Here is a 54543-nt window from a genome sequence, read left to right on the forward strand (position 1 = left end):
TGATCGGCGTCGCCCTGCCCCGCGTTGGCTGAGCAAGACCGCCCAACCCCATTCACCTTCCGGAGTGTTCAATATGGATGGCTTTCACGATCTCGGCGGTTTCCAGGGCTTTGGCAAAGTGCCCCACCGCATCAACAGCCTGAGCTACAAGCAGGTATTCAAGCAGGACTGGGAACACCTGGCCTACAGCCTGATGTTCATCGGCGTCGACCACCTGAACAAGTTCAGCGTCGACGAAATACGTCATGCCGTCGAACGCATTGACGTGCGCCAGCACGTCGGCACCGAATACTACGAGCGTTATGTGATCGCCACTGCCACGCTGCTGGTCGAAACAGGCGTCATCACCCAGGCCGAACTGGATGAAGCGCTCGGCTCGCACTTCAAGCTGGCCAACCCCGCCCATGCGCAAGGGCGTGCTGCAATTACCGGGCGAGCGCCTTTTGAAGTGGGCGACCGGGTCATCGTACGCGATGAATACGTGGCCGGGCATGTGCGCATGCCTGCATATGTGCGCGGCAAGCAAGGCGTAGTGCTGCACCGGACCACTGAACAGTGGCCGTTTCCGGACGCGATTGGCCATGGCGACCAGAGCGCTGCGCATCAACCGACCTACCATGTCGAGTTCCGCGTGCGGGACCTGTGGGGCGATGCCGCAGACGACGGCCTGGTGGTGGTAGATCTGTTCGAAAGCTATCTGGACAGGGTCGAAAGCCCGCGAGTGGTGCGCGCATGAGTGCCGGCGCCCAGGCAGGCCGGCTGCCGGTGACGGTCCTTTCAGGCTTCCTCGGCGCAGGCAAGACCACCCTGCTCAACCACATCCTGCGCAACCGCCAGGGCCTGAAGGTGGCGGTTATCGTCAATGACATGAGCGAGGTCAACATCGATGCCGCCCAGGTCCAGCGCGACGTTGCGCTGTATCGTGGCCAGGATGAATTGATAGAGATGAGCAACGGCTGTATCTGCTGCACCCTGCGCGCCGACCTGCTTGAGCAGATCAGCGCGCTGGCGCGCCAGCAGCGTTTCGATTACCTGTTGATCGAGTCCACCGGGATTTCCGAGCCGATGCCAGTCGCCGAGACCTTTGCCTTTCTCGACGCCAACGGTTTCAGCCTCAGCGAACTGGCGCGGCTGGATACGCTGGTGACGGTGGTCGATGCCAGCCAGTTCATGGCCATGCTCGACTCACCCGAAACCGTCGCGCGGGCCGACGTCGCCACGGATGACAGCAGGCGCCCGCTGGCCGATCTGCTGATCGAGCAGGTCGAGTATGCCAACGTGATTCTGGTCAACAAACGCGACCTGGTCGATGAGGCGCAGTACCAGGCCCTGCAGGCAGTTCTCGCCGGGCTCAATCCAGGCGCACAGATCCTGCCGATGGTGGCCGGCAACGTCGCGCTGTCGAGCATCCTCGGCACCCAGCTGTTCGATTTGCCCAGCCTTGCCGCAGCGCCCGGCTGGATGAAACAGATGGACGCGCACGACGCCCCGGCCGGCGAGTCGCAGACCTATGGCGTGACGTCATGGGTGTACCGAGCGCGCGCCCCGTTCCATCCGCAACGCTTGCTTGATTTTCTCGCCAGGCCCTGGCGCAACGGCCGTCTTCTGCGCAGCAAAGGTTATTTCTGGCTTGCCAGCCGCCACCGCGAAATCGGCTTGCTGGTACACAGCGGCCAGCAGTTTCAATGGGACTACGTTGGCCATTGGTGGAACTTCATCGACCCGTCACAGTGGCCGCAGGACAAGTATCGCTTGCAGGGCATCATGGCCAAGTGGGACAGCATCGTCGGCGATTGCCGTCAGGAGCTGGTGTTCATTGGCCAGGACCTGGATACCCAGACACTGCAACGCGAACTCGACCATTGCCTGTTGAGTGCAGAAGAAATCGCCATCGGTCCGTTGGCCTGGGCAAGGTTGCCGGGGGCCAGCGCGTTCGACAACCGGGCCTTGTCGGCCAGCAAGACGCAGTCATTACCGGCTGATGCCATTTTCTAGTTGGAGGTGCGGAGTACGTCTCGCCGAAAGTCGGCAACCGTTTTGCAGTGGCGAGACAACCGGCCCCGTTAACCCCATCAGCTCGACATTGCGCTCTGCCTGGCTGTTCATCTATTGGGCATACTTCCTGGCCCCATAAACACAGATGACAGCCCCCAGCGTCACGAGCAGCATCGTCCAGCTGACATGCTCGTGCAGAAGCAACGCTGCCAGCCCAAGCCCCATGAACGGCTGAAAGAGTTGCAATTGGCCCACTGCCGCAATCCCCCCCTGGACGAGCCCTCGGTACCAGAACACAAACCCGATCAGCATGCTGAACAGTGAAACGTAGCCAAAGCTGAACCACGCAGGGGCACTTACCCTGGCAAAGTCATCAGGGGCTGGAAGATTGACTACCGTCAGCAGCAGCATGAACGGCAACGCTACCAGCAACGCCCAGCTGATCACCTGCCAACCACCCAATGTCCGCGAGAGGCGCGCTCCTTCGGCATAGCCCAACCCACAGACCACAACCGCAGCCAACATCAGCAGATCGCCCACCGCCGACGCCTCGCCTCCGTTCATCAACGCATAGCCAGCGACCAACCCGGCACCTGTCAACGAGAACAGCCAGAACAATGGCCGAGGTCGTTCACCGCCCCGCAAAACCGCAAATCCTGCGGTACACAATGGCAGGAGCCCGACAAAAACAATGGAGTGAGCAGAGCTTATGTGCTGAAGGGCAAATGCTGTCAGTAGCGGGAAACCGATAACGACGCCGAGCGCTGTTACGGCCAAAGGCGACAAATCCCGCCGTTTAGGTCGAGGCTGGCGTAGCACGATCAGAAAAAGCGCGCCCAGCATGGCGGCAATTGTCGCCCGGGCACAGGTGAGGAACGTCGGTTCGAAGTCGGCCACTGCCACTCGGGTTGCCGGCAACGAACCCGCAAAAATGGCGACGCCTATGAAACCGTTGATCCACCCGGTTGCTGATTTTTCCATCGGTAAGTCCTCGATAAGCCAAGGCTCAGTACATCACCGACAGGCTCACCCAGGCCATGTACAATCCAATACACTTAAACCAAACTGTTATGCATATGACTCCGGCACAGTTGAGGGTGCGATGAAACGGGACGGAACGCGAATTCGAACTGTCATGGGTGAAATCCAGTCGCGGATAGCCTCTCGAACCTACACACCAGGCGCGAGAATTCCCTCGGTGCGTGCGATGGCTCAGACCATGCAGGTGTCGGTTTCTACGGTGCTTGAGGCCTATGAAAGGCTGATGGCAGAGGGTGTACTCAATTCTCGTCCTGGCTCCGGCTTTTACGTAGCCGGGCCAGTGGCGCCCTTGGTACTCACCGAACTCGGCCCAAGGCTTGATCGTGAAGTGGACCCGCTGTGGATCTCGCGTCAGTCTCTTGACACCGCTAGCGATGCGTTGAAACCGGGGTGCGGGTGGCTACCTGCCTCCTGGATGTTCGAAGCCGGCTTGCGCAAAGCGCTTCGAACCGTTGCCCGTTCCGACACATTGAAACTGACTGAGTACGCCTCGCCACTTGGGCATCTGCCTCTCAGGCAATTCTTGTCACGGAAGCTGACAGGCATCGGGATCGAAGCCCCTCTTGAACAGATCATGCTCACTGAGTCCGGCACCCACGCCATCGACCTGATCTGCCGTTTTCTGCTGGAGCCGGGGGACACTGTGCTGGTCGACGACCCCTGCTATTTCAATTTTCACGCATTGCTGAAAGCGCACAGGGTGAACATCGTAGGCGTTCCCTACACCGCGACGGGCCCGGACATCGATGCTTTTGGCGCTGCCCTGCTCGCGCATTCTCCCCGGTTGTACATAACCAATTCAGGCATCCACAACCCGACCGGCGCTACCCTGTCTCCGGTCACGGCACACAGGTTGCTAAAGCTGGCCGACACCTCCAGCCTGGTGATCGTAGAGGACGACATCTTCGGGGATTTCGAGAATGCACCAGCGCCACGGCTGTCTGCCTTCGATGGCCTCTCTCGTGTCATCCAGATCGGTAGCTTTTCCAAGACCATCTCCGCTTCGATTCGATGCGGCTACATCGCGGCTCGCAGTGACTGGATCGAGAGCCTGGTCGATCTCAAGATTGCGACCACATTCGGGGGTGGCCGCCTGGCCGCGGACATCATCCATCTGGCGATTACCGATAGCGGGTACCGGAAACACATGGAAAGTGTTCGCCTCAGGCTGGCCGAGGCTATGGACAGAACGGTAGCGAGGCTTCAAGCCATTGGTATCAAGCCCTGGATAACGCCCCAGTCAGGCATGTACGTCTGGTGCCAACTTCCTCAAGGCAAGGATGCAGCAACACTGGCTCGGGCTTGCTTGAATGAAGGTGTAGTGCTGGCGCCCGGAAATGCGTTCAGCCAGTCGATGGCTGCGGGTGATTTCCTCCGTTTCAATGTCGCCCAATCGGCTGATGCCAAAATTTACGAAGTATTGAAACGGGCGCTGAGCGCTTAGTGGCGAAACTTCCTGTTTAACCACGTCAGCTCATTCCGCCCAACGCCGTATTTCGAGGAGGCGACGCTGTCGCTTCCTCGAAAAAGAACAAGGCGTTTCAGATAGCGCAATGAGGGCGACATCAGCACAAATCAGGACACCCAGGATTCCACTTCTTCTGCCCCGTACTGGGCTTTCCATTCCTTGAGCAGCTTGTGGTTGCCACCCTTGGTCTCGATGACCTCTCCATTATGCGGGTTCTTGTACTGCTTCACTTGCCGAGCACGGCGTGGGGCTTTCTCTGTAGCCGCAGGAGCTGCGGACCGGCGACTGGCCTGAGGATCCAGGATGTTGATGATATCGCGCAGGCTGTAACCGTATTTGCTTAGCAGGTCACGCAGCTTGGTCTCGAACTCGATCTCTTTCTGAAGCTCACCGCTGCTTTTCATGGCTTCCAGTTCGGCCAACTGGGCCGCCAACTTCTGTTCAAGCTGTCTAAACTCTGCCAAACGCGACATGTGCATACTCCTGAATACGTGGATGCTGTTTAGAGAATCCTAACGCAGTTCAAGTTCAAACCAAAATTAAAAATCAGCGGCAAAGATCTACCGTCAGCTCGACGACATTGGGTATATCTCCTTCTAGGCGCTGTATGAAATACCTTGATACTCGGTGAGGCCGCCCTCGAAATGCTCAATTACAACCCGTAAACTCCGCTTCCTCGGCTGTTTTCGCCTTGCCTGAACTTCGTCTCAACGCTGTTCATACAGACACTAGAACTCCACCTTCCCCCGCCCCGCCTTGACAGTGCTCCGCCTGGCTTTTCCTTCGAGGCGACGGGTCTTCGAGCCGAGGGTCGGCTTGGTGGGGCGGCGTTTCTTTTCGGTCTTGCCTGCGGTGATGATCAACTCGGCAAGACGCGCCAATGCGTCAACACGGTTCTGCTCCTGGGTGCGGTACTGCTGGCCCTTGATGATCAACACGCCGTCGCCGGTGATGCGACTGTCACGCAGCGCCAGCAGCCGCGCCTTGTAAAACTCGGGCAACGATGAGGCCGGGATGTCGAAGCGCAGGTGTACCGCGCTGGACACTTTGTTGACATTCTGCCCACCCGCGCCTTGCGCGCGGATGTATGTGAGTTCGATTTCGGCATCTGGCAGATGCACGTTATTGGAGATAGTCAGCATGATAGGGCCCTTGTCATTGCCCATTATCACAGACTGCGCCGCTCTCCCATAGCACAATGCAGGGTTCTTTGAATCAGTGCGCAAGCCGACCCAAGCGAGCCCTCCACTCGTCAGGGCCGTGCACTTCATGCCAGCCAGCGGTAGAACGCGTGCGCCATCACAGCGTTGCGCTCTGCTTTACCGGTAGTTGTACACGAAACGTTGTTCCCACTCCGACCTGGCTTGATACAGTTATCTCCCCACCGTGTTTCTTTACAATGCCATAGGAAAGGGACAGGCCTAGCCCTGTACCTTGGCCGACGGGCTTGGTGGTGAAAAAAGGATCGAAGATTTTCTTGATGTTCTCCGGTGCTATCCCCGCGCCTGTATCCGCAACTTCGATGCACACCCAGGCGCCTTGATGAGCAGTGCCCAATGTGATGGTGCCCCGCTCGGGGCCCATGGCTTGGGCGGCGTTAAGGACCAGGTTCATTATCACTTGGTTGATCTGCGACGGCAGGCATTCGACAGGGGGTAACGGCTGGTACCGTTTTACCAGGTCGGCTTTATGTTTCAGCTCGCTCGCGACGATGTTAAGCGTGGAGTCAATGCCCTGCTGCAAATCGGCTAGTTGCCACTGCTGAGCGCTGTCAACGCGCGAGAAGTCTTTGAGGTCCTTGACGATATGCGCCACTCGACCGATTCCGTCCTTGGACTCCTTGATGAGGATCGGGATGTCTTCCATGAGGAACTCCAGTTCCGTCTGCTCACGAAGCCTTTGCAAGCGCCCAGTGGTTTCGTTTGCGCCGAGCATCAGTTCGGCCTCGCGATAGGCGTCGAGCATCGCTGCCAGTTGCTGGAAGTACCCTCCCAGAGTGCCCAGGTTGGAGGACACGAAACCGATCGGATTGTTGATCTCGTGCGCCACGCCGGCAGCCATCTGCCCCAACGAGGCGAGTTTCTCCGATTGCACCAGTTGGCTTTCCAGCTGCTTGCGCTCCTCGATCTCCTGCTGCAGCGCCTCGCTGGCCTGGGTCAGTTGCTGGGTACGCCGCTCTACCCGCTGTTCGAGCTGGTGCATTTTCAGCGAGGCCCGTTGGGTCATTTCCCACTTGGTCAGCAAGGTGCTGGCCATTTGCTGGACCTCGATGTTGTCGAACGGTTTTTTCAGGATCAGCAAGCGATCGTGGGCCTGCAGCCGGTCGAGCAACTCATCCCAGGAATAGTCCGAGTAGGCAGTGCAGACGACTACCTGCAACAGCGGGTCCTCTTCCCACAGGTGCTCAATGGTCTGAGCGCCATCCCATCCACCTGGCATTCGCATGTCGACGAAGGCTAACGCGTAGGGCTTGCTGGCCTGCAGCGCACGCTTCAGCAGGCCGAGACCTTCCTCACCGCCATAGGCTGAATCGAGTTCGAATACCGGTCGTTCGTTCTTGACCTGCTCGCCGAACAACAACCCTTCCATCTCGTCCAGCTCAGAGTTCTGCGATCTGGCCGGGGCAAGGATCTTGCGAAAGTCCTCGTGGATAGTCGGCATGTCATCGATCAGCAGGATCCGGCGATTGATCATGTCACTCATGCAGGCTCCGTCACCGCGATCAGCGGGATCCTCAGGGTAAAGACAGCACCCAAGCCAGGGCCGTCGCTGTGTGCGGTCAGGTGACCATTCATCTCGAGGGCGGCCAGGGCGCAACTGTGCAAGCCGAAGCCATGCCCGTCCTTGCGCGTGGTGAAGCTATGGGCAAAGATCTTCTGCAGGTTTTCAGGGGCAATGCCTTCGCCTTCGTCCAGCACGCTCATTTCCAGGAAGCCCCCCTCAACGATGCGCGTCCTGAGGATCATCGTCCGCGGGTCGCTGCCGGGGCCGGACATGGCGTACTTGGCGTTGCTGATCAGGTTGATCAGAATCAGCAACAGCCGATGCCGGTCGCCCATCACCAGAGGCAGATCTGCGAAGTCGCGCACTACCCTCACTTGATGCCGGGTCAACGCGCCTGCGTTCATGCGCAGCGCGTCCTCGACCAGGTCGTTGACCGACAGCGGCTCTGGCACATTTTTAGCGCCGGCATAGGATTGCTGGGTGGCCACCACTTCCTTGATGTGGTCGATGCTCTTGTTCATTCTTTCCAGCTCGATCGCCATCTCCTTCTGTTCATCGGCGATCGCCTCGGTCAGCTGGTTGAGGTAGCCGGGAAGCAACCGGCCTCGGGGATCCTCGTCGAGAAACCGACCGATGTCAGTGGCATGCTCGCGGAACAGTTGCATGGCCTTGCCCAAACCCTGGGTTTTGCTGCTGCGCAACGTTCGAGCGATGAGATCAGAGGATGTGTTCACGCTGTTGAGCACGTTGCCCACGTTGTGCAACACATTGGTGGCGATCTCCGCCATACCTGCCTGGCGCGCGGCGTTGAACAGCTCGCTCTGAGCGTTCCGGAGCGCCAGGGTGCGTTCCTCGACCCGCTGTTCCAGGACGTCATTGGCGCTTTGCAATGCGTTGTTGACCCGTCTCACCTCGGCGAAGCTGCGCACCAGCAGCGCAGCCAGGCAAATGACCGAGAACATCAGCAAGCCTGATAGCCATAACGTGTAGAGATGGTTTTTACGGTTGACCTTTTCAACCTGCTGTTGATCCCTGTCCAAAAGGCTGGTGATCGTATCCAGGCGCTCGGCAACCGGGATCGCCTCGATCTGCTCGAGCAGGCGGTTGACGACAGGTTGCTCGCGCAGGATCAACGCCACGTGATTGCTCAACAGATTGAGGGGCGTCTGGAATTCTTTGGGCAGGTTCTCCGTGTTAACAGCCAAGTTGCCTAACCCCACCTCTATCTCGGCAGCCCTTTCCACAGAGGTAACCTGCGCGAACTCCAGGGCACTTAGCAAGAGGTCATAAGTGTCAGTGACGAATACGTGCACCTCCTGCCGATTCGGGGCCAGCATGGTGTTGATCTGGGCCTGAATACCGTCCTCGGCGGTGGGTAGAAATGCCAACGAATTTCGCAGCAAGGCATTATGCGACTTGAATTGCTCCACGAGCCGAGCCTTTTCCCCGAACGCAGAAAGAAAACCATCATGGGCATCGCGCCACTGGTCTGAGTCATCGCGCCCTTGCTCGGCTTCCCGGCGGTCGAATCGTGCCCACAGCCGCTTCATCTCCTTGAGAGGAATCACAAGTGGATCGTAGTTATGGGAGACGGCTACCCGGGCCTTGAGCACCTCGTTTTCCCATACAGCATCCTGTTGCTTGAGCTGACGAATGAGATCTCGGGATTCGTTGTAGGTCTGGGTCTGCTCTGACCCGGAATTCAGGTACAAGTACAGCAGCATCGACGCCAGTACAAAGACCAACCCACTGAATAGAATCAGGCTTGTACGCCGGGAAATCACCCTCATGGCTGACCCGCCTTTTCAGCAGTAAGGGTTCTGAGGAACAGCGTGATGAGCCTGCGGTCCTCATCGCTTGGGATTCGTCCAAGCTGATACTGGAACATCACGTCAATCGCACGCTCCAGCGTAGACGCCGAGCCATCGTGAAAATAGGGCGCGGTCATCGCCACATTGCGCAGGCTCGGCACTTTGAACACACCCCGGTCGGCCTCCTCTGCGGTCACGTTGAAGCGGCCCTGATCCGCCTCGGTGGGGTTGCCGCGGTCAGCGATGTAGTCGCCGAACACGCCAAATTTCTGGAACATGTTGCCCCCAATATTCACCCCTTGGTGGCAGGCGATGCAGCCATAGTCCTTGAAGCGCTGATAGCCGTATTTTTCCTCCAGGGTAAGCGCCTCGGTATCGCCCTGCAGGTAACGATCGAAGCGTGCGCCAGGGGTAAGAAGCGTCCTTTGGTAATCGGCCAACGCGCTGAGGATGTTGTCCTTTGTCACCGCGTCCGGGTAGGCATCCTTGAACGCCTGGCGGTAACGCACGTCTGCGGCGATGCGCTGCTCGATCACGCGCCAGTCTCCGCCCATCTCGTGAGCGCTGGTGATCACCGCATCCCCCTGCTCCTCGAGTGACTCGACCCGGCCATTCCAGAACTGTCGGAAATTAAGGCTGGCATTGAGTACCGTTGGCGTATTGAGCGTAAGCGGCAGGCCATCTACCCCCATGGAAAACGCCCGGTCATCGGCCCCGTACTTGTCCAGACGGTGACAACTGGCGCAGGACAGTGTGCCGTTGCGCGACAACCGTGGATCGTTGAACAACTGGCGGCCCAGCTCGACACGCCCAGGTGCCAGAGCGGGAATCGGAGGCAGTGGCTTGAGCGGCTCGTCCAGCAGCTCGGCCCCGCTGTCCACACTCAGAACGAGTAGCACCCACAGGCTCAGGCAACGTCGCAAGCGCTGCGGGTGAAGAACGGAACGAAAACGACAGGTTGTCTGCGCGAACATCCGGGAGAATCCTTTTCCCTGGGCTTACGGATATACAGAAGGGTGGTGCCATGCCGTCAGGTTAGATGCCTTCCAGACAATTTGCCTGCCACCCGCCACGTCTTGCTCCGACACCTGTCGCGGAAAAATGATCTAGCCTTTGACCTAAGCACTCGTTGAGCTCGAGTGCTCCATAGATCGACCGCGTGAGGCCTGCCATGGAAGTGCAACCGAACCCGAACCCACCCTATCGGCCGACCGTGTTGCTAGTGGACGACGAGGAGTCGATCCTTAGCAGTCTGCGTCGGCTATTGCGTGGCCAACCCTATGACGTGAAGCTGGCGACCAGCGGCGAACAGGCACTGGCGCAGATGGACGAGGGCCCGGTAGACCTGGTGATGAGCGATGCGCGCATGCCTGGTATGGACGGCGCCACCTTGTTGGCGCAGATCAATCAGCATCACCCATCGACCGTCAGGATCTTGCTGACCGGCTATGCCGACCCGAGCGCAATCATCAAGGCCGTCAATGACGGTCAGATCCACCGTTACATCAGCAAGCCCTGGAACGACGACGAATTGCTACTGACCTTGCGCCAGGCCCTGGAGCACCAGCATTCCGAACGCGAGCGCCAACGCCTGGAGCTGCTGGCACGTCGGCAGAACGCCCAGTTGAGACTGCTCAATAACGACCTGGAGAAACGCGTTGCAGCCCGTACCGCGGAGCTGCAGCAGACCGCTGACATGCTCGATCTGGCCTACGAAGAACTGAAACACAGCTATGTGACCGGGACTGAAGTGTTCTCGATGTTGGCTAATCTGCGTCTGCCTCCAGCCAAGCAGACCAATCGGCAGATCATCGAACTGGTGCGTTGCTACTGTCGGGCCCACGCCTTGGACGAGGCGATCAGCCGCGATCTGGCCATGGCTGCGGCGCTGTACAACATAGGCAAATTGAGTTGGCCGGATAGCATGATCGTTGCCCCTTCGGACCAGTTGATGCACAGCGACCGCGACCGCTATCGCGACTACCCACGCCAAAGTGAAGCGCTGCTGATGACCCTTGAGCCCATGAAAGATGCCGCGCGCCTGATCCTGCATCACCAGGAGCACTGGGACGGCAGCGGTTTCCCCGACCGGCTCAAGGGTGAAGCTATCCCGTTCGGCGCTCGCTTGCTCAAGCTGGCCGTGGACTTCGTTGAGCTGCAACGGGGTTTGATTCTTGAACGGCAGATGAACAGTGACGAGGCCTTGCTCTACCTGCGCAAGTACGCCGGCCGGTTGTATGACCCAGCACTCCTTGAGGACTTCGTCCAGGTTTGCGCCTCGTTCCACAGCGATCTCACCCTGGTGGACCCTGAAGTCCAGGTGTGTACCACCCGTGACCTGGCGCCGGGAATGGTGCTTGCGCGCAACCTGAACGCCGACAACGGCATGTTGCTGCTTAACGCCGGCAAGGTTTTGAGCGCCGCGCTGGTGGAAAAGCTGGTGGCCTTTGAATCGATGGAGGGTGGTAAGTACTGCATTTTCGTTCGGGTTCCCTCGAACGACCCTATAACGCCTGGAAGATCAGACTTGGCGCCGTGCTGAATGGCGGTGGGGCGTTCATTCAGCCCTGCACCGCCAGGACTGCGCGTACGGCACGCCGTCGCCCCTCCACACCGGCGATACGCCCAAGCGCTATGCTTGCTCTGGCAGGAGGGCCGCGCATGTGTGGAAGGTTGAGTCAGTACCGAGGCATACACGACTTTGTCGAAACCCTGAGCCTGCCAGAGGCCTGGCGGAACAACGTCGGCGACCAGCCACTTGGCCGGTACAACGTCGCGCCGACCACGCCGGTGGCACTCTTGCGAGTGGATGAAGCAGGCCCGCGGGCGGACCTGGTGAGATGGGGCTGGCGACCGCATTGGGCGACCGACCGTGCCGCGCCGATCAACGCCAGGGTCGAAAAGGTGGCACACGGCCCCTTCTTCCGGGCGATCTGGCCGCACCGAGGCATAACGCCGATCGACGGCTGGTATGAATGGGTCGATGAAGGCGGACCGAAGAAACAGCCGTACTACATCCGACGCCGGGACGGGCGCCCTTCCCTTTGCGCCAGCATCGGCCAGTTCGCTGGCAGCGAGCATGACGGGTTCGTCATCATTACGGCCGATGCCCAGGGCGGAATGGTAGATGTGCACGACCGCAGGCCAGTGGTTTTGGCCCCAGACCTTGCGTGTGAGTGGATGCAACCCGCGACGCCGGGCGAACAAGCCGAGCAGATGGCGCTCAACCTGGGCGAGCCAGCCGAGGCCTTCGAGTGGTATCGAGTGAGCACAGCCATTGGCAATGTGCGCAACCAAGGCGCTGAGCTGATAGAGCCGCTTCAGTGAAGCGGTAGTAGGCCATACCGGCCCAAGTACCGGTAGCGCAACATCATCGACCACTGATGTGCAGGGTTTCGACTCGGGGACCGGGTCGACTTGGAACCCGCGCAGCACGACAATTGGTAACACCACCGTCCACAACGGCACTTGCGCAAGCGGTTACTGTTGAAATGGCTCGACTCGATGAACAGGGAATACCGTTATCAACAGTTGCACAGATTCGCAGGCGGTCGACCTGCCCGTGGTTGCGGTGGGTCCGATCAGACCTCGGCGAACTCACCTGGCAGCACAGGCTCCGCTTTTCTGACTTTCCACGTACTGTTCAGCCATAACCTTCCCTTCGAGAATGGCTTCTGTCGAAGAGGAAAATGGTCGTCTCACACGCAGGGTTCGCGCCGTTGCGCCCGGCTTCCCTACCTCGACCAACATCCCCGTGGGAAATTCGACGCTCGACTCCCACAGCACGTAAATCGATGCCTGGTAACCAAGGTAGGAATGCACGTAAAGGTCATGACTGGTGGACTAAAGGCTCATCACTTTCTCCAACTGGGCGCCTCAATGCGCTTTTGATGGAGATACGACTCAAGCGATCTGACGAGCGTTCCGTTTTCCCTGCATCGTTATCCGTGAAGACGCGAGCCTCTGCGCGGGAGTGGTTCAGGCCCTGGTGCTTTGGGCGCAGGAAACGCCTTGGCGACCCAGTCGTGAGCACGCTCGAGCGCCCAGGCCATCGCCGCGGACAGTTTCTGTCCACGGCAGTCAGGGTGTACCTCTTCGAGCAAGAGCACGCCTTTTTTCCCGTAGATACCCAGGAAAAGTTGAGTGACGTTTTCAAGTGAGAGTCGGGCTTGGATGTTGATTAAAGTGCCGCAGGGAAGGCGCTCATCGTAGTTGCGGGAATGCAACGCAGAATTGGCCCATTCCCAATAGATTTTGCCGCGATTACGCATGGAACGGACCTAGAACTCATATTCTTGACTGGAGAGACAGAATACACAGCTGTTCCAATGAATCCACTGCTGAAGGTGTATGTTACATTTTTTTACATCTGTTTTTTTCATCTAACAGCCGTGATCGCACCACCAGCCCCCCTTCAATCGCCGCGCGGTCAACGCACGGTTGCTCAAGGAAAGTGGCTACGGTGTTCCGCCAGGCGAGCGCCATGAACTACCGGCGGATGGACAACCTGGCCTAGCGGATGGCCACGCTCCGGCGTATGGCGTCCAAAACCGCATACCCGGTCGGACCCTTTGTGCTTCAACCGAGCAAAGGTGGGCTGTGGCCCAAATTTGGCCCAAACCTGACGCGCGCACCGTCCTGATGCTTACGCTGAGGGCGATGGAGTCCATCTATTGAGATGCCCTGTCCCGTCGGGCAAACTCCGGTTGTTTCATTGGCCGATAACAGGAGTTTACGGATGCCATTTCCACTGACGGAACATAATGCCTTGTTGGCCCTAAAGGGCGTAGGGCCGGCCGTTATCGCTCGCCTTGAGCAGATGGGCATTGACTCGCTGGCTGTGCTCAGCAAAGCGAATGCTTGTGACATCCTGGCTCAGGCATCGGCAGCAGTGGGATCGAGTTGCTGGAAGAATAGCCCCCAAGCTCGGGCCGCCATTAACGCGGCCATCGAGCTTGCAAAGGACTCTCAGTTGGGCACACCTAGTGCGTAAAGCTGATCGCTTATTTCAATTGGTAAATCTGATTCGTGTCCATCAGCCAATCTCTGCTGAACGACTGGCTAGCCGAATTGGCGTTTCCGTTCGCTCAATCTATCGATACATCGACGATCTTTCCTTCAGTGGAATCCCAATCTATGGTACCGCCGGCGTGGGGTATGCCTTGGATGCCGACTTCGAGATGCCGCCATTAACGTTGAACAGGCTCGAACTGGATGCATTGATGCTCGGGATGGAAATGCTTTCAGCTTCCGCCGATAACGATCTAAGTGCTGCTGCAAGGATGTTGTTGAGCAAAATCTCAGCGTCCATAGCCCATCACCAGATTGACCCCAGCACGGCAAAAATCAGGGCACTTGGAACCACTCCTTCCTCGACGCGTGGCCATCTCGCAACCCTTCGAAATGCTATCGAAAATGCACAGGCGCTGACGATAACTTATACCAGCTTGGATGGTGCAGTTTCGCAACGCCTCATTTCCCCCCTTGGCCTTTTCTACTGGGGAGGAAAGTGGACGGTTGGAAGCTGGTGTAGTACCAGGGCGGCTTACCGCGATTTTCGGGTCGATCGCATAGCCTCCATCGCTATTGCTCAACAACCATCACCCAACAATCCTGCCCTTGATCTCCAAGCGTATATGAAGCACCAGGCAAGCCAGTGGAAAGCGATCACTGCTACTGACACTACGCTGTCAGTATGAGCTATTGATAATTGGGACTTCCTAACACACAGCAGGTCATCCCTATGCAGCGTTCATCTCATGTACTCGAACTAGCCATTTTCAAGGTCAAACAGGAATGCGTTGCGCAAGTGCCTGTGCTCCGCGCAGGGCTTCGTGAAACGTTAAAGACCTTTCCCGGTTTGATTGAGTACCGTGCCTACTGCCCGATGAGCGACGACCGAATCTTCGCGGACTTAGCAATGTGGGACAGTCTTGAGAACGCACAGAAAGTGGCAAAGGCGTTCAACGATGGAGATCCGAGATTCTCTGAGTATATGTACGCTATTGAAAGCCTGACGTTCATGAGTCACCTCGCTCCAGAGATGAGTTGACCCCGACGCCCAGCCAGAGCTGGCAAGAGACACCGATGCCTTTGCTGTCAGGCATCGGTGTCGTCACCTCCAGTGTAAGTGTTCTCAGATCACCTATTGCTAGGTTCCGGGCTGCAAACTGACGTTATCTGGCAAAGCCGTTTCGCTCCAAGCTGACGCTCAACAAATTGCGCCCCTAACGGAAGGGTCGGTGAAACAATGACCAGATGATCCAAGGTTGAACGCCTCATGGTCTCTTATCTCCCTGATCAGAGAACCTCGTTTGTTGCCTGCTCTTCATCCGGCACTCTCGATCTTAGTTACACTTACCTACGCTTGATCAGTCCACGCGATAACGGCGAATACAGAGGTGCCGCGTATTCAACCGATCTGTGCCAGACACTCCGGATCCAACCAGTACCTCCCAATTTTGCACACCGGGCCCTTCATGAGTACGTGGTTGTCCTCATCAAGTTCGATGGTGATCTCACCGCCAGGCATGTGCACTGTCACATGATCGTCAACGAACCCAAGTCGTCGTGAGACTGCCGCAGCGGCACAGCTGCTGGTGCCTGAAGATAGGGTGTAGCCCACGCCACGCTCCCAGATCTGCACCATCAGGTTTCGGCGATCGACAACGTTCACGAATTGCACGTTGGTTCTGTTTGGGAAGAGCGACAATTGCTCAATGGTTGGCCCAAGCTTGCGTGCAAGTGCCTCAGTCGCCTGATCGACAAACACCACGCAATGGGGGTTGCCCATCGACACAAGGTTCAGGTGCAGGCGCATGCCATCGACTTCCATTGAGTGTCGTTCGTTTTCGGGGAATGTCGCCATACCCATGGCAATGGAAATGCGTCGGCCGTCGTCAAGTACCTGGCAACGAACCTTACCGCCTTTGGTTAACAACTCGAAGGGCTCGTGCGAAACGATGCCCTGATCCCAAAGGTAGCGACATAGGATTCGCAATCCATTGCCACTCTTTTCCGCCTCGGAGCCATCGGTATTGAAAATCTGCACTGAGAGCATCTTGCCTGGCTCGATGACAGGAACCAGGATGCCGTCACTGCCTAACCCTCTATGCCGGTCGCATATCACCGAGATGGCCAGCATAGAGCAATCGAATGGCGTTTTGTCGTGGTAGACGAGATAGTCGTTGCCAGCCGCGTGATATTTTACGAACTGCATGAGTTATGAGACCAAGGCGCTCGGGGCGGGGAATAATGAATGGAGTTAGAAACATAGCACACGACCGCTGAGGCGCTAGCGGGGCCCGGTTGAGGATTCCAGACCAGGTTAGAGCGATGGTGAAATAAGAGATGTCAGTGACTTGCTAGCAATGACCGCAATCGGCCAACAGCAGTCATTAGCCGCCGAAAAGCTAGCCCACCCTCCACGTCAGTCAGCGCAGAGCTAGACTGAGCCCAGTATTCTGAATCGCTAATGGTGGTTCCCATGAAGCACTGGCTTCCCCTGCTGCTCACCCTGCCTCTGTCGCACACCCAAGCTGCGGGACCCGCCTTCAACTGCACTCAGGTCGAGGCCGGCAGCATCGAACAACAGATCTGCCAGAGCGAGCGGCTCTCGGCAATGGACCGGAAAATGGCCGAGGTCTACACAGCCGCGCAGCAGAAGGCCGCCAATGAACATCCGCCGGTGCTCAAGACCGAGCAACGGGGCTGGATCAAAGGCCGCAACGATTGCTGGAAAAGCGCGGACCAGCCCGCCTGCATCGCCGACAGCTACCGCCTGCGCATCGCCGAACTGCAGGCGCGCTACCGGCTGGTCGAGGCCACCGGCCCGGTGTTCTACCAGTGTGACGGCAACCCGGCCAAGGAAGTGGTTGCCCGCTTCTTCCGCACCGAGCCGCCCACGGCTATCGTCGAGTTCGGTGACCGCAGTTCGCTGATGTACCTAGAACAGACCGCAAGCGGCGCGCGCTACCAGGGACAAAATGAGAGTTTATGGGAGCACGATGGCGAGGCCATCGTGGTGTGGGGCTATCAGGGGCCGGAAATGCACTGCACAGCGCGTTGAAAGCCGCCGCTATGACCCATTGCAGAAATTCTCCAGGGGTAGCTATCGGCATCAAGGCCTCGATCAATCTGACTCAAGTCTTAAAAGATAGACCGTGACCGACCGCTTTGAGTCGATTGCAGCCATTCTGGGACTGGCTGCATTCGACCCCGATATAGATAGCCCGATCCAAGGTACCCTGTAGCGGTCAATTCCAGATCATAATCGAATGACCTGGCCGCTGGGTGCACATTGACCCGGAGGGAGCCCTTGTCCAAGCTGCCACTGGCAGAGTGCCGACCTCACCATCCTTGGCAACCTCAACCGCCTAATTGACGTGTGTCTACGCACCCCCTGCATCACCCATGAGCACCGTCTGGTCTACTTCTTCGAGATACAGGTGGGCGCACGTCCTGGCAAAAGCCGGACGACGGCACCGCAGCGCAGGTCCTTCTGATCTGAGGGCAAATCCGTACTCTTTCTGATGTAGCCCTTGTCCCCCTTCCCCCTCTATTCACTGCCGCGATATGGCGGCCAAGGGGTCAGCTGCGTGCTCGTTTCACGACGCAGGCAGCCATGAGCGCGGCGCCCGGTATCCAGAGCCCAGGATTTGAAGTGCCTAATCCAACGGCAAGAAGCGCAATTCCGACAGCAAACATAAGCGTTATCCCTCGCTAGAAAAATCCATTTCAACAATCGCCCATTAAAGCACAGGCCGGTCGCAAGAACGGCCAAGGAATCGTCATGCCCGAAACAATTGAGTTGGACCTCGACGCGATCGAGGCGGCGGCGAAGGCTCCGTTGAGCTGAAGCACCACTGTGCGTGTTGAGGCCCCAAGCCTGAGATAGGGTTTCGATACCCTCAAGCCAAGGACACGACAGAGAGCACGAGGAAATCAGCAATCAGGACTATTAGCAGTTCGGATCATTGCATGTGCTCGGATTGCTCATGCGTCGCTGCAAACAATAGATGCTGGTGGAAAGCCCTCAATCGAGAGCAAGATAACCGCACCCAAGCGATGGGCAAGATTTTCCGGCCGTCTTTCGACACAGGAGTGACCATGAAAGAACACCATTACGCTGTCACCGTAAATTGGATAGGTAACACGGGTGAAGGCACTGCCAGTTACACGGCATACCAAAGAGACTTCAACGTGGAGGCTCCACGCAAGGCACCTATCCTTGGCTCTGCCGACCCCGCCTTTCGCGGGAACCCTGAACGCTGGAACCCTGAAGACATGTTGCTGGCCTCGATCTCGGCCTGCCACAAGCTTTGGTATCTTCATCTGTGCGCAGTCAACAACGTGAACGTCTTGGAATATGTCGACTACCCGGTGGGCCGGATGCTTGAAGGGGATGGCCAGCGCAAGGGCCATTTCAAAGACGCTGAGTTAAGGCCTCAGGTCATTATCAGCAGCCAGTCAAATCTGGATCTTGCAAGACGCCTGCACGACGATGCTCACCACGAATGTTTTATTGCCAACTCAGTCAACTTCCCTATCAGATGCAGTGCTGTTATCAAGCATCAAGACTAGTTGTTTTGAATACAACTGCTTCCGTTGTTTAACAATGGCTTCTAATCGACGCTATCAATAGAAGGGGCGAGGCACTCTTTCACGAGAGGCCGATAAGGGTCGAAAGCTGATAATCACGACCGACCGCGATCAATCCAAAGCGAAAACCTGACCAGACGAAAACCAAGCATCATCGGGTGGTCCTGTTAAACGAGCGCGCATTGAACGCCATCAACCAGGCCCAGCGAATGGCTACCCTTCGTCGCATGGCGTCCAAGTCGGCCCACCCGACTAGCCCCTTCGTGTTCCAACCTAGCAAAGGTGGGCTGTGGATCAACGAGCCAAGTGTTACAATCCGCCCCTTCAAATCGGCGCTGAAGGCGCTGAACATCCGTGAACGCCGTCAGTACGACACCCGCCACACCTACGCCACCCTATGCCTGATGCCTGGGATGAACCCCGCGTTCATCGCGAGCCAGCTTGGCCACAGCGTCGAGATGTTGCTCTCTACCTACGCGAAATGGATCAGCTCCTCCTCGGACTGGAGGGAGCTGGAGAAGCTGCCGCCCCGAGTCGAATTGGCCCAAAATTGGCCCAAGACTGACGACAGGGCCTAAATACACCTCTGGAACCCCCGCAGGACAAGCACTTGATTTCTACCGCTAACATCACCATGCGCTATGCGATGGGGTTTAGCGGGTGGAGATGAGTAGGTTTTACTGGCTGAAACTCCCCTCTATCCCCCACCAAAACGCACCGGTTGGTTCGCGAATTGGTCCGGCGCTGATCTAGGACCTTCCATACCGATCACGCATAACGCTCACCGACAGCGAGCGAAATCAACGGATTTGCAATCCGATCTAAGAATTGCCGTTTCATGGGGCGTGTGTCGAAAAATCAGTTCCAAAACGAAACTGGATTTGCTTGTCTACAACCGGAATTCTACAAGGTTCGCTTTTTCAGTTTTAGAACCGTTTTCCACCCGCCCCGGCGTTTTGCCGGCCTTGATTGCTAACCTGAACTGGGCGTTGCTCTCAGCTTCGCCCTCAGAGCTCCTCCATAACCTGACTGAATATTCCACCTCCAGCCTGTCTGCCAACTCCCGCCGTGGACTTCAACATCCCGACGGCAACCCGAATAATCCATCTCTCTCAGCACAGCGGTACGGCCAAGGCGAATGGTTGGTTTGATCGACTAGGCCGCCAGACGAACGGCAGACCTGCCATCCTCGGCGACTGCTCACAATGCACTCAAATGTCTGCCTTCCATGGGCACCTTGCCATCAACGATCATCCAGACTAATCTTCATGATTATTTGCAACTCAGACGTGAAGCAGCATACCACAATTTATGACCGCTTTATTTCTGCAATTAGTTAAAGCCAGTAAGGACGACGATGCTGAACGATCTGGACGAGTTAATCCTAAGCTGCGAAGATCCTAGATCTCGCCAATATATAGAGGAAGCAGTTAAATGCTATAAGGCGGGCGCTTATCGATCATCAGTCGTAGCTTGTTGGATTGCAGTAGCTTTTGACTTGGTTGACAAAATAAGAGAGCTCTCAGCAACTGGCGACAAGCAAGCCCAGAATGAAATTGCGCGATTCGAAGCCATACAAAAAGCTCATAATCTACCAGGTGCTCTAGCCTTTGAAAAAGAGCTACCCTTAATGGCGAAAGACAAATTCGAGCTCATTTCACATATCGAATACTTAGACATTTCCAGATTGGTAGAGGACCGCAACAGATGTGCACACCCCTCTCACGTTACTGACAACGAGGTATTCTTCGCATCGGCCGAGCTAGCGAGACTACACATAGTAAACTCCGTTAAATCGATACTTTCTAAGCCTGCCTCCCAAGGTAAAGCCGCACTAGATCGTGTTCTCAGCGATATAGACTCAAAATTCTTCCCCAGCAACCTTGAGGATGTAGTAACTTTGTTCGGATCGGGCCCTTTAAAGCGACCCAGAGGCGCTCTTTACAACAACCTATTGGTAGTCCTTCTAAAAACCACTTTCGGTTGGACAGACCATGCAAAATTCAGCAAATGTGTACTCGCACTGACAGCTATCAAAGTCATGCACCCTAATCTTTGGGACCAATTTTTCCCTACAACCGCTAATAAAATTATCGAGAACGTGCGCGCAGAAGACGAACTTTGCCAAGGTGTAATTAGCATTGCTCGACTTGCCAAGCTTGGACTATGGAATGCCATGCCAAACCCGGAGAAAATGAGAATCTTAACTTTTATAAAGAATGCGCCATCAAAGCTATTCTCCGACCTGGATTGGTTCTATATAGTAGACAAGCTCCCCATAGAATTAATCGAAGCAGCCAACACCCGGATCAAAGCTGCTCCGTTTGATGAATTAAGCAAGGCAGATTGGTTTGCCATTCCCCCAGTGCTAATCGACCGACTTATCACTATATATGCAAGCGCAAGTAACTTCAATCAAGCAAACACTTACGGTCGCTACCTCAGACATGTCATGCAAGAATGCTCCCCCTCCTACAAACAAGCCAATGAGATTATTAGAATTGCCTCGAGCAATGACCAGCTAAGGAACAGCAATGAGCTTCCTAGCGTCCTGCGACAGTTGGAATCAATTGACGGCGGAAGGGAGGCAGTAGCTCAGCTACTCCTTGACCACGATTTAAATATTGAAATTTGAGCACTTGTCGCGAGCTCGGTGACAGCACGCACGACCGTGGACAAGACCTGGGCCTTCAGTGCAGCATCCTTCGAGCAATTATCCTGCTCCGCACCCTGAAGCCGGATACACGACACGGCTTTAGTATTGAGGTCAGCAATCGTATTGTAGAAACCGAATGCTGCCGCGGAGACGAAGGCAAGGGTATCCAAACGTGAAAGGGTTCAAGCGGCACTCCTTGTATTGGCAATTGGCCGCGCATCATACAGCTTCCAGTACTGCAGCAGTAGCGTAAGAATCGAGCATCTGGCTGCGCCGTCAGCGGCCTGTGCTTCAGCCCTGCCTAAAACAGCTCTGCCAGTTTCAGCGATTTTGGCGCAGTAAAACCCAGAAGCTTTCGAGCAGTTTTAGACAGCTTCAGCCCCCGTCAAAGCGTTATGCCAACCATGATCCGTCCTGGGTCGTTACTTACCCCCAACTCGCACAGCCGCTATCGACTCACAGCGGCCCTTCACGGAGGACAGTAATCGGCCAAAAGCAGCCACTCACGAGTGACCGCTATTGATTGTCAAACGCGCCCATGCAAACGTAGATAAGTCAGTAACTGCTCGTGGCGTGGATCCTCCTCCAACGCTGGCGCAGTGGTTCGGATAGCTTCCAGACACTCGGAAAGCTCTGCGGGTGGCCACTGGGTTTGCTCGCCAATCACCAGGCTCAGAAAATCCAAGGCATGTTCAGGGAAAGTCCTGCAAAGATCCGCTTTATGAAGCATCCGCACTGCGGTGCCTGGATGCCCCAGTGGTTGTAGCCACGCACGAAGCATCACTATAGCCTCAGAGAATGCTCCGCCAGCTGCTACACACAAGCGGGACAGGGCCTCGGCAATCACCGGCGTCATAACGTCGTGGCCTTTTGGCCAGAGGTTATTGATAAAGGGGGTCACCCGGTTCCTCCAGTAATCCGCACGTTGATCGCCCGCTCCTTCCAGAGCATTAACCAAGGCATTTGCGGCGTACCGCAATCCTTCAGGAGGGAGTGCGCGGACGGCCCTTGCAAGCTCGGAGGACGTAAATGTATCGCCCGGATCCAGCGCAGCAAAGGTCAAAAGCGAGGCGTATTGCACACGATGCTTGTCCAATGTTTCATAGTGACGAGCGGACTCCAGAAATGGGCCTTTCAGCGCTTCCATCAGTGGGCGATATAGGCGGGGCGACCACAAAAAACCCTCCCAAGCCGCGCGAGCTTCATGCTCAGAGAGCTGCCAATCAAAGTGAGGCAGCAAGTGCTCCGTGGCCCAGTCGCGGTCAACCCGAAACAATGCAATTACATGGGCCGCGAGCAAGACACGCCCGTGCCGATATCTATCAATACTGCCATCGCAGAGTTCCGTAAAGGTTGGTTTAAGCTCGACAGGCAACCCTTGCCCATCCTCCAATGAATGCCGGTACCACCACTGGAGCAGCGCCTCAGTGATTTGCCCCACAGGGTGATTGATGGCTCGCCCTACGGGGTCGTCCGTGTCATCGCTGTCGCGGATGTGCAGTTCCAGGACGCGACGCGCAAGGGTGAAAAATTCCCCCTCATGACCAACAAAGGTTTTTGCGATGGTTTGCAGCCAGGAGCTAACACCGTGAGTCAGAGGCTCAAATTCAGCTTTGGGTGCATCAACCAATACCGGCGCCATGCGACGCCAGGCACGTGAGAGCAGCTTGCCCTCTGACCATGCCTGCAGCGCCTCGCGCCAGCGACTGGCCGGCCAAAAATTCTCTTGCGCCAGAGCCCACAGTGCGCAGGCCGTGGTTGCAAAGTTGTCGCGGCAGCGCTCCCTCCAGTCATCTTGCTGAAAGTAATCGGCGTCTGGATGCTGCTTTAACCATTGGATCAGTTCACCGCGTCGACGTGGTGTGGCATTAAATTTTCGCCAGTCATCGTCACTTCCACTCCAGTAAGGGAACTCATCGCTTTGATCTTGCGGCAAAGTCCACTGCGGGTATTGCCGGCTTAACGCATCCAGGCGCGTCTGCGCAACCGGGCTCAACTTGGCGCCGGCGCCAACCACCTTAGCCAGCCGTTGCCAGACCTCCCTATCCAGGACACGAGCCAGCCGCTCAGGATCGTCCTCGCCTTCAAACATCGTGCGAGGCGGGCCGGCAAGAATGGCTCGTTCAAGCTCCTGGACGATCTCAGGATCGCCCTTCTCCGCCAGAGCAACGAGCAAGCGTGTGGATTCGCGCTCAGTCTCCAGCGACCAAAGCCACCAATGGTCCTCCGAACATAGCCAGTCAAGAGCACGACGACTGCCTATGACATCACCTTTCGTTGCAGCAAAAAAAGCCAGGCGTTTGAAAAGAGGATATTGGATGGTCCACCAGAGCTCCGCCTCGAGGGCTGCGCGCTCAGGGGAAACCGCAGCCGTGGCCAACCAGGCATCTCTCGCCAGGTCAATTAGCGCTGTCCAGTCGGTGTAGTCGTTGTTCTGTGGGTGCACATCGATTGATGGCTGTTGCAGGTAGGAGTTGTCACGCCTCTCATCAGCGCCCCCCAGTTCCCTCATCAGGTCGAGTGCGTCTCGCAACAAGCCAGTGAAGTCGGTTAGCAGGCCAGGAAGTGCTCCTTGCCAGAGATCGTCACCAGCGAAATCCTTCAACTTGGAATGGACGTCATCCGCCATCAGGACGACCTCCCATTCTACCAAATCCCTCAGTCGTTGTGGCTCCTGACCCTCACTAACCTCGGCGGAGGAACCGTACGGCGCACGCAACGAAACAAGCGGCGACATTAGCTCCCTGAACTCCAGACGCAGGGACGATGTAAGGCCATCGCGATGGACTCGGTTTCGCCAACGGTATAAATCGAGTGCCCGCGGACCGACTTTGACTCGGCCCCCCAGCAGCAGCCGCCATAGCGTACACATCAATGGCCCAGGTACGGCATTAGGAGCACCAGCTCGTATCTGAGCCAGCTCATCGGCTTTCCCTTCGCGCTCAAGTGTGGCCAGCCGTTCTAAGCTGTGCTCGATCCACGAGGCGAAACTAGCGTGTAACCGGCCGCCTCCATTGATGAGCCAGAGTATCAATGCGGGGTCATTCAGGTGGCGACTCAGCCATCGCGCCAAATGCCTCATTACCCCATCCCAACGCCCGGTAACACCGTCGCTTTCTACTACGCACATGAAAGGGGCCAGCTGGTAAGGCAAGGGCCTGCGCATCAAGCTGAAGGCAAGCTTTTCATCCAAGCGAGTATTCGGAGGGACACCATACCTGGCCAGATCGATATGACCGAAGCGAGCTTCACTCAATGGCGTTAGCCAATCCAGCGACGGCACCGGATCCAGATCAGCAAAGCGCTGGGCAGGCAGCCCGTGACGGTCACTCAACGCCCAAAGCATTCGACCAACAAAATCGTCTTCCTTGGTGCTTGCCAGAGGACGAGCAATCGCGCTTTCAACGACGATGCGTTCCTTCCCGCGCACCCCATCGCGGTAGGTCTCGGCCCAGGCCTGTAGGGTCTTGTGCAGGTAAGAATGTCGGTGGTGTTCCTTGTAGAGAATCGGTGTGACGTTCTTGGCCTTCCAGTCGTTGGCGCGATCCTTCTCCTCGCCTCGAGAGTAACTGCCGAACGCAAACATCTCAGGAGAAGATTCGCCGAGCAGGCGATCGGCAGCGAGTGCATCCATCATGTAGCGGAGAACTGGATCGGTGATGCTGTATCCGACGAAACAGACGGTGTAATTGCGGAACAGTTCGCTGACGAATCGTGCGGCCCATCGCTCAGTGAGGTACGCCAGGCCAAAGTCGCCGCTGGAAATTACCAGGCGATCCAGCTCACTCACGGTGGGGGCTTCGCTCAGTAGGCCGTGCAAATAGACCAATCCATCCCAACGATTTTTCGGCACCGGAAGCAGCGGTGCTTTAAAGGGATGGACCGGAAAGGTTGCCGTAGGGATCACCTCTTCGAACAGACGGTCGAAGTTGGTAGTGATCAACCGCGTGCGTCCATCGCGAGTCCTTGCCAGGTTCAGCAGAGCCTTGTGGGTTGCTGTTGCCTTGGGCGCACGCAGGTCTGGAGTGAGAATGCTCGCCATAGTCCGCCGAACTCTCTCGCGTCCGACTTCAGCCTCAAGCAGCCCCACCGCGGTGTCGTATTGCTTAGACTTGATTGCTAGTTTCTGTACCCCACTCGCATTCGGCTCTAGGCGCCGATACAACTCATCCACCAAGCCACTAAATCCTGGCAATCTCGCGGGGTAGGAGATACCTGCCCCACAGAAAAACACTACTCGCCCTTCCTCGTGCGCCTGCAGCAAGCGTTCGGGAATGTAAGGACCATTTTGAACGAATTGCGGCATTCAACTGACCTCGGAAATCTTCTGCACCCTGGCAACTGGTATCAGCGGGGGGCTAGCTTCAGTGATGCCGGAGAGCGGGACCTTAAGGGGACGACATCGCCAGAAAGGTCGATGGCATTTGGTGCTGAGGTCAATGCTACAGGAACTGCGCCTTCATCTAAATGTGCATGAAGTCCACTTTGCATTGGCGCTCACTGACCACTTCCCAATCAGCATAAAAACTAACCTAGTAGGTTAACAAAAAATGACCTAGACGGTGTCAGTCCGCGCACTATTGCCAGCTGTTTACTGCCTCCCCCGAAAAACTTTCGGAAACCCTATCAACCGCCGACGTCTGTAAATGACCGGTAGCAGCCATCAGAAAGGACTGCCTGGAATCCAAGCAGTGTGAAACTGCCGGACCGATTCGACTGGTTAAAAGATAACCTAGATACGCGTGTTACCACACATTCTGAGTGGGCTGATAGTCAATTCTTTTCAGATTTCACATAGGAATACGCACTATCAGGAGCCTTTTGCGTTTTCACATAGACCGGAAACACATCTGACGGTCGCAAACGCCAGATTTCGGCCAGAACCAGCCATTGAGTACGCATGCAGAAGCAACATAGATTCACAACGTGTACACCACGCTAGTAACGGGACCGTGGCGTACGCTTAGTAAAAAGGCTTTGAACCTTATTTCAAATGAAATGCCCGCCGAGTGCGGCGAGCATTTTGGGTTCTGAATTTCTCTCTCAGATGGGTACGGCGCGATACTTAAGCGGTAGATTAAACTTCTGCTGTAAGCATTTCAGATACGTTTCATCCTCCAGCGACAGATCTTTGCGCCCAACAGCAATCAAGGTTACCCGTTTGAAGTCCGTATCATGCGATGAATAGTAAAAACCGTACTCTAGCAGTTGCCCCAGCGCCAACCGAAGTACGGTACGCGGCACAAGATCGGACTTGATTTCAAAAAGAATTCGCTCGCCCGGTGTTTCGACAGTGATGTCTACAAAGTCTTTTTCGCAATCGATATCCGCATCTGGATATTCGGTCCTCAACTCGTCTAGCAATTTTGCTTGAATGAGACCGTGCTCCGGTGTACAAATTTTTCCAGCAGAGCCGCTGCGATAAAATGGTTTTTGATTCGGAGCATCAGGACGACCATTCCGGCCCAGAAGGGCTCGATCAACATAAGGAGCCTGGGCATGGCTTTTGATCTCATTGAACTGGTAGCGTCGAAGGGTCCTTACGTACTCATCCTCTTCGGCATAGGTGCCCGCCGGATACCACCGCACATTCTCCTGGCGGAAACGTATGTTAATCATTCCGTTGACCCAACTCGAGTCGCCTAATGTGGAGACATCCCCCCCCACAGCCAGAATATCGGCCTGCATCTCGGCTAGCCAGCCATTAGCAACAAACTGAGCATGGATTGCTTCGGATTGTGCATAACTGAGGCATTCAACATCCAGAATCTTTGCGACATACCTTCTTTGAGATCCGGGCTCACATGTATAAAGTGTGACGTCAACCGCTTCTTCCATGCCCGCAACCGTCGAGCGACTGTTATTGACACCCTGCAAGAAACCATACTGCCAGCCATCAATTTGCCAGTCAAACCGGAACAACCACTCTTCGTGACCGTAACCGAACATGCGTGAGAAAGAGGGCGGGCTAGCAAGCTCAAGCGACCGCGCCTCACCAGTGGGACGTCGCCATCCTTGAGAGTTAAAGCAGATCCTTGACAGATATTCCATGAATTACGCCTTACGTTGTTCAAAGTGGCTAGAATTAAGCCTCGTTTTTTACCATCCTGCATAGCTGTATGCTTAAAGTAATGCCCCTTAGTAGAATTTAGGCCAGCGACAGCTTCTGGTCGTAACTACCCCACTGCGAAGCGCAGCGACGAGAGCTGTCACGGCTACCATGTGCTTTCACTCAATAGCCGTTGTTTGCACAAGGCGGCTCAACCGACCTCCTCATGCTCGATCAGCGCCCACAGCCTAGCTGCCTCGGTGAACTCCAGCATGTCTGCCAGCTGGTCTTCGTCAACGTCGCTGCGTCGGTGCGCGGAAAACGCTAGCTCAACGAGCACCGCGGCCCTGCCATCGGGATCGGTCAACAAGGCAGGCTGGTCATTCAGCTCGGCCAGCCAGGCGGACGGCAGGCTTAACATTTGACCGTCCACAATTGGTCGATCCGCGTCGTATAGGATTGGCTCATCATCTCCCTCCTCATACCCCAGTCCGGTGTCGCCGGCACGCTGGCGGCCCGCACTGTCCCCCTCCCCCAGCGCTCGTTGATGCCATCCATCATCTGCATCAGCCGGTCACACGCCACCGATTGTTTGAGCGCGAACAAATCTTCTGAGAATTCACCTGGTTGCCGCAGATCCATCAACAGCACCTCTGCCTTACTGTATCGAAACCCTGGCCTGAAGATCCGGCCAACCGCGTCGGTCGCCAGCCTGGTCATCAGCAGCGTGTCGCAGGTGGGGTATGGCAGTTCTACCAATGTCCCTTGGGCGTGGTGCGCCTCGTCAGGGTTGAACATCCCGGTGCGGATGCTGACGCGCATGCGCTTGCAAACCGATCCCTGGGCCCGAAGCTTTTCCGCTGCGCGACCAACGTAGGTAGCCACTGCCTGCTTGATCGGCGCGAGCTCAGTCAGCCGCTTGCCGAACATCCGGCTGCAGCAGATCTCCTGTTTCGGCGGCTCGGCCTCATCCAGGTCTAGGCACGGCGTACCCGCCAGTTCCCGAGCGGTCTTCTCCACCACGACACTAAATTTCTGACGCAACGTCCAGGCATCCGCCTTGGCCAGATCCATCGCCGTGTGAATGCCCATCGCTTCAAGGTGGGCAGTCATCCGCCGGCCAACTCCCCACACCTCTTTCACCTCGGTATTGCGCAGCACCCAATCTCGCTTGAACGGATCTGTGATGTCGACCACGCCGCCGGTCTGGGCCTGCAGGCGCTTGGCCGTGTGATTGGCCAGCTTGGCCAGGGTCTTCGTGCCGGCGATCCCAACCCCTACTGGTATGCCAGTGCACTGGAAGATCCTGGACCTCAGCTTTCGCCCGAACTGGGTCAAGTTTTCCTGTATACCGGACAGATCAGCGAAGCACTCGTCGATGCTGTAGATCTCGGTGGCAGGCACCATCGACTCGATCAACGACATGACACGCTCGCTCATGTCGCCGTAAAGCGCGTAATTACTGCTAAAGGCCATGATGCCGTGCCGACGTAGCTTGTCCTTCGCCTGGAAGTACGGCTCGCCCATCTTCACGAATGGCTTGGCGTCGTATGACCTGGCAATCACGCACCCATCGTTGTTACTCAGCACAACGATCGGCGTCTTGGCCAGGTCGGGCCGGAATACGCGCTCGCAGCTCGCGTAAAACGAGTTGCAATCAATGAGTGCGAAAACGTGATCACTGCGCATGGTCGCGAACGCTGTAACGCACAACGCCCCATACGACGAGATCATCGCCCTCCATGATGTACCGCGGCGGATACGCCGGATTCTCCGACTTGAGGATCACCACGCCATCGCGTCGGTGCAAACGCTTGCACACAGGCTCGCTGTTAACGGCAGCAATCACGATGTCGCCGTGCTCAGCCTCGCGGCCTCGGTCTACGATAACGAGGTCACCCGAGTAGATGCCTGCGCCTTGCATGCTGTCGCCTTCAACTTTCACTAGATACACATGCGGCGCGCGGAGGTCGAATAGCTCATCCAGGGAAATATGGCCCTCCAAGTGGTCCGCTGCAGGCGAAGGGAACCCGGCCGGGACGTGGAATGAGTACAGCGGTAGCGGTTCGGTACCACCGGTAGGCGTACCCAAGAATGTGATGGTCATGACGGAAGGTCCAATGCAAACTGTATGCATATACAGTAAATCTGGCATCGGGTGCCCGGTCAATCCTGGGCGGTGAAATTTCTGACGGGCAAGAGGTGGAAGATGTGCGGACGGTACTCGATCTACGAGTCGATGGATCACTATCTGCGCCAGCTATCGTTGGACCTAGTGGTCATCAACGGCTACGACCATGCGCCGATCAACCGATACAACGTAGCGCCGTCCACTCGCGTAGAAATCATTCGCCAAGTGGGGGATGGATTGAGCGTGGATCGGGTCAAGTGGGGATGGTCGCCGTTTTGGGCGAAGGGGAAACGTCCTGATCCGATCAATGCTCGGGCAGAGACTGTGGTGACGGGAAAATTCTTTAAGGGGCTGTGGCCAGGTGGCAGGGCTTTAGCTCCTGCTAACGGCTGGTTCGAATGGATACCCGACCCAGTAGACCCGAAACGGAAACAGCCGTACTACATCACAAGCGCCGATGGAGGGCCGCTCTACTTCGCTGCGCTTGCTGAGGTGCACCATAGCTTCGAGCTGGATGAGCGCGATGGATTCGTGATCATCACTGCAGCTGCGGACCAGGGGCTTATCGACATCCACGATCGAAAACCTTTAGTACTGACACCCGAACTCGCACGGGAATGGCTGGCCCCCGCCACCTCACCCGAACGAGCAGCGGCGATCGTCAAAGATGAATGCCGCCCTTCTCAGGATTTCCGATGGTTCCCGATAAGTAAGGCAGTGGGCAATGTCCGCAACCAGGGGCCAGCACTCATAAAACCTGTTAGTGAGGGGAGTCGCCAGGGCGACCTAGGACTTTAAGCTGGTAATCGGTAACCGCTTGGAATTGGGCTTCTGCGATCAGTCGTAGTCGCTCAATTTCAAGGGGTGACGCGCCATCGGCTTGGGCTTGGTGATAACGCTTCATAGCTTCGACTGCATCGGTGTACATCGGATGATCTGGGAACAGTAACAAAGGAGCTTTTGACATTACGGAGCCCTCATTCAGCAGTCGCTTTTCAATGAATAGTATCGGGCGGCTGTTTGGCTTCGATCAGCTGAAAATCGATGACTGCATGATAGAGGGAGTCCGCGAGAACGCGTAGCCGCTCCACTTCTTCAGCAGGCGCGTTGGCGGCCTCAGCTGCCCGGAACTCCCTCATGGCGTCGATCGCCTGCTGAATCAGAGCCTCGCCGGCCTCAACAATCCCGATGAAAGAACGCTTGACCACAAGTCACTCCTAGCGGCTGATGGAGAAAGCATAGGGTAAAACGAACCAAGCAGCTGCAGAGGACAAAGATCTCGGTGTTTCAGAACAGTTGCCCCAACTCCGCAGGCGTCCAGTTCATGATAATCAACTCACCGGTAATCTCTGCTTTGCCCTGACGCTGGTTGGTCGTCGTGTAGCGAATATCAACGCTCTCAAAGTGGAAGCCATCGAAAGCACGGCGAATATCTGGGTGATCGTTGATGCTCACCATCACCTTACCTTTGCAAGTGCGCATGAATTCCGCCATACGCTCATATTGGTGGAACGGAAAGTCGACTCCGTAGCCAGCGGTTTGCCAGTAAGGCGGATCCATGTAGAAAAAAGTGTGATCTCGATCGTAACGCTGGGCGCAATCGAGCCACGACAGGTTCTCGACGTACGTACCGGCCAACCGTTGCCAGGCTGAGGAAAGATTCTCCTCAATGCGCAGTAGGTTGATGGCAGGCCCGGTGGTGGCAGTTCCGAACGTTTGCCCCGTAACCTTCCCCCCAAAAGCGTGCTGCTGCAGGTAAAAGAATCGGGCCGCTCGCTGGATATCGGTCAACGTCTCCGGTCTCGCCATTTTCTGCCACTCGAAAATCTGCCGGGATGAAAGCGCCCATTTGAACTGCCGGACAAATTCCTCCAGGTGGTTCTGCACCACCCGGTACAGGTTGACCAAATCGCCGTTGAGATCATTCAAGACCTCAACCTGGGCGGGTTGAGGCCGCATGAAGTAGAGAGCAGCGCCACCGGCGAAGACCTCAACATAGCATTCATGAGCGGGGAAAAGCGGGATCAAGCGGTCGGCCAGGCGGCGCTTGCCGCCCATCCAAGGAATGATTGGGGTAGTCACTTTGCAAACCTTTACTGTATGGATGAACAGGTGCTAGGCTCGCCGTGCTTTGTGCACAGAGCGGGAGCCTTGGCTGGGCTTGCAGGTATGGTCTGCGGGTTCGGCGGTCAGCAGGGATGTTGACGCATCCCCGGTGGCCGCTCTCTTTGCATGAGGCCTTCGAATTACTAGCGAGCGCTTACTGACGCTCGCTTGCGACTAGTGCGTCATGCTCGCGGGCGCATTGTTCACCGGCGATCCTGGCTCGGTCATAAGCCTGCGCCAGCTCTCGATTCGTTTCGACAGACCGGCTGAGCAGGTCGGAGAGCACCATGGCGGCGCGGGTGGCTGTCTCGCCTCTGGCGATAGCGGCGGTATCCGTGCCGGGGCAACTGACGGCGGCAGCGAGATGGGAGGCTTCACTGCGCAGCCGCTGGCCAGCAGCATCGGCGTCAGCAGCGCCAGCATCAGCAATCGTTCGTTCTTCCAAGGCATCTGCTCTCACCTCCTCGCGCACGTCGGCGCGGCGTTGTTCTTCCTGTCGAGCGCTCCGCTCTCCGATTACTTCCGCGAGACGCTCGCCACTGTCGCGCGTCGCAGACGCCTGGCCCGCTTGGGCAAGCTCGACTGAGCGACCGTGCTCGTAGGCCGCCAAATGCGAGACCAGCAGCACCAGCCCTCCCGCAACGCCGGCCCACGGGCTCATGAAGCCAGGGCCCGCCGCACGCCCTCGTCGATCACCTCGGCCTTGTAGGGGTTGCTGCCGTTCTCGTGGACGATGATGCCCACCACAGCCTCACGCAGCACCTGCGGCTTGGAGATGTCGATCGAATCGCGAACGCCTACGCCGAGGCGCTTCGCGATGGCCTGGGCATAGGCCAAGGTGTTGTTCTCACTGGCCGGCGCCCAGCGACTGATGAACTCGAGTGGGGTATCGATGCCAGGGCGGCCCACGCCGGGCATGCCGTCCTTGCCTCGATAGTTGAGCAGCAGCTTGCCCAAGGCTCGGATGCCGTTCTCGGCCTGGTCAAAGCGGGCGAAGCGCGGGCTGGCCACGCCCACCTCCAAGCCAAGCTGGCCCTGCCAAGCGTTGCGGGGGTTGAAATCGATGTTGCCCGGGTTGTTATTGCGAACGCCGCGCGGTGTGGACATGGTTTCTCCAGACGAAAGAAAGCCCGCGCATGGCGGGCTGCATGAATTCAGGCGCAAAAAAACCGCTCAAGGCGGTCGTGTGAAATGATCAGGCTTAGACGGTAATCCCGCGTCTCGCGGCATAGGCCCGCAGGTCAGCTACGGTGGTCTGAATTTCCGTCTCGGTGAGGGCAACGCTATGCCCTTGGAACGCAGCAACGTCACATGCGCCGAGAAGGTTGGTCTGACCGCTACCGATCCTGATCTTGCCAGTCGCCAGCCGTCGCGGCAGCGATGCCGAGGTGGTTTGGGTCAGCCCGTTGGTGAAGTCGCGCATGACAACAGCCGTAGGGGTAACCTGGATCATGTACAGGCCCCACAGGTTCGCCACCGCCGGTTTGGTCACGCCAGCCAGGATGTTGGTGTTGGTTCCGGCGTCCGAGCCATAACCTGCAGTTGCGGTGATGCGGTTCAAGGCCGAGAGGTAAATGCTCACACCGTAAGCGGCGCCGCCATCACCGGCCTGGCCTTGATAGTTACCTAGGAACATGGGGCGATCGGCCACCACCGAACCGTCTGCGGCGGTCCTGGCGATGACGAACATCGTCATGGACTCGGTCTCGGACATGGCAGTTTCGATGAGATTCACCGTGCCCTTGCAGCTCAAGTAAGCCGCTTGAGGGACTGGGGCCCCCACCACTTTGCTCTGCCCCTTGCCCGGGGCGAAATTCCGCGCAGCCTTGGTCAGGCTGGAGTTCAAGAAATGCACGGCCTCAAGCCCTCGCCGTACAGGCGCGGCGTACTCAGTTGCCACACTCTCGGCATCAACGCCCTTTGCAACCAATCGGACACCCATTGTTAACTCCTTAAAACCCAGTACTACGATTGAACTCGAACATCACACAGGCGTTGTGCAATGCGAACGTGTTGCCAAGCGGGGACTGAACCTGGTCGTACAGGCCGTGCGTGTCCCGCAGGTTGCCCCGGGCACCGGTGGCTGGGCCGGATGCCTTTGGATCGGTAGGTCGGCCTCGCCCGTAGCTCAATGTGCTGTCCGGGGCGGCGGCGCGCGAAAGCGAGATGCGAACAGTATCGAAAGCCGTAACGCTGACCGAGCTGATGAGATCGGTGACCAGGCTACCGTTCTCGCGAATGTCGAAGCCGAAGTTCGCCGTCAACGCGGCCAGAGCGTTATCCAGGACCAGCTCCCCACGAGGAACATGGAACTTGATGTCGATAGCCTGGAATTTCCAATCGACACTAACAGGCTCCAACGGCCGCCACTTTCCAGAGCGGCGAACCATCGTTTCGTACATGGCGCGCGATCGATACTCGCCAAGTAGCCAGGAGGCCTCGTTGGTGAGGTGCAGCACGTCCTCGACAGTCGGGAAGATGTAAGCCGGCGCTGCAAGCACCACGTCAGGCCGTTTCCTGCTCAAGCGCCACTGGGCCAGTGCGATGCTCATGTTGTCCAGGTCGTACTTTCTGTGAGCCGCTACCTGATAAGTGAAGAGGTACGGTCGGAACTTCTTTCCGGTTATGCCGACGATTTCCCTGGTCATCCCATCGAAGATCGCCATCATGTACTCAGCGTACTGGTACGCCGACTTGGTGGAGACTGTGGTGGTGTAGTTGCTTTCACCTTGGTCCCAGGTGTACGCCCACACCGAGTAGGTCTTACCCAGCTTCGTTGCAGCGGCCAGGCCATCACGAACCGTTTGGATGGTTTTCTCGTAATAGCCTTCACCAAGGGGGGCGGCTGACAACTGCTCAACCGACCGGCCGCCGCGGCCGGTGGCGGCCCCAACCATGATCCAGTCAGCCTCCGATTCACCATCAGCTACAGCACGGCGGACCAGGCCGTTACACAGGGCTGACACAGGCGTTTCGCCCTCATCACCAAAGTCCGATTCAACCAAGGGAGCAAAGGTGTCAGGGGTATAGCCAGGATCACCAGGTCTCGATTTCACACCGCTGGCCATCATGACGTTCTGATATTCCTGAACGGTCGAGATGGCAGGCTTTGCAAAATACCCGCGAGCGAGCGACTGCCCATAGCCCAGCACCTGCTTGAAGTCGGTCCGGATCTGTTGATCCAGCAGTGCCTCAGCAATCGGTGTCAGCGTGGCTTGAGGCGCCGGCAACCCAAAGTAGGCGGTACCGGGCGCAATCCGACCGACAATGAAGCGGTTCTCGTCAGAGAACTCGATGCCTTCCTCTTCCGTGGGCTGGAAAGTCAGGCCGTTCACGAAGCTGCTCAGGGAGCCGAAACGAGCGACGATAAAGCCGTTAGGGTCGCTCACTTCCAGGCCGTCGCCATTGTTCCTCAACTGGCCGCCGAGCAGATCAAGTGTGCCGTCACGAAGCAAGCGCATCAGGATGTAACGGAACTCATCCTCGAAGCTGAAGGCATCGGATTCTTCCGCCTCGATCTGCCGGATCACGTCCTGTACCTCGGACAGCGCCTGCGATGATGGGTAGCGTTTTTTCTCTACAGCGACCCCGGCCTCGTTTCGGTAGAGGATCAGGTAGTCCGAGGCGTCAGCAGCCAACACGCTAAAGTACCCTCCGGACACAGTGCCAGCGAGACCAAGCGCAGTGCTGGTGTAGATGAGCGCTCCACTCATCTGCGTCGAAAGATCGGCCAACACCTTGGCGTGGGTCGGCCGCAGGGTTCCGCCGCCAACGTCCACCATCTTAATCTCTTCCGACAAGAGCAACTCATTTGTCGTGTCGATCGTTTGTGTCAAGCGCGCGAGATCTTCTGCTCCGCTCATGTTTACTCCAGGCGAAAAAAAGCCCACCGAAGTGGGCAGAGAATTAGGTAGCCGTGGCGCCGGGCCATGATCGGGTGTACCAGCGTTCCAGCAGGTCTCGCAGCTGGGCCGTCATTACCGCGATTGGCATGCCGGCAAGCAGCGAGGTGAACTCGGCTTCGTCAATGATTGGCAGTTCGAAGAGCTCAAGCGTGGCCGTGTAGCGCCACACGTCATCGCTCACAAACTCGGGGCCGGCGTAGATGTCGGTGAACCTGGCGCGATGCGGTTTCAGCCCCAGCGGCGTTCGAAGCGGGCAGAGAAACCAGTCGGCCCACCCGATCCCCCACTTGCACCATCCCTCAAACAGCTTGGCCTCAGCAGTTGAGAGCAACCAGCTGACAGGCAGCAGCGTAGGAACGCTGCCGAACCGCCGCCGCTGCATGGCCCGACCACTCGACATCGTCGTCCTGACTATCGGGCTTACGGGCTTGAAGCCGTACCCATCCCCCACTGGCAGCGGGAGATCATCCGGAAAGGTCAGCATCCTCAAGCATCCTCAGGTGCAAAATTGTCGTCATCCGCGTAGACACGCGCGTCGTAGTTGACCGCCTCCATATCCGCCGAGTAGTCACCCGGCTCGATGGATGTGATGAGGACCGGGTAGCACCACCTGTTCGAGACGCCGAACAGCAAGTGCGGCGGCTCAATCTCCAGGGAAAGATCCGGTTCGAAATCAATCGTCGGGATGATTACTCTGTAGTCGTCCAGGCGCGCTGCAGCCCATGGCCCGCTGACAGAACCATCAGGCCTGCGAACTGCAAGCACATGGGTCTTCCCGGCCTCCCAAGTGAACGGCTCGCTGCTTTCTACGATAACCGGGCCCTCTCCATGGGAACAATCAACCATTACCGCGGACTGGGCGTACCCCGGAATGTCATCTGCCACAGCGTCATAGCTGAGGTAACCGCTATTGAGCGCCGAGAGCTCGGTGCTCCAGCTGTAGCTTTTGGTCTGGTAGACCTGCGCCCGGCGCTGCCGCATGCCATACCGCCAGGCTCGGTCGCGGTCAGTGACGCCATCGAGCGTGATTTCCTCGACTCTGATGAATGCGTCACCGTCCAGCTTGCACTTCACCGTTTCTTCCGCCCAGGTGTTCCCGTCCCGGTACTTGATAAGCACCCCGTCGTAGTCATCCGGTGCCGGCAGTGTGAACGCGCGCTTCAGGGAACTGGTCATGTTCTGCGGCGTGTACATCTTGCCGATCTGGGTGCGCAGCTCATCGCGCACGGGCGTGATCCGTCCGCGCTCAAGCGTGAACTTCGCAAACCCGGCCTTCAACGCATCGTTCAGGGCGTCCTTGACCGTGCCTGCCTCCTCTACTGCGAAGTCGAAGTAGTCCCCCCGACTTTGCCAAGTAGCGGCGTGGCGCACGAACTCTTCGATATCCAGATCGTCGTCAGTGGCGCCGGCATCCTCCGCGACGTAGTGAACCCAGGGTGCGATGCCCCTGGTAGCTGTCGGCGCCGACCAGGTGCCATCGACCAGCACCGGCAGCTTCCGCGTGCCAATCACTGATACCTGACTCTCGGACTGTGCTGACAGCTTGGTACCGCCCCGGGCATAGACCGCGATCACCGTCACGCCGGGATAGCGCAGCGGCGCCTTGTCTATTCTGGCGCGCATGCCATACCACTGCACACGGTCCTGCTTAGTATTGGCAGTGGACTCTTCACCGATTCTGCGGACCCGCATTTCCCCGCGCATGTAGGTCGGGAAGGTTACCGCTCGGGTGAAAGCGATCTGATCTCGACGGGTTGCAGTGAAGGTCCAGAAAACGGAGGTCCAGTCACCTGCCGTGTTGGTATCGCGGTATTGCGCCTCGACCTTCACGCTGACCTGACGCTGGTTGCCGTTCTTCTCGGTGTAGCGGATCAGGCCGCTCGGGAAGAAGAAGTCCAGCTCCACCCGGCGTACAGTCTCGCCCTCCGGGCAGACCACGAACGACCCCGCCCAGTCGCCTTCAGTGGTTGACCCGTCCAGCACGGCGCTCACGCCATTGCTCTGGATAGCGTCGAACCCATCCCACTCATCGTCAACCGAACCGGTGTCGGTCAGGCGGACGACTGTGATCGCTGAAGGCCCATGGCTCTCGTCTTCCGGGGTCTCGCTGTCATCTTCGACGGAATCATCAGAAACTTCCGTGATCCGGTAACGCATGTCGCGATAGCCGATCGATGAAAGCAGTTCACCGGTCTGCAGGCCTACAGCTGGAGCGCCGCCGTCATACGCCATGGTCATCGAGGCATCTTGACCATCCGTTGCGGCCTCAGACTTCACGCCCGTCGCAAACACGGGGCTCGCACCCAGGATGTCGACGACTACACCGGTGATGGTCAGGCCGGTACCAGTGAACGGCGCGGCCTGCTCAGCAATCCGCAAACACCCGCTCGATGCACTGGCCACTAACGGCGTGCCTGCCAAAGCGGCGTTCACTGCAGACACCAGGCCGGCGAGGTCGGTGGTGGCAGTGGTGAGAGCAACGGGGAAATCGCTGGCTCCCCGAGAAACCGTAAAGCTCAGCGGCGTCACATTGAAGTCGAAGCGCGTAGGCGCTGCGCTGCCGGTTACCATCGAGGCGCTACCAGGCACTTCCGGCGTGCCTGGCACCTCTGGCGTATAGCTGGCCACCACGTACTCGCCAGCATTGGCGCCCGATATCTCGATACGCATTCCAACAAACGGCTTTAGCATGGGCAGATGCGGGCCGCTGACCACGGTTGCGCGCCCATCAACCGGACCGGTATATGTGTACGGGTACGGCACCTCGATGCGAGCGATCATTCCGCTGTCCCAACCGAGGGGGAACCAGCCAGCGCCCTCTGGAACGGTCAGCACATGGTCTGCAACCAGCACCGATTCGCCCGTAAACTGCTGTGACACGGTGGTGGTGGTCGTGAGCGTGAGCCCTGCCCCGCCGGTGCTGGTTGACCCAACCTCGGTGGAGTTGTGCCACCACAGCCGAGCCGGCTCATCAGCCAACGACTCGCCCGGGCCGTAGATCCGGTATCGCGCGGTGCTACCGAGCGATGCGATCGGGGTGTCGCCGATCTTCACGTCAGTCGGGTTGATCTCAAACTCACCCACGCCTACGCACAGCAGCATCTCCACCCACTGCTCCGTTTCGTTAACGAAGTAGTGCCGAGGGGGCACTAGGTAGTCAGGGAAGATTCGCGTGCGGCCGGCGACCTCCCGGATTATGTCCCCCACCTTCACCTGGTTGCCGGTGGTCTTCGCCAGGTTGAGGCTTTGCCCCTTTTGCGACTTGTTCGTCGGGGTGGCCAGCGGCTTCTGGGTGAGCATTATGACGCCGACTGCCACCACGGCCGCCACCACCGCCCACACAGCCACCTCAAGGCCTGTGCCCTTGGGCTCTGGGTAGATGCGGACCGTGTCCATCGGAGAAAACTCGACCTTGCCCCAATGGTCAGGTGAAATGAAAACCCCGTTCACCTCGATGCTGATGGGCGGTGCCGAGCGCGGCGCGTACCCTGGCACGTTGCGCTGCAGCCACCCCTCGATCGTCATCACCTTGTCGGTTCTGTGGCGCTCCAGGGGGGAGCCCTCAAGCTTGCTCGGGTAGAACTCGATCACGGTGATAACTCACTTTCAGGTACTGGTCTTGAAATCGCCGAAGCGGCTTGATGGTCGCCCCGCTGGGCTTCATCTCCAGGCCATGCAGCCGGCCTTCGGCCTCAACGATCAGCGCAACGTGGATGCAGATATCGCCCCGCCAGACGCAGGCGATAGCGCCGACCTCCGGCTCGCAGCGCTCCATGCCAGCGGCTTCATGGTTGACCGCTCGGGTGAACTCCATCGGCATGGTGTTCCGGACATAACCCCAGCTCGGTAGCAGCCTCAGGCCGTACACCTCATGACGCACTGCTCTGGCCATCCCCCAGCAATCGAAGCGCGCAGGGCCGCGCCCGCCATCCTCGTAGGTGGCGGCCAAGTAGCTGTCAAACATCACACGTACCTAAGGCAGGGGGCGAAACTCAAGGTGTACTTGCGCCTTGGCCAGGCCAAATTGATGTAGTCGGAGTAGCCAGCCTGCAGTTGCACGCTGGCCCCTTCCATGAACCCGCTGAGCACCGTCATCCGGTACGGCTTCTCTGCAGGTGCGGACAGGTCGGATGACAGGAAGATCCGGAACACCAGAGTGATCTTCTGCCGGGCCTCCAGCGCCTGATCGATCAGCTGCTGCGCTACGCCGGTGACGTTGTCGATGGCAAAGGTCAGCGTCTGGCTACCACTGTCGTCGCGCTTGGGCAGCGCTGCATCGAACGCTGCGGCGGTGAACTTCACCTTGGCCCCTGTCTCGAGGGTGGCCAACACATCGTCGAAGCCAGCACAGAGGTAGATCGGCGCCGGCCAGGCTGGACAGCGAAGCTCAAGGGTCGGAATGATCCACGCCTTGCCGCCAGAGGCATACAGCGTTGCAATCGCGGTCATCGCCCTACCCTTTTTGCCCCATAGGTTTGCTCATAGGCCTTGGCCAGCACGCCGCCTTGCCGGATGTTTGCCACGCAGATATCAAGGATCTGACGACCATCCGGACCCGTTGACATCTGAACTTGCCCTGCGCGACTGGCATCCTCATACAGGTTGACCTGAGGCGCAGGCTGAACCGGCGCCGGGCTGGTCGAGGGCACTGAATCGGCAGTGGCCGCCGAAGAACTGCCCGGCCCACCAACGAAGGCGGCACGACCGTCGCTGATGGCTTCCAGCGTGCCTACTCCAATGCGCGCGGTAGCCTCGGCATCGAACACGTACTCGCCGCGGTGCACCGGGCCGGCGACCTCATCCTTGCGTCCGTGTCCCGTGTAGCCGCCATCCATGAAGCCCACACCCGACATCGCGGTCATGCCCACGGCCGAAGCCAGCGGGTTGGCGATAGTGAGCGCTGTGGCCATTGCACCTGGTGCCAGAGCCGGGCCAACGATTGGAATTGCCGCAGTCGAGGCAAATGCAGCCAGGCCGGCCTGCAGCGCTGTCGCCTGGGCATTCGCCGCCATCATTCCCGCAGCGCTGGCCTGGGTGGTCTTGCCAACGAGCAGCTGAACCCCTTGGTAAATGAGCCACTGCGCGGCCATGTCCGCCAGCGCATTGAGCACCGATTCAGCAAAGCCGCTGAGCATGTTGCCCAGAGCATCACCAGCACTTTCAGTCTCTGTAGCAACATCAGTCATGAAGGTGCTCAGTTCGCTTCGAGCACTTCCCAAGATGTTCGTGGTGGCATCTGCTGCCTGGGCGGAGTAGTTCTGCGCATCGTCAGCGAAGTTTGCCCAGGCCTCATGCACCCCGTTCATCCAGTTGGATTGCTGCTCATCTACCGCCGCGTAGAAGTCCTGCTGCGCTTGGAGCCGTTTGCCGAGCTCATCCTGAAGCACCTGTGTTTCGCTGGCATACAGCTCAGGGGCAAGCTGCCCGGTGTTTCGCTGCTCATTCAGGGTCTGGAGGTCTTCCACGTACTTCTGGCGCAGCGCCAGGTCAGCGCGCATGCGGTCGCGGGCCTTGTCGCCCATGCCGATGCCGGCCAACTCCTGGGCATATCCGTTCGCAGCCGTCTGAGTCCCGGCCTTCTGGGCCGCCCTGAAGGCGCTGAGTTTCAAGTCGTCCTCGTTGGCCTTCTTGATTTTGTTCAGCGCATCCAGTTCAGCAGCCAGCTCAAGCAGCCGTTTCTGCTGGACCTTCGACAGGTTGCCGAGCTTGCCCTCCTGCAGCTCAAAGGACAGCTTGGCGACCTCGGTTGCGTCCTTCTGCTTGTCGCCCGTGGTGTTGATCAGCTCGATCTGACGCTTGTAGCCTTCCTCAGCTGTCTCGAAGTCTTTCAGCTGCTTTTTGGCAGCCTGTTCTGACTTGGACTCGCCTTCTCGCTTGGCCTTGTTGGCCTTGTCGTTGGCCTTCTTCTGCGCCTCGATGGCGTTGGCTGCCGACAGGATCGCCTGCCTATCTGTCTCGGTGAGGTCCGCATTCTCTGCGATGTAGCGGTTTGCGATCTTGATCGCGTCGTTGTTGTCTTGCAGGCCGCCGAGCTGTTTCTGCAGGGTTTCCAGGTAGGTCTGACCAGCGCTGCTCATGCCGGCCTTCGCGGCATTGTTCGCTTCGGTCGCTACCGTGTTTTCCTTGGTAACCCCGGTGAGGACGCGCAAGGTCTCGGCAATCAGCCCTGAACGCTGGTCAGCATCGCTGACGGCGCCGGCCTGCGTGATCCAGCCCTGAACGGTAGCAGCCGGCAGCTGCAGGCGGGCTCCTACTTCCTTGAGGATGGGCGCAAGGTCGGCACCAGAGGATCGAGCCTCATTAAGTCGGTCGATGACGCCCTGATATTCAGCCAGCTGCCTGTTGTACTGACCACCCGAGTCGCGTGCAGGAGCTGTCACTGTCGCAGAGCGGATGGCCTGGGCAAGTTCGCCATAGGCGTCCTTGATTTCATCCGTGGCCTTGATCTGCTCCTGCTGCCACTTGACCAAGGCTGCTTCGCGCTGGTCCTGGTTCAGCTTCTGGAATTCCTCTCGAAGCTGCGAGACAGGTTTGTGCAAATCCTCAAGACTGGCACCGGCCTGGTCAGCATTGTCGCGAAGCAGGAGGAAACTTGCCGCCGCAGTGCCCGCCAGCATGGCTAGACCCATTGGCCCGCCAAGGACCGCCATCAGCCCGCCCCTTATGGTCGTGCTCGCCAAATTCGCCTGCGCGATTGCAAGGGCTTCAGTTGACGACTTGAGCGCGGCCTGCTTGGGGATTAGCTGGGTCTGAACCAGAGAAAGTCTTTGCAAGCCAGTAGCTGCAGCAACTGAGGCTTCAGCTTGTAACACTTGTGCTTGCGCGTAGATCCGCTGAGCTTCTGCAGCTCTGATAGCGGATTCAGCGCTTTGTATTTGGGCGGCGCGCTGGGCAAGTGTTGCTTTCACTGCCAAGTAGGTTTTGGCGGCGTAGTTAGTGAGAGCGGCTACACCGGCACCGCCAATTGCGACAGCTATCAGATCAACGTTCTCACCGAGAGTAATGAGTACTTTGGATAGGCCGCCAACAGCGCCGGTCTGCTCCTCCATCTTCCCTAAGAAGCTACCAATCGCGTTGCTGATGTTCATCAGGGCGTCTTGAACGCTGGTGGACATTTCGGCCGCAGCTTTGCGGTTGACCTCCACATTGCGCAGCAGACCGGTATTGATGTAATCGAGCGACAGTTTGCCTTCGACACCGAGCCTTCGGATCTCCTCGGCGCTCTTTCCGGTGGCGCTGGCAATCGCAGTGACGATGGTCGGCATGGCGTCCTGAATGGACACCCAGCCATCCGCCTCGACTTTGCCGGTCTGCAGCGCCTTCGAATACGCATCCAGCGCCGAACCGGCTTTATCAGCAGCTGCTGCATTGGTCACCAGCAGAAAGCTGAAGCTGTCGGTGATATCCAAAGTTTCCTGGGTGTTGAAGCCCAAGCTACGCATAACTTCCGCAGTGCGGATATAAAGCTCTTGGGCTTCTGCCAGAGGCCGGTAAGTTTCCTGCGCAGTTTGCAGCAAGTGATCTTGAACCAGCTGATACTCGCTTGCGCTACCAGCTGCAGCCTTCATCCTGTCAGACATCTGCCCATAGGCGTCGACTTGCTGGATGATTCCGCCGATCAGACCGGCTCCGGCCACCGCCGCAAATGCGCCACGAATGAGAGTGCCGGCCTGCTGCGCCGCTGCGCCGGCCCGATCAAAAGCTGAGTCGACCTTCGCCAGACTCTGGTCAATCGCCTGGGATGACCGCGCGACCAGCTGATCCGCATTGGCCAACTCCCGACGCAGCTGAGCAGTGGTCGCCTCAATCTGGACCAGCATCCCCTGGACTTGTTGGTCGGCCATATGCGATCCCAAAAAAAGGCCCGCACAAGGCGAGCCTAAACTGTAAAAAAGAGAGTTAGATATTTTTGCTAGAACATACTTGACCAGCGGCTTCGTCAATACTCAGTACAAAAAACTTTCCGGTAGAAAGTTTCATTGCAATGAAAGGTTCGAAACCCGAGTACGCTCCGTATGAGTTTTTAGCATTAACAAGACCGCAAGTAGTTCCATCCTTGGCAATGCGAACATCTTTGAACTTCGAACTTTCTGCATCTTTCAGTTTATCTTCCATTGCGCTTTTCAGTGCAGTCAGATCTGCCTTGGAAGCTGCTGTTCCAGCAGCAAATGCCCCTGAACAGACAAGCAGTGAAAGGGCAGCAGCAAGCGTAATCTTCCTAATCATGAAGGGCTCCGTTTGTTGAGCCGGAAACCATACCAAGATTCTGGCCTCGCTGGCCCCTATGCTTTCCTTCCTGTGAAGGCTTGACGAAGCTTCTCTGCCACTGTTGACGCGCTGGGCTTCTGTTTGCGGCCTTGGGCTTTCCCTTTGCCGAAGGGGTTGGTCATCTGCGACCACTCGAGCCTGGCATCCAGTGCCATGAACAGTTCAGGCAGCGGCGTTCGCCAAGCCACATCAGGCTGCCAACCAAGCCAGCCAGTCGCGATTGAGTACAGCCGGTCGACGTAACTCCCATCCTCAATGACGCTTACGCCGTCCCGGCTTGTTCGTTTCCCGCGTCTTTGCCGCACGGGTTGTACAACGCGACCAGGTAGGCGTTCAGCTGCGTCGACACATCGAGAACGCCGTGCTGCCAGACTTGCTCTGGCACTGCCTTGGCAGCCTTCTCGTCGAGGCCGGCACCGGCCACAAGGATGGCGGCGCAACCGTCGACGCTGAGCGAGTTGATCGCCTGGGAAGCACCGCGCAGGCCGCCAAAGCGGCTCTCGATCGCCCGCACAGCCTTCAGGGTTGGGGTAAGGGTGAAAACTTCGTCACCCAGGTTGACGGTAACGGTACCGTGCAGCGTGTTGTTCATGGATCAGGTCCTGTGAAGCCGGGGCCGAAGCCCCGGATGTTTATGGGATGACAGGGGCCGGCAGCAGCTCGAGGATTTCCGAGTTGATGCCAAAGGTGATGTTGCGGCGCACCACGTTGTCAGCGGCGCCGGCGGCTACGGTGTTGTTCATGACCTTCGCACGGTAATAGAACGTGGTCGGGCTGATTGCCGGGGAAGCATCAGGGTCGCCGTCGTTGAGGGTGACCTTGATGTTGTAATCACCTTTGCTGCGATCCTTGTGGGCGGTTTTGACGGCGTTCTGGCCAGCATCACCGTTATCCAGGCCCACGGTCATGGTCATGTCGCCGGCGTCAGCCGTGCCCTTGTACTTGCGCACACGGCCGTCCTCGAGCGACGTGAAGGTCACGCTGCTGAAGGTGTCGCCGAACTCGCCGAGGTCTTCGATTTCACCAACACGCACATAGGTGTCGGCCTCGAACTCGGTTTTGGTGGTTGCCCCGGTCTTGCCGCCGATGAACAGGCGGCAGCCAGCGGCTGTATTGAGGTTGTCTTCTGCGGGCATGGGTGATCCTCCAAAGCCACGTTGGATAGAAGCCGCAGCGCGGCCAGTGGGTGAGTCAGTGGGTGGTGATTACACGGACGGTAATCGAGCCCTGGTAGGTGATGCCGTCGGCATCGCGCTGGGCGTCGGCCTGCTCAACTCGAACGGAGACGGCACGACCGACTTCCAGAGGCAGGCGGCGCTCGTCCAAGGCGGCGATAACCTCGCCGTTGATGCGCTTGACCTCAGCCTGGCCAAAGGCATCGGACCAGACCGACAGGTACAGCAGGCGCGTTTCGCGCTTTCGGCCCGAGATTGGGCTGCTGTTGACCGAGACCTCTCGGTCAATGGAGACGTACGGCATGTCCGCGTTCAGAGGGGCGCCGTCATAGATCGGACAACTAACCTCGGCCTGAAGCCTGGCAAAGATAGCCTCCTGCAGGGCTAGTGATGGGTCAGCCATTGCCTACCCCCTGGCTTGCCTTGCGCAACGTGCGGCGAACGGCCGCTTCGATGTCTGCCATCACGTACTCACGGTTGACCTGCATCGACGGTCGAAGCCACGGATGCGCGGGCCTGGCTGGGATGTCAGGGTACTTGCCGAAAAAGTGCGTGCCGTCGCTTTTGTTGGTGGCCTTGCGGTTACGATTCCCGGCGCGCTTCCCGCCGAGGTAGCCCTTGGTGCCGTACTCGATGAAGCGCAGGTAGTAGAACTTCCTGTTGGTGCGCTTGCCACGGATGCCGATCTGGGCGTCCAGGCCACTCGGCGAAACGTACACCGTCAACGCTGCTGCTGCTGCCCCGGTGTCCTTGGGCATGAGCTGCCGCTGCGTCTCGAGGATCCGGTTTGCCGCCTCCAGCATCGCTGGCTGAAGTTCGTTGTCCATCGTCTTATGAATATTGCGCAGCGTTCGGCGCAGCCGGATATCGCCGCGAATGCTGGACCGGCGCGCCATAGCCTACTCCTTGGCCTGGGCGGCCTTCGCGGGTTTTTCGGTTGCGGCCCGCTGATCATTGATTTCCACCGCGTAGCCACGGGCGATCAGGCCTTCGCCATATTCCTTCTTCACGTCAAAGATTTCGCCCTTCTCGCGCTCGCCAGACGCACCGGTCAGCGGGCCCAATGCTTGGATTTTCATGATTGACCTCATGGGTTGGGTACCGATGAGCACAGTAGCCGCATCAGTGTGTTCTCATTGTCAGGCAATACAGCCTCGACCCTGTAAGTGACCCCGCGCCGGGTGACTCGCCAGCCGGCAGCAATGTCGGCGCGCGGCCTGGCGATGATCTCGGCAGATACGACGGCCTCAAGCTTTTCAGCAATAGGCGCTACCCGACCACTGGGCGTCCGTATTTCTCCCCACATTTCGGGGCGAGCAGCGGGCAGCCACGTCACCGTGGCGCCGCCGGACTTGTTGCGCTCCTCGTGCGGGAACGTCACCTGAAAACGGTGACGTAGCGGACCGGCTCTCATACGCCCCACCCAATGCGGTGAGGGGTCAGGAGCGCCACCGAGCCTTTCGGCAACTCGGTGGCAATGGTCCCGATCACAACGTCCTCACGGTTCGCGTAAAGGTGGCCGAGGATCAGTAAACAGGCAGCGTTGATCTGCTTGTTGCTAACCATGGGAGAGTCGCCAGCCTCGCCGGAAGCGATTGCCTCATCCAGCGCCTGCTGATCGGCATAAAAGCGGCGGTTCAGATAGTCCTTCGCCTGCCCTTCCGCCGCCTCGATCAGGAGCTCCAGGTATTCGTCAGCATCGTCGGGGTCGCGGAGATGATGCCGAGCGATGGACATGCTGATGACCGACATCATCTACTCCTTCAGCGGCTCAAGTGATGCCAGTTTCCGCTGCACCAGATCCTGAGCGTGGCGGCGGGCTACCGTGTACGCTGGACCGCCGCGACGGCGAAGCTCGCCTTCATCCATGTACGACCGCAGCGGATAAATCTGAAGAGTCGCTGGATTGAGGTTTGCCGCAACCTGATCGCCTTCGGCCAACGGATCAGTATCGAGGCCGCTATCAGTTAAGTCTGAAGCTACTTGGCTCGCGCCTTCGGATGCCGCGGCGCCATTAACGGAAACATCAGCACCGGCACCCTGGTCGGGCTCAATTACATCCACTCCAGAGCCCACGGTTGCTTGTCCTTCTCGTGTCACTTGGCCTGAGCCTTCCGCTGAACCTAAAGCAGCTGCAGGAGCCCCCGCCTCAGCTTGTTCTGGCGTGAGTGCAGCGTTAGGTGATGGAGAAGAGCCGGAGCCTTCAGTCTGGCCGGTGCTGGATTCAGTTGCCTCGGCAGGGTCTTTCGCCTCAACCGGGGTAGCGGGTGTTTCCTGTTTACGTGCCATCGGAGTACTCCAATAGGGCGCCATTGCTGACGCCACATTACGAAGAGTTAAGGCGTGCCGGTCAGCTGGCCGGTCACGAAGGCCTCTTCGCGGTAAATGGCGAAGGCCAGACGCTCTTCAGCACGGATCGTCGCCATGTTCTTCTCGAAGTCGTCGCTGTTCTCGGTCGAGATCAGCACTTCGATTTCCATCCGGTCGAAGATCTGCGCGCCGAGCTTGAACGCGCCGACGAGGAAGTCGTCTTGGGTCATGGCCTGGGTAGAAACCACAGGGCGATTCCAGAGTTTCGGGTTGGTGCCTTCCTGAGGCTGGCCGATGATGTAGCGGCCTTCCCCGTCCTTGGTCAGCTCAATGGCCGCCCAGTCGATCGGGTTGAGCACGATGCCGTCGGATGGGAACTCGGCCAGTTCGGCCTGCAGCAGCGCCAGGCGCAGGCGATCAATGCGCTGCTCGCCCACCACAGCTACGCCAGCCGGGGCGGCGTACAGTTGCGCAACGGTCATGAGGCCCTGCAGGTTCACGCCGGTGCCGTTGCCGTAAAGCAACTGAGCTTCTTCCGCCATGTTGAGGCCGTACCGTGCCCGACCGTCGATATAGCTCTGCAGGGCTTTGGCATCGTCCAGCATCTGCCGGCTGGCTTTGAACAAATGCGCGATGGTCCGCACATTCGCAGTGGCCAAGCCAAAGGTCAGGTCGGAATACGGCTTGGCCGTTGTCTCCGCTACGGTACGGGCGTTGTTGGTGAAGCCGGTTTCACGGACGTACTCGATGGAGTTCGATTCGGTGGTGCCCGGCGCGACCAGGTCGCGGACGGTCAGTCGGCGTTGCGGCGGAGCAATGATCCCCGGCAAGCGCTGAGTCTCTACCAGGTCGCCGCCAGTTGCGGTTGTGATAGCTGCCCGCGGTACAGAGACACGACGAGAGCCGCGGAAAGACGAATTCATGTCCTTCATTTCTTCGCTTTCGATCACGAGCGCGCCAACTGACTTCTGCGGTTCTTCTTGATGATTGCGATCGCGACTGGCGTTCACGAGCTTCTGCTCGGCCTCGCCCAGGCGTGCCTGAAGCTCGCCCTGCTTGGTAAGAAGTTCATCGACCTTGGCGCGGGTTTCGGTATTCATTTCACCGGAGGCCTTGATTTGCTTCTCGGTGGCCTCGGCCTGGCTTTTGATCTGATCGCCAATGCCCTTGAGGCTGGCGTTGAGTTCCTTGACTTGGGCTTCAAAGTCCATGGTCACTTTCCTTTCAGAGAATTGAGGATGTTGGTTGCCGCGCTCAGAGAGGCGGAGAGGTCTGGCGCGACAGCGCGAGGCTTATCGGGCGGGGCAGCGTTATGCGTACCCCCGCCGGCAGCGCGAGGCATGCCGGACTTGAAATTGGCGAACAGTTCGCGACGCTCTGAGCGAGTCATGCCACCTTTGGCCAGGGCTACATCCATGGCCTTGAGTGCATTGGCCTGGGCGGCATCTTCGGTTTCTCGCTCGGTTACCTCGGTGGGCGACAACAGCCCGGTGGCCAAGCCAAGCTCCACGGCACGTTTGCCACGGATATAGGTTTCGTCGTCCATCAGTTCGGCCATGTCCTCCGCCGATTGCCCGCTGGTCTCGGCATAGAGGTCGGCCATCGCGGCGTCGAACTCCTCCATGTCGTTGGCGATGTCGCGCAAGTAGTTGCGATTTCCGGCAAGCCAGGTCCAGCAGTTGTGGATCATGAGGAAGGCACTGCTGGCCACCTCTCGCTTCTTGCCAGCCAGGAAAACGATCGAGGCAGCGCTGGCCGCCATGCCGAGCACCTTGGTGGTGACCTCATGACTGTGCTCTTGGAGGCGGTTGTATATGGCGATGCCTTCGAACATGTCGCCGCCCGGCGAGTTGATGTAAACGGTCACGTCGCGCTCACCGATGGCCCTCAAGGCGGCATCGATTCGTTTCAGCGTGACGCCCTCGCCATACCAGTCTTCACCAATCACGCCGTACACCGTGATGGTGTCCGAAGTGTTTTCAACGGCCGCCTGGATCGCGGGATTCCATTTGTCGAGCGCGCGCGGGCTCATCTCGCTGCGCAGGCCGCGAGACTGGATCTTGTGTTTCATGGATTACTCCCGTGATTTGCTTTCCGGCTCTTGCAACCAGTTCATCAGTGCGGCCCGGGCGGCCTGACCATCGTTTTGCTTACCCAGCTGGTCCAGCGGCACCAGGTTCGACTGCACGGTCAGTACATCGCCACCAGGCATGCTTGGAAGGTTCTCTTTCCGCCGCCCCTCGTTTCGAGTCAGGTAGCCGTTCTGCCCCATCGTGCTGAGATAGGCCGCACGGCCTGCGCTATCCGCACGCAGGAATGCTTCAAGCGAGTACTCGGCATAGAACTTGATCCGGTCAACGGCCGTCATGCACCACTTGTTCACACACTGCTCAATTGGCGCCGTGAAGGACATGATGCAGTAGGTGAGAAACGCGATCTGCTGCTGCTCCAGTCCTGTGCCCCAGTTGCTTCCCTTGTCGGTCTTCATCACCATCCAAGGAGGGACACCGAACCATCGACAGATCTCCTCGATGCTGTGCCCTCTCGATTCCAGCAACTGTGCGTCGGCGGGGTTGATACCAATCATCTCCGGCTTCACACCCTGCTCAAGCACAGGGCTCTTGCCGGCATTCAATGCCCCGGAGATCGTCTTCACGTACTCGCGGAACTCGACGCGCTGAGCCGGGTTCAGCGTCTTGTCGACCGAAAATGCGACCGTGGGCATCATGCCGTTGCGGAAAGTGCTGTTGGCGGCATCGTCTGCCGACATTGCCGAACCGAACACATCCGCACCGTACCGAATAGCAGAAAGGCCAACTCGCCCATCCAGGGTAAAGGCCGGGATGTGCAGCATGTCCTGCCGCTGGATCTCTCGCCTCGCCCCCTTTCGGGGCCTGAAGAAATACCTCAGCCGGCCATCGTCGTCGAACTCAAGATCGACCCTCGATGGCATCAGGAAATCCAGGGCAATCACACGCCCGGCTGATCGGTGGATCTCGCAATAAGCGTTGCCCCATAAAAGCATCGAGGCGACGACAGCCTGCCAGAAATGGAACGCAGCCATGTCTTCATTGGGACTAGTGTGCACCACATCGTAGAGCGGGAAGTCTCGCGCACTCTCGCGACTGCCATCTGGCATGCGCCGGTATATGCTCAACGGCAAGCCTGCTACCGAGGTCGAGATGATCCGAACGCATGCCCACACGGTAGAAAGGCGCATGGCCTTATCGACGCTGACTGACTTACCACTACTGGACTGGGCGCCGTTGAAGGCACTCCAGAAACCTCCATCCGACAGCTTGATGGTCTTGCCCAGCCATTCACTCATATTGGCTGAAGGCTTGGTGGCAGCAGCCCCCAATGCCTGGGATAGGGTTTTAATCACTGACAAGCCCTCTGCGGATGAAGCCGGCGATGCAGAAGAAACTCAGCGATCCCGCCAGCAAAGCCCAGCCGGTACCAGCCAGCATCCAGACCCCGCCGCATGCTAAGCAGAAAGCGATCACTGCGCAGGCGATGAAAATATGAAATGCGTTCATGCGATCAGTGGATCCCGAATGCCTGCCATAAAGTTATCCATTCCGCCCCTGCCCTCTGGATTCAGGCTCAGCAGCGAAACAGCGTTGAAAGTTGCCATCAACGGGTCAATCTTTGCGGTTCCCGATGCTTGCTTGGTGATCAAGAAGGCGTTGGCTGAAGGCACGCCCTTGGCATTTCCGCAGGACCAGGCCATGAGCGGCTGACCACAATGGAGCAGCGTGCCCTCGGCAAGCTTGCGTTCCGTGGTTTTGATTGCACCGGTGAGCTTCCAACCTTGCGAGATGCCCACGATCTTGTCTTCCTCAACGCCAGCATCCGCAAGCGCGTCGAGTACTGCCCCGATGCCAGCCGGGTCGAGGCCAACTTTGTCGAGTAGGCCGGTGTCATTGACGCGGGCAACGATGGCCGCAAACTGCTCAACGTCATCACCGATGCGCTCCACAATGGTGATGTCGCCTGCCTTTTCTAGGTCCCTCAACCGTGGCGCTTCTGACTTGCGGCGCTCCAGAACCGAAGGGTGCGCCCAGGCGTGAGCCCAGTGGAACCACCTGCGGGTTCCAGCCTCCCGGCCCATCACAGCAAGACCTAGCAGGTCATCAAGCCCACCGCCGTCCCCGCCCACATCAATGACCTCGCACCGCGTGAGAATTTCATCGAGGTTTAGCCACGTTGCTCCTTGCGGCTCCCAAAACTCTGCCCCGACCCAAGCATCGGACATCAGCGCAAGGCCGATCTCGATGTTGAGGTGCTTGGCCAGGAAGCCGCGCAATTCAGCCTCGCCGTCCAGCTCAGCCTGCATAAACAGGCGCTCAAGCGTAGGTCGGTCGACGGAGTAGTCGATGTTCGGATTGACCAGGTGGAAGTTCTCAGGCTTCCGCGCCTCGCCGCTCTTGATCATCTCTTGAGAGAACTCATAGATGATCGGCAGGAAGCGGTTGTCGTCGATCCGGCCATCACGCACGCCGCGTGCGTAATTGAGCTTGGAGCGGAACACGCCAGCCGGCGGCTCGTTCGACTGGGTCGTCAACCAGATAATGAAGCCCTCAGGTCGCGACAGCAGACCACCAGTGGCCTCGCGGATCATGTCAGCGGCTTTGGGGTTCTTGCCGAACAGCCAGGCTTCATCGATTAGGACGCCGACCGCCTTCTTGCCGCCAACGACGTCGCTATCCGCAGCCACCACCTTCAAGGTCGCGCCGGTCTCGCGATGAGTGATCAGCCGCAGGTGCGGCTGGACATGCAACAGCGCTTTCAGCTCGTCGTCGTTGTTGACCATGTCCTTGGCCGGGATGAACGAGTTGTCGGCGATCTCCTTGGTCGGCGCCAAGATGATGAACTCAGCCGAAAGACGCCAGTTGCGAATCAGTGCCGTCAGCATGATCCCTGCAGCGATCGTAGATTTACTGTTTTTCTTCGGGATGCACAGCATCACTTCCCGAATCAGACGCTCGCCGGTCTCGCTGTTGTAGCTACCGAAGATGGCCCCGGCGAACGCCAGGACCCACGGTGCACAGGCGGCCTCAATGGTGGGACTGCCCGGGGCATCAACGATCTTCAGCCCCTTGAACACCTCAAGTCCGGCTTCTGCTTCGTCTGGAAACAGCGGATCAGGAATGATTGATTCGCCCGCAGCTAGGCACCTCCACCAGTCCGGGCAGGCTGTTGTCCATTGCATAGATCAATTCTTCACTACGGAGAGGGGCGGCTTGCCTTGGGAGTACTTGCCTTTGCCGACCTGTTTCGCGGCCTCGGCCTTCTGCTCTTTCTTGCCCTGGTCCGCGACCTTGCCGTGCGAATACGGCATAAGGGTTTTGGCCGCCTCCAAGCGCAGGCGCATGTCGGCGCCTTCCGCATTCATGAGCTCAGTAAGGAAGGCTCGCGGGTCGTCGGTCTCGGTTAACGACAGCTCGCCGGTCTGTAGGTCTTGGGGCTGTTCATCTTTAACTTTTCGGGAGGGTTTAACCTCGGTGCTGGAAGCCTGCTTTTGTTTCAACCGGCGCCCGACTTCTGCGAGGACATCGGGGTCCTTCGCAAGCTTGGAGCCCGCTTGCGACGCGGTCTTCTCGGAATATCCGGCGGCGATCGCCGATTCGCGATTTGACGCCCCCGACAACAAAGCGTCAACAAACCGCCGCTTCTTGTCGGTTAAAGCCATGGTTAACTTTTCCTGAAACGGGAAAAAATGTGTACGTGGGGTCGGTGGCGGTCTAGCTAGATGAGAATCCCTAGCTTTTAACCCCCCTACTCCTTTCGCGGCACGTCACTGGCGTGCCTCTAGCCCGCCGCGCTGGGTTTCGCCGATCCGCTGACGTGTCAGCCACCCAGACCCGCCCCCTCCTCAGCCTGCTTGACGGAGTCGTGACAAGGCTTGCAGAGGCTCTGCCAGTTGGTCTGATCCCAGAAGAGAACCATGTCTCCACGGTGAGCAACGATGTGGTCGACAACTATGGCCGCAGTTGTGCGGCCGTTCCGCTCGCAGTAGACGCACAGCGGGTTGTCGCGCAGGTACCGCTCTCGGGCTTGCTGCCACTTGTAGCCATAGCCGCGCTGGGAGCTGGTCATGCCGCTTCGCCAGCTGCCAGGGCTCACCACCTTGACCCGAGAGCCTGCGCTCTCCTTGATGCGAGAGCCGAGCGTCTTGAGCCTGGCCATCAGCCTTTCGACTCGGAGATCAGACGCACGATGTCGTCAGCCCGCTGCTTAATCTCCAGCACCTGACCGTCGAACAGGCGAACGATGGCGCAGATGCCGTGCCACTGACTGCTGGTGCAGGCTTCGTCCACACGAGCGATGGCTGCGGGAGCTAGGTAACGCTTGAGGCCGTTGCTGTCGGTCAATGTGATCATCTACTTACCCCTGAGCCTTGCGAGATAGGAACAGATCGGAATAGCTGCGAAGCTTCTCCACACCCATGAAGCCGACCATGCCGCCGGCGAAGGTGGCCATACCCTGTGGCAGGCCCATCCATTCGAGCAGCGGCACCAGGGCCAGTGTGATTAGGCCGCAAAGGGCGCCCTCCAAGAACATCTGACGGCGGGTGCCGCCGCCATACACCACCCGGAGGACGGCGATCGCAATGGACAGGCCGGCGGCGCCAAGCTGGGGCTGATGGGCAATCACCCAGGTGAGCACAGCGGCCCACAGGCCAGGATCCTTCTCGGGCATGTTTTGCATCTCGGTTCCTCCCGTTGCGGGGAGCACAAATGAAAAAGCCCCGGAAGTCCGGGGCTCGAAGTTCTTCGATGGCGACGCTTTAAAGCTGCTGAGCAGCCCTGAGCTTCTCTATAAGATCATGACCAGCCCATGTCAGGCCTGTAGCACCGAAGGCGGGAAAATCTGATCCATTGACGAATCCGTTTTGAATAAGCAAGCGAAGATGGAACACAGTCTCGGCAGCTTCTGGGGTAGTCGCCACTCGACCGGAATCTATATGTTCAGGGTAGAGCTGATGAAATGCTGCTCTGTCGTTGAGCTCTTCGATTTTGGTCAGCACAGACAGCACGGTGTCCCAATTACGACGCATACAGCCACCTCCATTTGAAGTAATGCGCATAGTCGCGCAGCGCAAATACTATCAACTGGCCATCCAATTGAGGAATGGAAATAAAAACCCCGACGCAATGGCCGGGGTTTCTCTGTGTCGCGCTGTTGCAAGCTGGACACGCTGCTATGAAAACAGGTGTTTATCCGCGCGGAAAGCTTTTTATGCAGCCTCGCGCAATTGCTCCAAGGCGCAATCGATCCAAGCCACTCCAGTGTTGATC

At 58.1% G+C, this 54543-nt stretch carries 59 protein-coding genes (2 of these 59 cut by a window edge); 14 read left to right on the top strand and 45 right to left on the bottom strand.

What is annotated here, in order from left to right:
- The 3 genes in view from nthA to ACI7M0_RS13945 are tightly spaced (at most 41 nt apart) and all read left to right on the top strand, a layout consistent with a single transcriptional unit that may run on beyond the window.
- Positions 1-32, top strand: the final stretch of a protein-coding gene (gene nthA / locus ACI7M0_RS13935; protein ID WP_014591140.1) for a nitrile hydratase subunit alpha. It extends 550 nt beyond the left edge of the window; only the last 32 of its 582 coding nucleotides appear in the window; its start codon lies off the left edge, out of view; the stop codon is at positions 30-32.
- Positions 33-73: 41 nt separating this feature from the next.
- Complete coding sequence (gene nthB / locus ACI7M0_RS13940) at positions 74-736, top strand: nitrile hydratase subunit beta (RefSeq protein WP_129932435.1); 663 nt, start codon at positions 74-76, stop codon at positions 734-736.
- Entirely contained in the window at positions 733-1995 is a 1263-nt protein-coding gene (locus ACI7M0_RS13945; RefSeq protein ID WP_129932436.1) for a GTP-binding protein, read from the top strand. The genes nthB and ACI7M0_RS13945 overlap by 4 nt, the downstream gene beginning before the upstream one ends.
- Positions 1996-2106: 111 nt before the next feature.
- Here the strand turns inward: ACI7M0_RS13945 and ACI7M0_RS13950 are convergent, their stop codons facing one another.
- Positions 2107-2976 (bottom strand): DMT family transporter, encoded by an 870-nt coding sequence (locus tag ACI7M0_RS13950; RefSeq protein WP_104887548.1) that lies wholly within the window; start codon positions 2974-2976, stop codon positions 2107-2109.
- Positions 2977-3097: 121 nt separating this feature from the next.
- Between ACI7M0_RS13950 and ACI7M0_RS13955 the strand changes: the two genes are divergently transcribed.
- Positions 3098-4480, top strand: coding sequence for a PLP-dependent aminotransferase family protein (locus tag ACI7M0_RS13955; protein WP_129932453.1), 1383 nt, complete (start codon positions 3098-3100; stop codon positions 4478-4480).
- 131 nt (positions 4481-4611) lie between these two features.
- On the opposite strand, the gene ACI7M0_RS13960 is transcribed toward ACI7M0_RS13955, so the two are convergent.
- From ACI7M0_RS13960 to ACI7M0_RS13980, 5 genes are all read right to left on the bottom strand, one after another.
- Complete coding sequence (locus ACI7M0_RS13960) at positions 4612-4977, bottom strand: histone-like nucleoid-structuring protein, MvaT/MvaU family (protein WP_014591145.1); 366 nt, start codon at positions 4975-4977, stop codon at positions 4612-4614.
- Positions 4978-5232: 255 nt separating this feature from the next.
- Positions 5233-5646 carry an alternative ribosome rescue aminoacyl-tRNA hydrolase ArfB gene (arfB, locus tag ACI7M0_RS13965; protein WP_010953846.1) on the bottom strand — a complete coding sequence of 138 codons (414 nt, stop codon included), beginning with the start codon at positions 5644-5646 and terminating at the stop codon, positions 5233-5235.
- Between the two features lie 157 nt (positions 5647-5803).
- Entirely contained in the window at positions 5804-7207 is a 1404-nt protein-coding gene (locus ACI7M0_RS13970) for an ATP-binding protein (RefSeq protein ID WP_129932437.1), read from the bottom strand.
- Positions 7204-9018 (bottom strand): DAHL domain-containing protein, encoded by a 1815-nt coding sequence (locus ACI7M0_RS13975; protein WP_129932438.1) that lies wholly within the window; start codon positions 9016-9018, stop codon positions 7204-7206. Before ACI7M0_RS13975 ends, ACI7M0_RS13970 begins: the two co-directional genes overlap by 4 nt.
- Entirely contained in the window at positions 9015-10013 is a 999-nt protein-coding gene (locus ACI7M0_RS13980; protein ID WP_129932439.1) for a cytochrome-c peroxidase, read from the bottom strand. The genes ACI7M0_RS13975 and ACI7M0_RS13980 overlap by 4 nt, the downstream gene beginning before the upstream one ends.
- A 197-nt stretch (positions 10014-10210) precedes the next feature.
- Between ACI7M0_RS13980 and ACI7M0_RS13985 the strand changes: the two genes are divergently transcribed.
- Entirely contained in the window at positions 10211-11581 is a 1371-nt protein-coding gene (locus ACI7M0_RS13985) for an HD domain-containing phosphohydrolase (protein WP_129932440.1), read from the top strand.
- A 119-nt stretch (positions 11582-11700) separates the two neighbouring features.
- Positions 11701-12366, top strand: a complete 666-nt coding sequence (locus ACI7M0_RS13990; RefSeq protein ID WP_129932441.1) for an SOS response-associated peptidase — start codon at positions 11701-11703, stop codon at positions 12364-12366.
- Positions 12367-12980: 614 nt separating this feature from the next.
- Here the strand turns inward: ACI7M0_RS13990 and ACI7M0_RS13995 are convergent.
- Positions 12981-13310, bottom strand: coding sequence for a hypothetical protein (locus ACI7M0_RS13995; RefSeq protein WP_080634978.1), 330 nt, complete (start codon positions 13308-13310; stop codon positions 12981-12983).
- A 467-nt stretch (positions 13311-13777) separates the two neighbouring features.
- Here ACI7M0_RS13995 and ACI7M0_RS14000 point away from each other — a divergent pair, with 467 nt between their 5' ends.
- Genes ACI7M0_RS14000 through ACI7M0_RS14010 form a run of 3 tightly spaced genes read left to right on the top strand, consistent with a single transcriptional unit; the run spans position 13778 to position 15091 of the window.
- Positions 13778-14032, top strand: a complete 255-nt coding sequence (locus tag ACI7M0_RS14000; RefSeq protein WP_012052510.1) for a hypothetical protein — start codon at positions 13778-13780, stop codon at positions 14030-14032.
- A complete protein-coding gene (locus ACI7M0_RS14005) occupies positions 14025-14738 on the top strand; it encodes a YafY family protein (RefSeq protein WP_129932442.1) in 714 nt (237 codons plus the stop codon). The genes ACI7M0_RS14000 and ACI7M0_RS14005 overlap by 8 nt, the downstream gene beginning before the upstream one ends.
- 44 nt (positions 14739-14782) lie before the next feature.
- On the top strand, positions 14783-15091 hold the full coding sequence (locus ACI7M0_RS14010) for a hypothetical protein (RefSeq protein ID WP_108191038.1): 309 nt from the start codon (positions 14783-14785) through the stop codon (positions 15089-15091).
- Between the two features lie 360 nt (positions 15092-15451).
- Here ACI7M0_RS14010 and dapF read toward each other — a convergent pair whose 3' ends face one another.
- Entirely contained in the window at positions 15452-16258 is an 807-nt protein-coding gene (dapF, locus tag ACI7M0_RS14015) for a diaminopimelate epimerase (protein ID WP_129932443.1), read from the bottom strand.
- Between the two features lie 267 nt (positions 16259-16525).
- On the opposite strand from dapF, the gene ACI7M0_RS14020 reads away from it, so the two are divergent.
- The 4 genes from ACI7M0_RS14020 (at position 16526) to ACI7M0_RS14035 (ending at position 21274) form a co-directional block, all read left to right on the top strand.
- On the top strand, positions 16526-17107 hold the full coding sequence (locus ACI7M0_RS14020) for an MliC family protein (RefSeq protein WP_129932444.1): 582 nt from the start codon (positions 16526-16528) through the stop codon (positions 17105-17107).
- Between the two features lie 1040 nt (positions 17108-18147).
- The gene (locus ACI7M0_RS14025; RefSeq protein ID WP_129932445.1) at positions 18148-18621 is read left to right on the top strand and encodes an OsmC family protein; all 474 of its coding nucleotides are present in this window, start codon (positions 18148-18150) and stop codon (positions 18619-18621) included.
- 176 nt (positions 18622-18797) lie between these two features.
- Positions 18798-19217 (top strand): integrase, encoded by a 420-nt coding sequence (locus ACI7M0_RS14030; protein WP_158682565.1) that lies wholly within the window; start codon positions 18798-18800, stop codon positions 19215-19217.
- A gap of 779 nt (positions 19218-19996) precedes the next feature.
- Complete coding sequence (locus tag ACI7M0_RS14035) at positions 19997-21274, top strand: hypothetical protein (RefSeq protein ID WP_129932446.1); 1278 nt, start codon at positions 19997-19999, stop codon at positions 21272-21274.
- A gap of 547 nt (positions 21275-21821) precedes the next feature.
- Here the strand turns inward: ACI7M0_RS14035 and dsr1 are convergent.
- The 5 genes from dsr1 to ACI7M0_RS14060 all read right to left on the bottom strand — a co-directional run bounded on the left by dsr1 (position 21822) and on the right by ACI7M0_RS14060 (position 29451).
- Positions 21822-25601: an anti-phage defense-associated sirtuin Dsr1 gene (gene dsr1, locus ACI7M0_RS14040; RefSeq protein WP_129932447.1), complete on the bottom strand. Its 3780-nt coding sequence runs from the start codon at positions 25599-25601 to the stop codon at positions 21822-21824.
- A gap of 737 nt (positions 25602-26338) precedes the next feature.
- Positions 26339-27346 (bottom strand): hypothetical protein, encoded by a 1008-nt coding sequence (locus tag ACI7M0_RS14045; protein WP_129932448.1) that lies wholly within the window; start codon positions 27344-27346, stop codon positions 26339-26341.
- A gap of 209 nt (positions 27347-27555) precedes the next feature.
- Positions 27556-27765 carry a hypothetical protein gene (locus ACI7M0_RS14050; protein WP_129932449.1) on the bottom strand — a complete coding sequence of 70 codons (210 nt, stop codon included), beginning with the start codon at positions 27763-27765 and terminating at the stop codon, positions 27556-27558.
- Positions 27759-29033 (bottom strand): Y-family DNA polymerase, encoded by a 1275-nt coding sequence (locus ACI7M0_RS14055; RefSeq protein WP_129932450.1) that lies wholly within the window; start codon positions 29031-29033, stop codon positions 27759-27761. Before ACI7M0_RS14055 ends, ACI7M0_RS14050 begins: the two co-directional genes overlap by 7 nt.
- The gene (locus tag ACI7M0_RS14060; RefSeq protein WP_041166989.1) at positions 29023-29451 is read right to left on the bottom strand and encodes a LexA family transcriptional regulator; all 429 of its coding nucleotides are present in this window, start codon (positions 29449-29451) and stop codon (positions 29023-29025) included. The genes ACI7M0_RS14055 and ACI7M0_RS14060 overlap by 11 nt, the downstream gene beginning before the upstream one ends.
- A 102-nt stretch (positions 29452-29553) precedes the next feature.
- On the opposite strand from ACI7M0_RS14060, the gene ACI7M0_RS14065 reads away from it, so the two are divergent.
- Positions 29554-30273 (top strand): SOS response-associated peptidase family protein, encoded by a 720-nt coding sequence (locus tag ACI7M0_RS14065; protein ID WP_129932454.1) that lies wholly within the window; start codon positions 29554-29556, stop codon positions 30271-30273.
- On the opposite strand, the gene ACI7M0_RS14070 is transcribed toward ACI7M0_RS14065, so the two are convergent.
- The 32 genes from ACI7M0_RS14070 to ACI7M0_RS14225 form a co-directional block, all read right to left on the bottom strand.
- Positions 30236-30442: a hypothetical protein gene (locus ACI7M0_RS14070; protein WP_076402826.1), complete on the bottom strand. Its 207-nt coding sequence runs from the start codon at positions 30440-30442 to the stop codon at positions 30236-30238. The genes ACI7M0_RS14065 and ACI7M0_RS14070 overlap by 38 nt on opposite strands.
- Before the next feature lie 28 nt (positions 30443-30470).
- The gene (locus ACI7M0_RS14075; RefSeq protein WP_076402825.1) at positions 30471-30683 is read right to left on the bottom strand and encodes a hypothetical protein; all 213 of its coding nucleotides are present in this window, start codon (positions 30681-30683) and stop codon (positions 30471-30473) included.
- A 79-nt stretch (positions 30684-30762) separates the two neighbouring features.
- The gene (locus ACI7M0_RS14080) at positions 30763-31557 is read right to left on the bottom strand and encodes a DNA adenine methylase (protein WP_076402824.1); all 795 of its coding nucleotides are present in this window, start codon (positions 31555-31557) and stop codon (positions 30763-30765) included.
- A gap of 178 nt (positions 31558-31735) precedes the next feature.
- Positions 31736-32242: a DUF2514 domain-containing protein gene (locus ACI7M0_RS14085; RefSeq protein WP_129932451.1), complete on the bottom strand. Its 507-nt coding sequence runs from the start codon at positions 32240-32242 to the stop codon at positions 31736-31738.
- The gene (locus ACI7M0_RS14090; RefSeq protein WP_129932452.1) at positions 32239-32688 is read right to left on the bottom strand and encodes a structural protein P5; all 450 of its coding nucleotides are present in this window, start codon (positions 32686-32688) and stop codon (positions 32239-32241) included. Before ACI7M0_RS14090 ends, ACI7M0_RS14085 begins: the two co-directional genes overlap by 4 nt.
- A gap of 94 nt (positions 32689-32782) precedes the next feature.
- Complete coding sequence (locus ACI7M0_RS14095) at positions 32783-33523, bottom strand: hypothetical protein (protein ID WP_405314312.1); 741 nt, start codon at positions 33521-33523, stop codon at positions 32783-32785.
- Positions 33524-33533: 10 nt separating this feature from the next.
- Positions 33534-35444, bottom strand: a complete 1911-nt coding sequence (locus ACI7M0_RS14100; RefSeq protein WP_405314313.1) for a hypothetical protein — start codon at positions 35442-35444, stop codon at positions 33534-33536.
- Positions 35445-35487: 43 nt separating this feature from the next.
- Positions 35488-35970 carry a hypothetical protein gene (locus ACI7M0_RS14105; protein ID WP_129932797.1) on the bottom strand — a complete coding sequence of 161 codons (483 nt, stop codon included), beginning with the start codon at positions 35968-35970 and terminating at the stop codon, positions 35488-35490.
- A 2-nt stretch (positions 35971-35972) separates the two neighbouring features.
- Positions 35973-39077, bottom strand: a complete 3105-nt coding sequence (locus ACI7M0_RS14110; RefSeq protein ID WP_165366967.1) for a host specificity factor TipJ family phage tail protein — start codon at positions 39075-39077, stop codon at positions 35973-35975.
- Complete coding sequence (locus ACI7M0_RS14115) at positions 39049-39450, bottom strand: hypothetical protein (RefSeq protein ID WP_129932796.1); 402 nt, start codon at positions 39448-39450, stop codon at positions 39049-39051. The genes ACI7M0_RS14110 and ACI7M0_RS14115 overlap by 29 nt, the downstream gene beginning before the upstream one ends.
- Positions 39450-39935, bottom strand: coding sequence for a DUF1833 family protein (locus ACI7M0_RS14120; RefSeq protein WP_129932795.1), 486 nt, complete (start codon positions 39933-39935; stop codon positions 39450-39452). Before ACI7M0_RS14120 ends, ACI7M0_RS14115 begins: the two co-directional genes overlap by 1 nt.
- Positions 39932-43330, bottom strand: a complete 3399-nt coding sequence (locus tag ACI7M0_RS14125) for a phage tail tape measure protein (RefSeq protein ID WP_129932794.1) — start codon at positions 43328-43330, stop codon at positions 39932-39934. Before ACI7M0_RS14125 ends, ACI7M0_RS14120 begins: the two co-directional genes overlap by 4 nt.
- A gap of 55 nt (positions 43331-43385) precedes the next feature.
- Entirely contained in the window at positions 43386-43712 is a 327-nt protein-coding gene (locus tag ACI7M0_RS14130) for a hypothetical protein (RefSeq protein WP_129932793.1), read from the bottom strand.
- A 304-nt stretch (positions 43713-44016) separates the two neighbouring features.
- Positions 44017-44346 carry a hypothetical protein gene (locus tag ACI7M0_RS14135; RefSeq protein WP_129932792.1) on the bottom strand — a complete coding sequence of 110 codons (330 nt, stop codon included), beginning with the start codon at positions 44344-44346 and terminating at the stop codon, positions 44017-44019.
- Positions 44347-44386: 40 nt separating this feature from the next.
- Positions 44387-44890 carry a hypothetical protein gene (locus tag ACI7M0_RS14140; protein WP_129932791.1) on the bottom strand — a complete coding sequence of 168 codons (504 nt, stop codon included), beginning with the start codon at positions 44888-44890 and terminating at the stop codon, positions 44387-44389.
- A 55-nt stretch (positions 44891-44945) separates the two neighbouring features.
- Positions 44946-45332: a DUF3168 domain-containing protein gene (locus ACI7M0_RS14145; protein WP_129932790.1), complete on the bottom strand. Its 387-nt coding sequence runs from the start codon at positions 45330-45332 to the stop codon at positions 44946-44948.
- Entirely contained in the window at positions 45325-45825 is a 501-nt protein-coding gene (locus tag ACI7M0_RS14150) for an HK97 gp10 family phage protein (RefSeq protein ID WP_129932789.1), read from the bottom strand. Before ACI7M0_RS14150 ends, ACI7M0_RS14145 begins: the two co-directional genes overlap by 8 nt.
- Before the next feature lie 3 nt (positions 45826-45828).
- Positions 45829-46008: a hypothetical protein gene (locus ACI7M0_RS14155; RefSeq protein WP_129932788.1), complete on the bottom strand. Its 180-nt coding sequence runs from the start codon at positions 46006-46008 to the stop codon at positions 45829-45831.
- A gap of 8 nt (positions 46009-46016) precedes the next feature.
- Positions 46017-46343 (bottom strand): phage head closure protein, encoded by a 327-nt coding sequence (locus ACI7M0_RS14160; RefSeq protein WP_088512190.1) that lies wholly within the window; start codon positions 46341-46343, stop codon positions 46017-46019.
- The gene (locus tag ACI7M0_RS14165; protein WP_129932787.1) at positions 46340-46681 is read right to left on the bottom strand and encodes a head-tail connector protein; all 342 of its coding nucleotides are present in this window, start codon (positions 46679-46681) and stop codon (positions 46340-46342) included. The genes ACI7M0_RS14160 and ACI7M0_RS14165 overlap by 4 nt, the downstream gene beginning before the upstream one ends.
- 3 nt (positions 46682-46684) lie before the next feature.
- A complete protein-coding gene (locus ACI7M0_RS14170; protein ID WP_165366968.1) occupies positions 46685-47218 on the bottom strand; it encodes a hypothetical protein in 534 nt (177 codons plus the stop codon).
- Positions 47219-47265: 47 nt separating this feature from the next.
- Positions 47266-48450 carry a phage major capsid protein gene (locus tag ACI7M0_RS14175; RefSeq protein WP_108078277.1) on the bottom strand — a complete coding sequence of 395 codons (1185 nt, stop codon included), beginning with the start codon at positions 48448-48450 and terminating at the stop codon, positions 47266-47268.
- Between the two features lie 2 nt (positions 48451-48452).
- Entirely contained in the window at positions 48453-49310 is an 858-nt protein-coding gene (locus ACI7M0_RS14180; protein ID WP_129932786.1) for a head maturation protease, ClpP-related, read from the bottom strand.
- A 3-nt stretch (positions 49311-49313) separates the two neighbouring features.
- Positions 49314-50624 carry a phage portal protein gene (locus tag ACI7M0_RS14185; RefSeq protein WP_129932785.1) on the bottom strand — a complete coding sequence of 437 codons (1311 nt, stop codon included), beginning with the start codon at positions 50622-50624 and terminating at the stop codon, positions 49314-49316.
- The gene (locus tag ACI7M0_RS14190; RefSeq protein ID WP_085983377.1) at positions 50617-50778 is read right to left on the bottom strand and encodes a hypothetical protein; all 162 of its coding nucleotides are present in this window, start codon (positions 50776-50778) and stop codon (positions 50617-50619) included. Before ACI7M0_RS14190 ends, ACI7M0_RS14185 begins: the two co-directional genes overlap by 8 nt.
- Positions 50775-52454 carry a terminase large subunit gene (locus ACI7M0_RS14195; RefSeq protein WP_014591182.1) on the bottom strand — a complete coding sequence of 560 codons (1680 nt, stop codon included), beginning with the start codon at positions 52452-52454 and terminating at the stop codon, positions 50775-50777. Before ACI7M0_RS14195 ends, ACI7M0_RS14190 begins: the two co-directional genes overlap by 4 nt.
- A gap of 3 nt (positions 52455-52457) precedes the next feature.
- Positions 52458-52934, bottom strand: coding sequence for a terminase small subunit (locus tag ACI7M0_RS14200; RefSeq protein ID WP_129932784.1), 477 nt, complete (start codon positions 52932-52934; stop codon positions 52458-52460).
- A gap of 158 nt (positions 52935-53092) precedes the next feature.
- Positions 53093-53431, bottom strand: coding sequence for an HNH endonuclease (locus ACI7M0_RS14205; protein ID WP_129932783.1), 339 nt, complete (start codon positions 53429-53431; stop codon positions 53093-53095).
- Complete coding sequence (locus ACI7M0_RS14210; RefSeq protein ID WP_129932782.1) at positions 53431-53625, bottom strand: hypothetical protein; 195 nt, start codon at positions 53623-53625, stop codon at positions 53431-53433. Before ACI7M0_RS14210 ends, ACI7M0_RS14205 begins: the two co-directional genes overlap by 1 nt.
- Before the next feature lie 4 nt (positions 53626-53629).
- Positions 53630-53953, bottom strand: coding sequence for a phage holin, lambda family (locus ACI7M0_RS14215; RefSeq protein ID WP_129932781.1), 324 nt, complete (start codon positions 53951-53953; stop codon positions 53630-53632).
- A 79-nt stretch (positions 53954-54032) separates the two neighbouring features.
- Positions 54033-54302, bottom strand: a complete 270-nt coding sequence (locus tag ACI7M0_RS14220) for a DUF2513 domain-containing protein (protein ID WP_165366969.1) — start codon at positions 54300-54302, stop codon at positions 54033-54035.
- A 180-nt stretch (positions 54303-54482) separates the two neighbouring features.
- Positions 54483-54543: the 3' end of an antiterminator Q family protein gene (locus ACI7M0_RS14225; RefSeq protein ID WP_027609633.1), read on the bottom strand. It continues 329 nt past the right edge of the window; 61 of the gene's 390 nt are visible here — the last part of the coding sequence; its start codon lies beyond the right edge, outside the window; its stop codon occupies positions 54483-54485.

The sequence above is a fragment of the Pseudomonas sp. 10(2024) genome (assembly GCF_045164175.1).
Classification (GTDB): domain Bacteria; phylum Pseudomonadota; class Gammaproteobacteria; order Pseudomonadales; family Pseudomonadaceae; genus Aquipseudomonas; species Aquipseudomonas alloputida.

What these genes read in the sequence shown, in the direction of transcription:
- ACI7M0_RS13970 (WP_129932437.1), bottom strand. Translation starts at nt 7,207, where the DNA reads ATGAGTGACATGATCAATCGCCGGATCCTGCTGATCGATGACATGCCG.
- ACI7M0_RS14035 (WP_129932446.1), top strand. Translation starts at nt 19,997, where the DNA reads ATGCTGAACGATCTGGACGAGTTAATCCTAAGCTGCGAAGATCCTAGA.
- ACI7M0_RS14195 (WP_014591182.1), bottom strand. Translation starts at nt 52,454, where the DNA reads ATGCAATGGACAACAGCCTGCCCGGACTGGTGGAGGTGCCTAGCTGCG.
- ACI7M0_RS14090 (WP_129932452.1), bottom strand. Translation starts at nt 32,688, where the DNA reads ATGTCCACACCGCGCGGCGTTCGCAATAACAACCCGGGCAACATCGAT.
- ACI7M0_RS14190 (WP_085983377.1), bottom strand. Translation starts at nt 50,778, where the DNA reads ATGAACGCATTTCATATTTTCATCGCCTGCGCAGTGATCGCTTTCTGC.
- ACI7M0_RS13980 (WP_129932439.1), bottom strand. Translation starts at nt 10,013, where the DNA reads ATGTTCGCGCAGACAACCTGTCGTTTTCGTTCCGTTCTTCACCCGCAG.
- ACI7M0_RS13945 (WP_129932436.1), top strand. Translation starts at nt 733, where the DNA reads ATGAGTGCCGGCGCCCAGGCAGGCCGGCTGCCGGTGACGGTCCTTTCA.
- ACI7M0_RS14105 (WP_129932797.1), bottom strand. Translation starts at nt 35,970, where the DNA reads ATGCTGACCTTTCCGGATGATCTCCCGCTGCCAGTGGGGGATGGGTAC.
- ACI7M0_RS14125 (WP_129932794.1), bottom strand. Translation starts at nt 43,330, where the DNA reads ATGGCCGACCAACAAGTCCAGGGGATGCTGGTCCAGATTGAGGCGACC.
- ACI7M0_RS14170 (WP_165366968.1), bottom strand. Translation starts at nt 47,218, where the DNA reads ATGGCACGTAAACAGGAAACACCCGCTACCCCGGTTGAGGCGAAAGAC.
- ACI7M0_RS14065 (WP_129932454.1), top strand. Translation starts at nt 29,554, where the DNA reads ATGTGCGGACGGTACTCGATCTACGAGTCGATGGATCACTATCTGCGC.
- ACI7M0_RS14145 (WP_129932790.1), bottom strand. Translation starts at nt 45,332, where the DNA reads ATGGCTGACCCATCACTAGCCCTGCAGGAGGCTATCTTTGCCAGGCTT.
- ACI7M0_RS14100 (WP_405314313.1), bottom strand. Translation starts at nt 35,444, where the DNA reads ATGAGCGGAGCAGAAGATCTCGCGCGCTTGACACAAACGATCGACACG.
- nthB (WP_129932435.1), top strand. Translation starts at nt 74, where the DNA reads ATGGATGGCTTTCACGATCTCGGCGGTTTCCAGGGCTTTGGCAAAGTG.
- ACI7M0_RS14010 (WP_108191038.1), top strand. Translation starts at nt 14,783, where the DNA reads ATGCAGCGTTCATCTCATGTACTCGAACTAGCCATTTTCAAGGTCAAA.
- ACI7M0_RS14055 (WP_129932450.1), bottom strand. Translation starts at nt 29,033, where the DNA reads ATGCGCAGTGATCACGTTTTCGCACTCATTGATTGCAACTCGTTTTAC.
- ACI7M0_RS14165 (WP_129932787.1), bottom strand. Translation starts at nt 46,681, where the DNA reads ATGTCGGTCATCAGCATGTCCATCGCTCGGCATCATCTCCGCGACCCC.
- ACI7M0_RS13990 (WP_129932441.1), top strand. Translation starts at nt 11,701, where the DNA reads ATGTGTGGAAGGTTGAGTCAGTACCGAGGCATACACGACTTTGTCGAA.
- ACI7M0_RS14180 (WP_129932786.1), bottom strand. Translation starts at nt 49,310, where the DNA reads ATGAAACACAAGATCCAGTCTCGCGGCCTGCGCAGCGAGATGAGCCCG.
- ACI7M0_RS13985 (WP_129932440.1), top strand. Translation starts at nt 10,211, where the DNA reads ATGGAAGTGCAACCGAACCCGAACCCACCCTATCGGCCGACCGTGTTG.
- ACI7M0_RS13955 (WP_129932453.1), top strand. Translation starts at nt 3,098, where the DNA reads ATGAAACGGGACGGAACGCGAATTCGAACTGTCATGGGTGAAATCCAG.
- ACI7M0_RS14130 (WP_129932793.1), bottom strand. Translation starts at nt 43,712, where the DNA reads ATGATTAGGAAGATTACGCTTGCTGCTGCCCTTTCACTGCTTGTCTGT.
- ACI7M0_RS14115 (WP_129932796.1), bottom strand. Translation starts at nt 39,450, where the DNA reads ATGTTTGACAGCTACTTGGCCGCCACCTACGAGGATGGCGGGCGCGGC.
- ACI7M0_RS13960 (WP_014591145.1), bottom strand. Translation starts at nt 4,977, where the DNA reads ATGTCGCGTTTGGCAGAGTTTAGACAGCTTGAACAGAAGTTGGCGGCC.
- ACI7M0_RS14045 (WP_129932448.1), bottom strand. Translation starts at nt 27,346, where the DNA reads ATGGAATATCTGTCAAGGATCTGCTTTAACTCTCAAGGATGGCGACGT.
- dsr1 (WP_129932447.1), bottom strand. Translation starts at nt 25,601, where the DNA reads ATGCCGCAATTCGTTCAAAATGGTCCTTACATTCCCGAACGCTTGCTG.
- ACI7M0_RS14205 (WP_129932783.1), bottom strand. Translation starts at nt 53,431, where the DNA reads ATGGCCAGGCTCAAGACGCTCGGCTCTCGCATCAAGGAGAGCGCAGGC.
- ACI7M0_RS14135 (WP_129932792.1), bottom strand. Translation starts at nt 44,346, where the DNA reads ATGAACAACACGCTGCACGGTACCGTTACCGTCAACCTGGGTGACGAA.
- ACI7M0_RS14120 (WP_129932795.1), bottom strand. Translation starts at nt 39,935, where the DNA reads ATGACCGCGATTGCAACGCTGTATGCCTCTGGCGGCAAGGCGTGGATC.
- ACI7M0_RS14175 (WP_108078277.1), bottom strand. Translation starts at nt 48,450, where the DNA reads ATGGACTTTGAAGCCCAAGTCAAGGAACTCAACGCCAGCCTCAAGGGC.
- ACI7M0_RS13995 (WP_080634978.1), bottom strand. Translation starts at nt 13,310, where the DNA reads ATGCGTAATCGCGGCAAAATCTATTGGGAATGGGCCAATTCTGCGTTG.
- ACI7M0_RS14155 (WP_129932788.1), bottom strand. Translation starts at nt 46,008, where the DNA reads ATGAAAATCCAAGCATTGGGCCCGCTGACCGGTGCGTCTGGCGAGCGC.
- ACI7M0_RS13975 (WP_129932438.1), bottom strand. Translation starts at nt 9,018, where the DNA reads ATGAGGGTGATTTCCCGGCGTACAAGCCTGATTCTATTCAGTGGGTTG.
- ACI7M0_RS14210 (WP_129932782.1), bottom strand. Translation starts at nt 53,625, where the DNA reads ATGATCACATTGACCGACAGCAACGGCCTCAAGCGTTACCTAGCTCCC.
- ACI7M0_RS14085 (WP_129932451.1), bottom strand. Translation starts at nt 32,242, where the DNA reads ATGAGCCCGTGGGCCGGCGTTGCGGGAGGGCTGGTGCTGCTGGTCTCG.
- dapF (WP_129932443.1), bottom strand. Translation starts at nt 16,258, where the DNA reads ATGCAGTTCGTAAAATATCACGCGGCTGGCAACGACTATCTCGTCTAC.
- ACI7M0_RS14150 (WP_129932789.1), bottom strand. Translation starts at nt 45,825, where the DNA reads ATGGCGCGCCGGTCCAGCATTCGCGGCGATATCCGGCTGCGCCGAACG.
- ACI7M0_RS14025 (WP_129932445.1), top strand. Translation starts at nt 18,148, where the DNA reads ATGAAAGAACACCATTACGCTGTCACCGTAAATTGGATAGGTAACACG.
- ACI7M0_RS14140 (WP_129932791.1), bottom strand. Translation starts at nt 44,890, where the DNA reads ATGCCCGCAGAAGACAACCTCAATACAGCCGCTGGCTGCCGCCTGTTC.
- ACI7M0_RS14160 (WP_088512190.1), bottom strand. Translation starts at nt 46,343, where the DNA reads ATGAGAGCCGGTCCGCTACGTCACCGTTTTCAGGTGACGTTCCCGCAC.
- ACI7M0_RS14000 (WP_012052510.1), top strand. Translation starts at nt 13,778, where the DNA reads ATGCCATTTCCACTGACGGAACATAATGCCTTGTTGGCCCTAAAGGGC.
- ACI7M0_RS14200 (WP_129932784.1), bottom strand. Translation starts at nt 52,934, where the DNA reads ATGGCTTTAACCGACAAGAAGCGGCGGTTTGTTGACGCTTTGTTGTCG.
- ACI7M0_RS14070 (WP_076402826.1), bottom strand. Translation starts at nt 30,442, where the DNA reads ATGTCAAAAGCTCCTTTGTTACTGTTCCCAGATCATCCGATGTACACC.
- ACI7M0_RS14050 (WP_129932449.1), bottom strand. Translation starts at nt 27,765, where the DNA reads ATGTTAAGCCTGCCGTCCGCCTGGCTGGCCGAGCTGAATGACCAGCCT.
- arfB (WP_010953846.1), bottom strand. Translation starts at nt 5,646, where the DNA reads ATGCTGACTATCTCCAATAACGTGCATCTGCCAGATGCCGAAATCGAA.
- ACI7M0_RS14020 (WP_129932444.1), top strand. Translation starts at nt 16,526, where the DNA reads ATGAAGCACTGGCTTCCCCTGCTGCTCACCCTGCCTCTGTCGCACACC.
- ACI7M0_RS14220 (WP_165366969.1), bottom strand. Translation starts at nt 54,302, where the DNA reads ATGCGTCGTAATTGGGACACCGTGCTGTCTGTGCTGACCAAAATCGAA.
- ACI7M0_RS14095 (WP_405314312.1), bottom strand. Translation starts at nt 33,523, where the DNA reads ATGGGTGTCCGATTGGTTGCAAAGGGCGTTGATGCCGAGAGTGTGGCA.
- ACI7M0_RS14215 (WP_129932781.1), bottom strand. Translation starts at nt 53,953, where the DNA reads ATGCAAAACATGCCCGAGAAGGATCCTGGCCTGTGGGCCGCTGTGCTC.
- ACI7M0_RS14060 (WP_041166989.1), bottom strand. Translation starts at nt 29,451, where the DNA reads ATGACCATCACATTCTTGGGTACGCCTACCGGTGGTACCGAACCGCTA.
- ACI7M0_RS13950 (WP_104887548.1), bottom strand. Translation starts at nt 2,976, where the DNA reads ATGGAAAAATCAGCAACCGGGTGGATCAACGGTTTCATAGGCGTCGCC.